Here is a 48,588-nt window from a genome sequence, read left to right as displayed (position 1 = left end):
CCATCCGCTGCCTGATCCGCCGCGCCTGGTCCCTCTACCGCTGGAACACCCGGCCTCGCACACCCCGCATCCGATGACCTACTGGCGGACGCCCTTAGGGCCAGCATCCACTTCACGGTCGGCTTGTCGTTCACCAGCAGCCAGGCGGCGGTGCCACGCGGCCAAGCTCTGAACGTGGCTGTACCAGGGTGAACGCAACCAAGCGCAACCAAGCGCAACCAGAGCGGCGCTCGCGTTGCTTGGCGAGCGATGATCGGGCTGCCTCTCCCCGCCGCGCTGGCCAGCAGTGTGGCAACGCTGATAGGTCAGACAGAAGTCTGTGTGGACCTCTAGAGTGGCCGCAGGTGAAGCCCACACGGGGGGAACGGCTTGTACAAGGACCCAGGCAGTCCGCAGGAGTGGGAGGACGTTGCCCTGGAGAGACGGTCGGACGCGGTGCAGCTACACCTGGCGGGACGGCACGTGGCGTGCTTGTACTATCTAGGGTTCACTGCCGAGTGCTTCGCCAAGGCATTGTGCCTAGCTCGAGGACGCGCTGTGCCGCGGGGCCGGGACGGGCACGACGTGCTGGCGATCCTGGCGCAAGCAGGGTTCAGTTCACTAGTGCTGCCTCAGGATGTTCGGAGCTTTCTCGCGGACCGCGACGTCAGCCTCAGATACCAGATCGCCCTGCCAGATGATGTCACGATCGAGGACGAAATCAAGGCGGCTAATCGCTTCGCGAGCTGGTGCAGTAAGCAGTTGCGACGTCGCACGGCAGCGCAAGGAAGAGCACACAGGAGGAATTCGCCGTGACACAGCCGGATGACATCAGTGGCTTGGAAAGGGCACTGCGGGAGGCATTTGGGGACCGCATTCGGGTTTCTGCGGATCCATATGTCGGCGTCCGGGTGGGCGTGATCTCGGCGCAGTTTTCTGGGATGACCCCGCGAGCGAGGCGGGGGCGCATTGACGCCCTGATTCCGGGTGTGGAAATCGTTAGATACGATCTGCTGACTCCGGATGAGGCGGAGTTTCTGGAGCAGGAGGAACCAGGCGTCGCGCCCGTCACAGCGCAACTGCCGTTGTGGCCGGAGGCATTGGCAAGTGGTCAGGCGGATGAGATCACGGTGCGCTTCCCATCCGAGGACTATGGCACGCTCCCGTCGCCGGTGGTATCGACGTTCTATTCACTACGCGGCGGAGTTGGTCGGTCGACTGCTCTAGCACACGCCGCACGAGTTATCGCTGGGCAGGGCTTGACGGTCCTTTGCATCGATATGGATCTGGAGGCCCCTGGCCTGGCATCGCTCTTTGACGTCGAGGATCGCGTAACCGAGGGAATGGGAGTTGTTCCGCTTCTGGCTGCAGCCGAGGTGAGCGGTGAGATCGACGCGCTCGACGAGCATGTGCTGCGGGTTACTGAGGACGCCGGATTGTTCCTGCTCCCAGCCGGACACCCCGGTGCCGAGTATGCCCGGCTGCTCTCCCATCTTGACCCGTCGGCCTGGTACGGAGAGGACGAGGTTAATCCTCTCCGGCTGCTGGTGGAGACGGTGTCTACTCTGGCCCAGAGCCCAGACGTGGTTCTCATCGACTCCCGGACGGGCATTAGCCCGCTGGCGGCGCCTCTGCTGTTCGACGTGTCTGATATCAACATCATCGCCTTCTATCCACATCCTCAGGCGAGGGCGGGCACTCGGGCACTAACTCGGGCCTTGCTGGCGGCACGGTCTCGCAGATCGGAAGAGGGGAGCTTGTGCACCCCGGAAGTGCGCTTTGTTGTTTCACCAGTGCCGGCCACGCCTGAGGTTCGTGGGTTGTATTCCGAGCGCGCCCAGGAGTGGATTAGGGAATGGCTTTCTGTGGCTCGGAACACCGCGGGTGGTCCGGCTTTTGAGGCGCTCGAGGAGATTGTCCAGGTCATCAGCTACCAGGAGGCGCTGGCAGTCTCAGACTCGGTCATGCGCATCCAAGGCGCGGACGACTTCATCGTGGTGGCGGACTGGATCACTGGACTTGTCGAGCCACGTGATGCGCTCGGCGAGCAGGTCGACGAGGTTCTAGAACCAAGCAAGTCCGAGGTGCTGGCATCGCTTCAGTTCGCCGGGGAGACTGCCGAGAATCAGGCGCTGGAGGAACTGCACGGTACGTTCCTGAGTACTGCTGATGTGGATCGCGCGCTTGCCACGGATACTGTGGTCGTCATCGGGCGCAAGGGCACCGGTAAGACAGCCGTATTCCGCAGGCTCGCCGAGGCGCCCACGGCTATCGTCGTTACCAGCCCGCCAGGACTAGACACCCACCTGACCTGGACGCCGGACGCCAACGTTTATTCAGCACTCGAGAATGAGCTGAGGGATCGGGGGCTGGAGTGGCGACAGGTGTGGCCTGTAATTTTCGGCCTAGCTATCAAGAATCGCCTGCCAAACGTCCCGCAGCCCGCCTGGGTGGGCGAGCCTATCGGCGTGCCTGCCGCTGGTGGTGACTACCTTAAGTCGGACCTGCTAAGGGACGTGACATCGCTGCTGTCGAATCAGCAGGCACCCCTTCTGGTCGGTGAGTGGATCCAGGAAATTGACCGTAGTCTCGACGCAGATCAAATGCTTTTGTTCGACGCTCTGGACACCGGTTTTGGCAACAGTGACAATGACCGTAGGCGCCGCAACGACGGTGTGGCTGGCCTGTTGACTTCGGTGGGCGAGCTTGGGCCGCAGCTGCGGCGGTTGAAATTCAAGGTGCTGCTGCGCGAGGATATTTGGCGCGAGGTCAAGGTTCCCAATAAGTCGCACCTAAGCGCCCGTGCGGCTCAACTGCGATGGTCGAACAAGGTCGACTATCTGCGCATTGCGATCAAGCAGGCGTGGCGGGCGGAACCGTTTCGGCAGTTGGTGACGGCTCGGCTAAACAAGCCGGACTTTCGACTGGAAGACACCCCGGTCGAGTACTGGCCCGAGGAGTTTGTTCGCAATGCCTGGGTGATCCTGGCAAGTGAACGGGTGTCCGGCGGCCGAACTGCATATACCGATAACTGGGTCTGGTCCCGGCTTGCTGACGCCAACGGCGATCACGCCCCTAGGGCGCTGGCCCAGATGATGACAGCTGCGGTCGAGTTGGAACGGGGCTTCGAAGAGGGGAATCGCTATTCTCGATCCATCATCAGGCCTCGTGCGTTGGTGGAGTCTCTGGACGAGGTCAGTGAGTCGGCCCTAGACGCGCTCCAGCGCGATGAGTTCCCTGAGCTTGATCCGCTACTGGGCAGGCTGCGCGCGATCGGATCGACGCCCTTCGCGGCCGAGCAGTTGGAGGGCGCCTCACCCGACCTTGTCAGGCTGGCCCGTGATGTCGGGTTGCTAGAGGAGGTGCCTGGGTCGCGAGACAGGGTGGAGCGCTACCGTGTGCCTGAGATGTACCGTAAGGCGCTCAGCATGACTCGGAAGGGTCAGGCCTGAACCGTTCAGTCAGGGGTCGAACCGGCGTTCCCGGTTCGACCCCTCAAATGTCAGCTAAATTGACAGCATCGTGCCTGATCTCGAAATGTCGCCGCTGATATAGATGGGTCTTCCCTCAGACGGCGTCGTGTCGTCAGAAATGCGATTTCGCCACTCGCCGCGCTATAACTCACTGCCCGTAGGACCACGCTTGGCCGGTTTGCCGGTACTGATCGACAGGGATGGTCTCGACGCCGGCAGCCATGCGTGCGGTGTAGAGCAGGCCGTCGAGGTGATCGATCTCGTGGTGGATCAGGCGGGCGAGGCCGCGTTCGTAGGTGGTGGTGGTCACCTGGCCGTCCAGGGTGGTGGTCTCCACGGTGATCTGCAGCGGCCGGGGGACCGAGCCGCGAACGTCGAAGAACGACAGGCAGCCCTCGAACTGCTCGTCCGTCTCGTCGGCGTGGTCGGTGATCCGCGGGTTCAGCAGGACGATCGGCGGGCTGTCAGGGTCGGCGGGCTGGACGATGGCGGCCCGGCCGATGCCGATCTGCGGTGCCGCAATGCCCGTGCCCTCGGCGAAAGGGTGGATTTGGCTGAGCTGATCGCTCCTCGAATGGGCAGGTGTGCGGTTGAGGAGCGAATCTGGCCCTCAGTAGTTCCCTTGGCGGTTCCGTGGATCGGTTGCGAGGGCCTGGTTCGCGAGCTGGTGGATGCGCCAGTACAGGTCGAGCCGCTGTGCTGCCCGCCGGTTCGGTTGGGCGGCCAGCGCGAGGACGGGCGTGGAGTCGGGAAGCTGAAGGCGGACGGCGAGGCGGGCGAGGTCGGAGAAGTGGTCGCCGAAGGCGGCGAGTTCCCAGTCGAGCAGGAGGCGGGTGCCGTCGGGTTGGCGGACGAGGTGGCCGGGCTGCAGGTCGTGGTGGAGGAGGCGCGGCTCGATGTCGGTCGTGAGGGCGTCGAGTCTTCGAGACCGACCTCTACACGGACCGTCCCGTCTCCTGGCGGACCACCCGCCGGCCGGGAAGTGCCGAACTGGTGGAGGCCCAGGTGCGGGGCACGGACAAGGAGGCAGTCGTTGATGCGTACAACCAGGCCATGGCCCAAGCCGTAGACCGGGCTCAAAATCCCGGCAAGTTCGGCGATGTGAGCGACTGGTAGGACGGGCACTTGAACTGCGGCTGGGCCCCGACCATGGAGTCGGGAGCCCAGCTGCGTTCTATAGGCTTGCCTTCCAGTTACGGATGGCCTGGTCGAGTCGTGAACGCAACCGCTCCGCCGCTACGGTGCCTGGCCACAGTTCCGGGTACGCCTCACTGGAGCGCTTGGCGATCAGTGCGCCCAGGTTGGCAGAACTTCGACTGGGAAAGACCAGCGAGCACTTCTTCTCGCCCAGTTCGTGGGCGAGCCCGAGGAAGCCACGGCCGACTCCGAGCGAAGGTGAACTTTCGTAGTGCTTGGCTTCGATCGCCGCCACGAGACTCCGACTGCGCGGGTATACGCCGGCCTGTCGACTCCGTTCGGCCTCTTGATGATCGATGATCGCGATGTCGCACTCATGGGCCACCTTCGAGGTGGACGCCATGACGTAGACGCCCAGGTGAATTTCAAGCTTCGTCTGTAGCCCGGGGAAGCTGACCAGCACGAAGGTGAACGGCCCGGACCAGAGGTTGCCGGGCTGTGTGCGGAACCGCAGGGAGGAGGCCGGGGTCAGCCCATCCTGCGTGAGAAGGGTGTTCCCTCCTGCTGCCTGTGCTGCCTCGATGCACAGGACAAGCAGGGATGCCTCGTAGAGGTCCGACTCGGCGGCCTTCCCTAGATAGACGGGGGCCAGAGCACCAATCGCCTGCTCGATCGCTTGAACGAGGTCGTTTGAACTCATCGGCTCTCCCCCGGTTCCGTCCGTGTTGCGAGCAACGCGCGGGTCACCTGAAGCGCTGCTGAGGCTCGTTCCGCCTCTCCCGGGAGGTCGATGTGAACGACTGACTCGAGTTCGGGGTCGCCGAACGCGACGGTTGTGTTCGTCTGACGTTCCACGGCGGTCTTCAACAGGACCGACCGCGATGCGTACATGGTTTCTGCGAGGGTGAGGAGCGCTTCGCGGATCAGTTCGATCTGCTCCTCGCTCGTGTAGGGCACCACCGCGATGTCCGACTTCCGCAGGGCAGGCAGATCCGTGTCCGCGAGTCGGCCAGCTCGCTCGGCGAACGTCCCTTCCTGCTTGAGTCGCTCACCGGAGACGGCTCGGCCCTGCCTGAACTCTTGATCCAGTTGTTCGGCCAGATCCGGCAACTTGGCCTTCAGCTGTTCCATGAGGTCTGCGTACTGCTGGTCTGCGACGGCCATGTTCCCCCCGTTGATTGGTGAGTAGGTTGTGCGATGGCGGCGACAACTGCAACCAAAACTGCAACCACAGACAAACGAGGGCCCCGACCGCGTTGCGGTCGGGGCCCTCGTTTGCCCTGGCGGGCGAAGGCGGAGGATACGAGATTCGAACTCGTGAGGGGTTGCCCCCAACACGCTTTCCAAGCGTGCGCCCTAGGCCTCTAGGCGAATCCTCCGTGGGAGAGCTTAGTACATGTTTCGGGGTGCTCGCGACCAGCTATCCCGCAGGCCGGAGGGCGGGGGTGGCCTGTGGATCGTCGGGGCCCGGATCCGGTAGTGTGGGGGTCAGCCCCTCGTGTGGCGCCATCTTTTTGAACCCCCCCAGGGCCGGAAGGCAGCAAGGGTAGAAGAGCTCTGGCGGGTGCACGGGGGGTCTTTGCGTTCCCGGGCGCCGTACGGGGCCTGTGGGGCGGGCGGAGTCGGGGTGCCCGGGGTGAAGGGGCGACGCGTTTGTCGGTCCGTCCCGATATCGTCGGGGGTGTGTCCCTAGCCCTGTACCGCCGCTACCGCCCCGAGACCTTCGCGGAGGTCATCGGGCAGGAGCACGTGACCGCTCCGCTCCAGCAGGCCCTGCGCAACAACAGGGTCAACCACGCGTACCTGTTCAGCGGGCCACGCGGCTGTGGCAAGACGACGAGCGCACGCATCCTGGCCCGCTGCCTGAACTGTGAGCAGGGGCCGACCCCGACGCCCTGCGGGGAGTGCCAGTCCTGTCAGGACCTCGCGACCGGCGGGCCCGGCTCGATCGACGTGATCGAGATCGACGCCGCCTCGCACGGTGGTGTGGACGACGCGCGCGAGCTGCGCGAGCGGGCCTTCTTCGCGCCGGTGCACAGCCGGTACAAGATCTTCATCCTGGACGAGGCGCACATGGTGACCTCGGCCGGGTTCAACGCGCTGCTCAAGGTGGTCGAGGAGCCGCCGGAGCACCTGAAGTTCATCTTCGCGACCACCGAGCCGGAGAAGGTGATCGGGACGATCCGGTCCCGCACCCACCACTACCCGTTCCGGCTGGTCCCGCCCGGCACGCTGCGCGACTACCTGGCCGACGTCTGCGGTCGCGAGGGCATCCAGGTCGAGGACCCGGTGTTCCCGCTGGTGGTGCGGGCCGGCGCGGGCTCGGTGCGTGACTCGATGTCGGTCATGGACCAGCTGCTGGCCGGTGCCGCCGAGGGCGGTGTGACGTACCAGATGGCGACGTCGCTGCTCGGGTACACCGACTCGGCGCTGCTGGACGAGGTGGTGGACGCCTTCGCCGCGCACGACGGGGCGACGGTGTTCCAGGTGATCGACCGGGTGGTCGAGGGCGGGCACGACCCGCGCCGCTTCGTCACCGACCTGCTGGAGCGGCTGCGCGACCTGGTGATCCTCGCCACCGTGCCGGATGCGGGGGAGAAGGGGCTGATCGACGCCCCGGCGGACCGGGTCGCGGTGATGCAGGCGCAGGCGGACGCGTTCGGCGCGGCCGAGCTGAGCCGGGCCGCCGACATCGTCAACACCGGGCTGACCGAGATGCGCGGCAACGCGGCGCCGCGGCTCCAGCTGGAGCTGATCTGCGCCCGGGTGATGCTGCCCGGCGCGTACAGCGACGAGCTGTCGCTGCAGGCGCGGCTGGACAAGCTGGAGCGCCGGGCGGCCGCGGGCGGCTTCGCCGCGCCGGCCGGGATGGCTCCGATGGCCGCTCCCATGGCTCCTCAGATGGCCGTCCCGGCGGCTCCGGTGGCCCCGTCCGTCCCGTCGATGGAGGCCCCCGCCCCGGTGCCCGCGCCGGTCGCGCCGCCCGTCGCGCAGGCGGCCCCCGTGCCGGTGCCCCCCGCCCCCGTGCAGGCTCCGCCGGCGGCCCCCGCCGGGCCCGCCCCGGGCGCCTGGCCGATCCCGCGCAGCTTCCCGCCCGCCGGTGGCGCAGCGGCTCCCGCCGCCGCCCCCGCCGTGCCGCAGCCGCAGGCCGCCCCGCAGCCCGCGCCCACCCCGCCTCCGCCGGTCCAGCAGGCCCCGCAGCCCGCCGCGCCCGGTGGCCAGCCCTCCGCCGCCGCCCAGCAGGGCGCGGCACAGGTCCGGCAGCTGTGGCCGCAGATCCTGGAGGCGGTCAAGAACCGTCGCCGCTTCACCTGGATCCTGCTGAGCCAGAACGGCCAGGTCGCCGGGTTCGACGGCAGCACGCTCCAGGTCTCCTTCATCAACGCGGGCGCCCGGGACAGCTTCGTCGGCAGCAACAGCGACGACGTGCTGCGCCAGGCGCTGTCCGACGCGCTGGGCGTGGACTGGCGGATCGAGTGCATCGTCGACCCGTCCGGGACCCCGGGCGGTGGCGGGGGAGGCGGCGCCGCTGCCCCGGCCGGTGGCGGTTGGGGCGCCCCGGCGCGTCCGGCGGCCGCCGCGCCGCCGATGGCCGCGCCCGCCCCGGTGCAGCCGCAGGCGCCCGTCCAGGCCCCGCCGTCCCCGCAGTTCCAGCCCCAGGCCCCGACCCAGGCCCCGGCCCCGGTCCCCGCGCCGGTGCAGCCCCCGCCGCCGGTGGCGGCGCCCCCGGCCCGCCCGGTGCAGTCGGTGGCCCCGGAGGACGACATCCCGGAGGAGGACGACCCGGACCTCAACGAGGAGGCGTTCTCCGGCCAGGAGCTGATCATCCGCGAGCTGGGCGCCACGGTGCTGGAGGAGATCCACCACCGCGGCAACTGAGCGGGCCCCCGGGCCCGTAGGCTCGACGAGGACGAACGTAGAACCGTGTGACAGCAAGGAGTGAGCCGTGTTCCCCGGTGGTGGTCAGCCCAACATGCAGCAGCTGCTCAAGCAGGCGCAGAAGATGCAGCAGGAGCTCGCGAAGGCCCAGCAGGAGCTGGCCGAGGCGAAGGTGAACGGTACGGCCGGCGGTGGCCTGGTCGAGGCGACGGTGACCGGTTCGGGCGAGCTGGTGGCGCTGACCATCGCCCCGGCCGCGGTCGACCCGGAGGACACCGACACCCTGGCGGACCTGATCCTGGCGGCCGTCCGGGACGCCAACCAGGCGGCCCAGAAGATGCAGGCCGAGCGGATGGGCCCGCTGACCCAGGGCATGGGCGGCGGCATCCCCGGTCTGCCGTTCTAGGCCCTGCCCGGCCGATCCTGCCGGACGGGACCTGGCCTCCTGGGCCGGAGAACCCGCAGGTCAGGCCAGTGATGGGGATCGGCTGCGGGCCCCGGCGACGGTGGGGCCCGCGAGTCCGAACGGACGATGGATCCATGTGAGATCCATGTGATTTCGATGGGAGTCGGGCGTCGGCCGGTGTGTCCGGCGCCCGATTCGTTGGATGATGGCACCGGAGCACCTCCGACCATCCGAGGGAAGGCGCGACGTTGTACGAGGGCGTGGTTCAGGACCTGATCGACGAACTGGGCAGGCTGCCCGGCGTCGGGCCCAAGAGCGCCCAGCGGATCGCCTTCCACGTGCTGCAGGCCGACCCGGTCGACGTGCGCCGGCTCGCGCACGCGCTGCTGGAGGTCAAGGACAAGGTCCGGTTCTGCGCGGTCTGCGGCAACGTCGCGGAGGCCGAGCAGTGCCGGGTCTGCCTGGACCCGCGTCGCGACCTCGCCGTCATCTGCGTGGTCGAGGAGCCCAAGGACGTCGTCGCCATCGAGCGCACCCGTGAGTTCCGCGGCCGCTACCACGTGCTGGGCGGCGCGATCAGCCCCATCGAGGGCGTCGGCCCGGACGACCTGCGCATCCGTGAGCTGCTCGCGCGCCTCGCGGACGGTACGGTCACCGAGCTGATCCTGGCCACCGACCCCAACCTGGAGGGGGAGGCGACCGCCACCTATCTGGCCCGGCTCTGCAAGCCGATGGGCCTGAAGGTGACCCGGCTGGCGAGCGGACTGCCCGTCGGCGGGGACCTGGAGTACGCGGACGAGGTCACCCTCGGCCGCGCCTTCGAAGGGAGACGACTGCTCGATGTCTGACCGGACGATCAACCAGCAGCCCCACGGCCCGCGGTCCCACGCGGAGCCCGGCGGCAACGCCGCACACCCCAGTGCCCCGCACACCCACGGCCACGGCTCGGAGCCGGACGACTTCGCCGTGCAGATCGCCGACTCGGTGGAGAGCTTCGTGCTCGCCGTCACCGAGGTCGCCAAGGGCGACGAACCGGGCAGCGCGGTCTCGCTGCTGCTCCTGGAGGTCTCGCAGCTGCTGCTGGCCGGCGGCCGGCTGGGCGCGATCGAGGACGTCGTCCCGGAGGACCGCTTCGAGCCCGACGCCGGACCGGAGCCGGACGGCGAGCAGCTGCGCGAGCGCCTCGCCGTGCTGCTCGCGCCGATCGACGTCTACCACGAGGTCTTCGACCCGTACGGTCCGCCGGAGAAGCCGAACGCCTTCCGGATCTCGGACGACCTGGCCGGTGTGGTCAGCGAGCTGCAGCACGGCCTGACCCACTACCGCGAGGGCCGGGTCAGCGAGGCGCTCTGGTGGTGGCAGTTCTCGTACCTCTCCAACTGGGGCACGACCTGCACGGCGGTGCTGCGGGCGCTGCAGTCGCTGATCGCCCACGTCCGGCTGGACAGCCCGATCGGTGCGGCGGCGGACGGCGCGGACATCGACGACGACGGGCTCACCGACGAGCAGCTGGAGCAGCAGGCGGGCGATCTGATGGCGGCCGAGCTCGGTCTCGGCCGATAGGTCGAGAACCGGCCGGCCGGGCCTCCAGGGCCCACCCGCGCCTCCAGGCCCCCACCCGTCCCAGGTCCGTCGGCGCTTGTGACGAATGCCTCAGCAATCCGGCCGGAAAAGAAATCCGGCCGTGCCACCGGGCATTCCTCCGAGGATTCTTCGGAACCGCGCCGAAAGCCCCGCAGACCTGACGGTGGAACCGCCCGCACCGCCGCCCACGTGCTGAAACGGCCGTCTCATCATATGGAAAGCGCCGGTCAGGGCACCCCTGCTCGGTAGACTGACGCGGACCGCAGCCCCCTTTCCCCCGGGGGTACGGGGGCCTGACGCCCCCGGAAAACGACACTAGTCGAGGAGCGCACGTGGGCCTTGTCGTGCAGAAGTACGGCGGCTCATCCGTTGCGGATGCCGAAGGCATCAAGCGCGTTGCCCGCCGAATCGTTGACGCCAAGAAGGCCGGCCATGAGGTCGTCGTCGTGGTGTCCGCGATGGGCGACACGACGGACGAGCTCATCGAACTCGCGGAGCAGGTGTCACCGATTCCTGCCGGCCGTGAGTTCGACATGCTGCTGACCGCTGGAGAGCGCATCTCCATGGCGCTGCTGGCCATGGCGATCAAATCCCTGGGACACGAGGCCCAGTCCTTCACGGGCAGCCAGGCCGGCGTCATCACGGACTCCGTCCACAACAAGGCCCGCATCATCGACGTGACGCCGGGGCGCATCCGCACCGCCCTGGACGAGGGCAACATCGCGATCGTGGCCGGCTTCCAGGGCGTGTCCCAGAGCAGCAAGGACATCACCACGCTGGGCCGGGGCGGCTCGGACACCACCGCCGTCGCGCTGGCCGCCGCGCTCAAGGCCGAGGTCTGCGAGATCTACACCGACGTGGACGGCGTGTTCACCGCCGATCCGCGGGTGGTGAAGAAGGCGCGCAAGATCGACTGGATCGCGTACGAGGACATGCTGGAGCTGGCCTCGTCCGGTTCCAAGGTGCTGCTCGACCGCTGCGTGGAGTACGCGCGCCGCTACAACATCCCGATTCACGTACGCTCGTCCTTCTCGGGTCTTCCCGGGACGATCGTCAGCAACGACAATCCGAACAAGCCCGAAGGGGGCGAGATGGAGCAGGCCATCATCTCCGGGGTCGCCCACGACACCTCCGAGGCCAAGGTCACGGTCGTCGGCGTGCCCGACAAGCCGGGCGAGGCGGCGCGCATCTTCCGTGCCATCGCCGACGCCGAGGTCAACATCGACATGGTGGTGCAGAACGTCTCCGCCGCGTCCACCGGCCTGACCGACATCTCCTTCACCCTGCCGAAGACCGAGGGCCAGAAGGCCATCGACGCGCTCGGCCGGGTCAAGGAGGGCATCGGCTACGAGTCGCTGCGCTACGACGACGCGATCGGCAAGATCTCGCTGGTCGGCGCCGGCATGCGCTCCAACCCGGGCGTCACCGCCGCGTTCTTCGAGGCGCTGTCCGCCGCGGGCGTCAACATCGAGCTGATCTCCACCTCGGAGATCCGGATCTCGGTGGTCACCCGCGCCGACGACGTGCCGGAGGCGGTCCGCGCCGTGCACAGCGCCTTCGGGCTGGACAGCGAGAGCGACGAGGCCGTCGTCTACGGCGGCACCGGGCGATGACCCGGGAGCCGGGCGGGGGCACCGGGCGATGACCCGGCGCCCGAACCTCGCCGTCGTCGGCGCCACCGGCTCGGTCGGCGAGGTGCTGCTCGGCCTGCTCTCGCTCCGTCAGGACGTCTGGGGCGAGGTCCGACTCGTCGCCTCCCCGCGCTCGGCCGGCCGTACGCCGGTGGTGCGCGGGGAGCCGGTCGAGGTGGTCCCGCTGACCGAGGAGGCCTTCGCCGGGATCGACGTCGCGGTGTTCGCCGTCCCCGACCAGGTCGCCGCCCAGTGGGCGCCGATCGCGGCGGCCAAGGGCGTCGTGGTGGTCGACGACTCGGCCGTCTTCCGCACCGCAGGGGACGTCCCGCTGGTCGTCCCCGAGGTCAACGCGGCCGCGCTGCGGATCCGTCCGCGCGGCATCGTGGCCAGCCCGGCCGGCCCCACCCTCGCGCTGGTCGCGGCGGTCGGCGCGCTGCACGCCGAGTACGGGCTGGAGCAGTTGGTGGTCGCCACCTACCAGGCCGCCAGCGGCGAGGGCCGGGCCGGTGTGGCGGCGCTGCGCGAGCAGACCGCCCTGGTGGCCGGCACCGAGGTCGGCCGGCAGACCGGGGACCTGCGCGCGGTGATCGCCGACGAGGGCCCGTTCGCCGCCCCGCTCGCCCTCAACGCCGTGCCCTGGACCGGTGGTCTGCGCGAGGGCGGCTGGTCCGCCCAGGAGCTCGGCCTGCGCGACGAGGCCCGCAAGGTGCTCGGCCTGCCCGCCCTGAAGGTCTCCGCGACCTGCGTGCGGATCCCGGTGGTCCGGACCCACGCGCTGGCCGTGCACGCCCGCTTCGAACGCGAGGTCAGCCAGGAGCACGCCCAGGACATCCTGCGCGAGACGCCCGGCGTGGTCCTCTACGACGACCCGGCGGCCGGGGAGTTCCCCACTCCGAACGACGTGGTCGGCACCGACCCGGTCTGGGTCGGGCGGGTGCGCCGGGCGCTGGACGAGCCGGACGCGCTCGACCTCTTCCTCTGCGGCGACAACCTGCGCAAGGGGGCCGCGCTCAACCTGCTGCAGATCGCCGAACTGGTGGCCGGTGAGCTGACAGTGGGGCAGGAACGCGGCGCCGAGGGGCCGGAGTAGAGCGCCGGTGGGCCGGAGCAGGGCGCTGGTGGGCCGGAGCAGGGCGGGGTCGGAGAGTCCTTTGTGCCCCTTGTTGTCCGGACCTGTGTCCGCTCCTCGACACAATCTGTCCGGAATCCCGTGGGAATCCCCTGGAGGCCTCTTCCGCCGATGCGGAAGAATGGCCCCCGGGCTGGGCAACCATGACAGGGGATCGAGTGTCCAACGGGCGTGGCGAACGTGATGGTGGGGGCAAGGGCGGGCATCCCGGCGAGGGCCGTGGTGACCTTCCCGTCGCGCACCCCGTGGTCTTCGAGTAGGCCGGAAGAAGACCAGATGACCGCGGCCGCACCCGGTGCGGCGGACTCCGGCGCGGGTACCGACGCGGGTACCAGCGAGGACCTGCTCACCGAGACCTACCAGGCGCACTACCGCTCGCTGCTGCGCCTCGCCGCGCTGCTCCTGGACGACCTCTCCACCTGTGAGGACGTCGTGCAGGAGGCCTTCATCCGGGTGCACGCCGCCCGGCGCCGGGTGCGCGAGCCCGAGAAGACCCTCGCCTACCTGCGGCAGACCGTGGTCAACCTGTCCCGCTCCACGCTGCGCCGCCGGATCCTCGGCCTGCGACTGCTGCCGAAGCCGATGCCTGACATGGCCAGTGCAGAAGAAGGTGCCTACGATGCCTTGGAGCGCGACCAGCTGAAGGCCGCGCTGAGGGGTCTGCAACGCCGTCAGCGGGAGGTTCTGGTGCTGCGTTACTTCGTGGACATGACGGAGGCGCAGGTCGCCGAGACCCTGGGCATCTCGCTCGGTTCGGTGAAGGCGTACGGCTCGCGCGGACTCGCCGCCCTCCGGGTCCAGATGGAGGCCGGACATGGCTGACGGCGCCCGGCAGCTGCCCGGGGACGACGACGTCCCGGGCCTCTCCACCGAGGAACGGGCGCTGCGCGAGCTGATGCGGCACGCGGTGGACGGGATCCAGCCCGGGGTCGGCGCCCTGCCCCGGATCCGGCAGGCCGTACCCCGGCGGCGGGCCGCCCGGCGCGGGGCCTGGACCGGTGCGGCGGCGCTGGCGCTGGCGGTCGCGGTCGTCCTGCCCGTCCTGCACGAGAGCGACCACCTCGGACTCTCCGGCGGCCCCGGCTCGGCGCAGGCCGACGGCGCCACCCTGGCGGCCCCCAGCGGCGCCGCCGTCGGCGGTGGCGCCACCGGTCCGGGCCCGCACCCCGGCACCGGCAGCGGTGGCACCGCCACCCCGACCGGCTCCGGCAGCGCCTCGCCGAGCCCCGGCGCGGACGCCAGCCGCCCCGGCACCGCCACCCCCACCGGCGCCCCCGGCACCGGGGACGGCGGGATCGTCCCGCTGTGCACCCGGTCGGACCTCGGCCAGGGCACCGCCCAGGTCGGCGCGGCGGACGCCCAGGGCCGGATCTACGGCTCCTTCACGGTCTACAACGTCTCCGGGCACAGCTGCCGGGTCGGCGGACCGGGCGCGGTGTCCGTCACCGGTGTCGTCGGCACCGACCGCAGCCGGGTCCGCACCGCCGACCACGCGCCCGGCGACCCGGCGACCGGTCTGCCCGCGATGGACGCCGAGCCGCCGGTGCTCGCCCCGCAGGCCGGCTACAAGGTGCCCTTCGCCTGGATCCCGGACCAGGGCTGCGGTACCTCCGGCGGCGCCACCGGCGCGCCGAGCAACGGGGTCGACCAGGCCTCGCTGACCACCCAGGCCCCGCCGATCGGCTCCTCGGGCGCCGGCCCGGCCGCCGGCGGATCGTCGGCGGCGCCGAGCGCCAACCCGCCGGCCAGCGCCTCGCCGACGGCCGAACCCAGCACGGCACCGAGCCCGACCGCCACCCCGAGCGGCAACCCCACCGCCGCCGCGCCGACCGCCACCATCGCCCACACCCCGGCCCCGGGCAGCCCGGCGGCCGCGACGGCCGCGCTGCCGGTCGCGTGCGGGGGGACCCTCTACCGGGGCGGGGTACAGCAGGCCGGCGGGGCGCCGGCCCAGCCCTCGGGGACGCCCGCGGCGGGCTGAGGACCCCGCGGATCCCGCGCTGCGGCGGACCCTGTGGTCCGGGACGGTGTGAGGAGTGGTTACCGTGGGGGGTGTGTACCGGTTCCTCCTGACTCCGCGCTGGCTGGGCGGCACCGCCCTGGCCGTGGCGGCCGTGGCGGTCTGCCTCTGGCTGGGCTCCTGGCAGCTCGGCCGGTTCGAGGACCGCGTCTCCACCCATCAGGAGACCAAGCAGTCGCTCGCCGCTTCGAGTGAAGCCCGGCCGATCGACGCGCTGCTCGGACCGGCCACCCCCCAGGTGAGCACGGAGACCGTCGGCAAGCCCGTCACGGTGACCGGCAGCTACGACACCGAGCACCAACTCCTCGTCCCCAACCGGGTGCTGGACGGCAAGCAGGGCTACTACGTGCTCACCCCGCTGCGCACCGCCGACGGACACGCCGTCGCCGTGGTGCGGGGCTGGGTGCCCGGGAACCCGTCCGCCGCCGGGGCCGGACAAGCGCCTGGGGGACCGGTGCCCTCCGGACCGCTGCCCGGCGGACCGGTGCCCTCCGGGCCGGTGACGGTGACCGGGCGACTGCAGGCCAACGAGTCGGTGGGCAGCAACGGCGCGGTCGCGGGCGGCCTGCCCGCCGGACAGCTCGGCATGATCAACCGGGCCTCGCTGCTGAACGTGCTGGAGTACGACGGCTGGTACGACGGCTGGGTGGCCGCCGACCAGGTGCCCGCCGGGCTGACCGAGGTCCCGACCGTGCAGCCGGAGGGCGGGGACGGGCTCACCCTGCGGGCGTTCCAGAACCTGGGCTACACCCTGGAGTGGTTCGTCTTCGCGGGCTTCGTGATCTTCATGTGGTTCCGCCTGGTGCGCCGGGAGGCGGAGGCGGAGCAGGACCGGGCCCTCGGGCTGGACCCGGTCCTGGACTGACCGGCTGGTCGGCTCAGTCGCTCAGCCAGCCGCTTCGGTGTTCCCGTTCCCGTTCCCGTTCCCGTCCGGAACGCCGAGGTGCCGCCGGACGAAGTCGATCTCCAGCCGCAGCTGCTTGATCCGCTCCTCCACCACCAGCGAGCCGTGCCCGGCGTCGAAGCGGTACACCTCGTGCGGCTTGTCGAGCTGCTCCAGCCGCTCGACGTAGTTGTCGATCTGCCGGATCGGGCAGCGCGGGTCGTTCACCCCGGCGCTGATGTACACCGGCACCCGCACCTGCTCGACGTAGGTCAGCGGCGAGGAGGCGGTGAAGCGCTCCGGCACCTCCTCCGGGGTGCCGCCGAAGAGCGTGCGGTCCAGCGACTTCAGCGCCTCCATCTCGTCGGCGTACGCGGTGTGGTAGTCCGCGACCGGCACGGCGGCGACGCCCAGCGACCAGCTCCCGGGCTGCACGCCCAGGCCGAGCAGGGTCAGGTAGCCGCCCCAGCTGCCGCCGGTGAGCACCAGCCGTGCCGGGTCGGCCAGGCCGCTGGAGACCGCCCACTCCCGGACGGCCGCGATGTCCTCCAGCTCGATCAGGCCGACCCGCTCGTGCAGCGCGTCGGTCCAGGCCTGGCCGTAGCCGGTCGAGCCGCGGTAGTTGACCCGGACCACCGCGAAGCCGTGGTCCAGCCAGGCGGCCGGACCGGCCGCGAACGAGTCGCTGTCGTGGTGGGTCGGGCCGCCGTGGACCTCGAAGACGGTCGGGTACGGGCCGGGGCCGGCCGTCGACGGGCGCTGCACCAGGGCGTGCACCCGCCCGCCGGGCCCGTCCACCCAGACGTCCTCGACCGGTACGGAGCCGGGCGGCACCGGGCCGGGCGCCCGCAGCACGACCTCGCCGGCGGTGGAGCGGACGGCGGACGGCTCGGCGGCCGAGGACCACAGGTACTCGACGGTGCCGTCCGGCCGGGCGGTGGCGCCGCCGACCGTGCCGCGCGGGGTCTCCAGACGGGTCAGCCGGCCGTCCGCGAGGGAGTACGTGAACAGCTCGCTGCGCGCCTCGTACTCGTGCTCGACCAGCAGGGCCCCGGCGCCCGGGCGCCACTGCGCGGAGACGTCGCCGGGCAGCTCGCGGCCCTGCTCGTCGCGCAGCGGGAGGGCGGTCTCGGCGCCGGTGGCGACGTCCCAGATCATCGGCTCCCAGCGGCCGGTGCGCTGGTGCGCGACCAGCAGGCGGGTGTCGCCCTCGACCGGGGCGAAGCCCAGGCAGGCGACGCCGCGCGGCTCGTCCCGGCCGGTGACCTCGTCCAGTTCGGCGACGGTCTCGACGGCGTCACCGGTCAGCCGGACCACGCGGATCGCCGAGTGCATCGCGTCGCCGTGCTCGGTGTGGTCGATGGCGAGCAGGGTGGCGTCGTGGCTGAGGTCGCCGACGCCGCCGTACTCCTCGTGCCGGTAGATCTCGACCGGTTCGGTCGCGCCCGGGCGGCGCAGGTGCAGGGTGGTGCCGTCCTCGTCGGTGGACCGGCCGACGACCACCGTGCCGTCCCGGCCCAGGGCCAGGCCCGCCGAGTAGGAGGCGGCGAGGCCGGGCACGGCCTCCTCGTCCGGGCCGCCCGCGAAGGGCTGGCGGCGCCAGACCCCGAATTCGTCGCCGTCCTGGTCGTCGAACCACCAGACCCAGGCGCCGTCCGGGGACAGCTCGGCGTCGGTGGTGCCGTTCGGGCGGTCGGTGACCCGGCGGTGGGCGCCGGTGGTCCGGTCCCAGGCGTAGACCTCGTAGGTGCCGGTCGAGTTGGACACGTACAGCGCCCGGTCGGGGGCGTCCTCGGCCCAGTCGGGCAGCGACACCCGGGCCGCCCTGAACCGCTGCTCCCACGCCGGTACGGCGCTCTTCTCCTCGCTCATCCGACCATCCAACCCGATCGGAGGGAGGGAACGGAACGGACCGGTCGGGGTTCACCCCCGCCGGTCCTTCGCTGTGGCGGTGTCCGCGAGCCGCCGTGCGGTGGCGTTCGCGAGTCGCGCTGCAGTGCTCGCGAGTCGCGCCGCGGTATTCAATAACGGCGCTGCAGTGTTCACGAACGGCGCGGCAGCAGCCGGACCAGTCCCACCAGCACCAGCTCCAGCACCGCCAGCGCCGTCACGCTGCGGCCGAAGGCGGCGGTCGGCTCGGCGGCGCCGTAGTAGACCAGGCCGATCAGCGCGATCCCGACCGCGCCGCCGACCTGCTGCACCGTGGCCACCACCCCGGCGGCCGCCCCGGCCAGCTCCGGCTCGACGGCGGCCAGGGCGACGGTGGTGACCGGGGCCATCACCAGGCCCATGCCCAGGCCGTCGACGAACAGCCCGGGCGCCAGCCACCAGACGCTGCCGTCCGCCGTGAGGTGGGCGGTGAGCGCGAGCAGGCCCAGCCCGAGGGCCATCAGCAGGCCGCCGACGGTGATCGTGCGGGGCTCGCCGAGGCGGCCGGTGATCCGGTGGGTGGCGTTCGAGGTGAGCAGGTAGCCCAGGCCGATCGCGGTGAACACCAGCCCGGCGCCGAGCGCGTCCAGCCCGCGGCCCAGCTGCAGGTGCAGGGCGAGCACCAGGAAGAAGGAGGCCTGGCCGAGCCAGAAGACCAGCTGGGCGAGCAGTCCGGTGCGGAAGGCGCGGCTGCGGAACAGCCGGGTGTCGACCAGCGGCATGCCGGTCCGGGTGGTGCGGTGCTGGTGGACGGCGAAGGCGGTGAGCAGGACGGCCGAGCCGGCGAGGCAGAGCACCGTCCACAGCGGCCAGTCGAGGCCCGGGCCCTGGATCAGCGGCAGCACCAGGGCGGTCAGCGCGAGCGTCACCAGCAGGACCCCGACCGGGTCCAGCCCCGGCCGCTGCGGGGCGCGCGACTCGGGCAGGCAGCGGCGGACGGCGGCCAGCGCGGCCAGACCGATCGGCAGGTTGATCAGGAAGCAGCTGCGCCAGCCCAGGCCGAGGAGGTCCGCGCGGATCAGCAGCCCGCCGATCAGCTGGCCGAACACCGCGCCCACACCCATGGTCAGCCCGTACCGGGCGAAGGCCCGGGCCTGGGCGGCGCCGGCGAACGCGGTCCGCAGGATCGCCAGCACCTGCGGGCCCATCAGCGCGGCCCCCAGGCCCTGCACCACCCGGGCACCGACCAGCGCGCCGGCGGTCGGGGCGAGGCCGCAGCCCGCCGAGGCGAGGGTGAACAGGGCCAGGCCGAGCGCGAACACCCGGCGGCGGCCGTACCGGTCGCCGAGCCGGCCGGCCGTGACCAGCCCGACCGCGAGGGCCAGGCCGAACCCGGCCATCACCCACTGGACCACCGCCGGGCCCGCGCCCAGATCGGCCTGGACGGAGGGGACGGCGACGTTGACGACGAAGGTGTCGAGGGCGGTCATGAAGGTGGCGGTCAGGACGACCGGCAGCAGGCCCCTGGGGGCGGCCGAGGCGGCCGAGGCGGCCTGGGCGGCTTGTTCGGCCTGGTCGGCCGCGACGGGGCGGCGGGTGTCCAGCGCGGTGCTCATCTCGGGCTCTCCTCCGGGGGTGCGGGGGTGCGGGGCGCCGCACCCCCGCAGCGGCGCCCCCGTCGAGTTCCGTTCCGTACGGGCTCAGGCGCCCGGCACGAGGTCCAGGAACCCGTGCACGGTGCCGATCCGCCCCTCCGGGGTGGCCGCCAGCACGTCGAAGCCGATCACCACCGGCTCGGCGCCGGCCGGGCCGAGGTTCCAGGTGAACCGGGCGATGTCGTGGTGGGCGTCCACCGGCCCGAGGGTGAACTCCAGCCCCGGGAACTGGGCCTGGGCCGCACCGATCAGCGCGTCGATCGCGTCCCGGCCGACGACGGCGGCCAGCGGGTCGGTGTAGCGGCCGTCCTCCGCCCACACCTCGTCGATCAGCTTGCGGCGGGCGGCCGGGTCGGTCTCGTTCCACACCGCGAGGTAGCGCTCGGCGAGCTGCTGGAGGGTGGCGGCGGTGATCTCGGTCATGGTCATCTCCCGTGTTCCGGTGGGCGGTTGGCGGGTCGTTCCCGCTGCTCACAAAGGTAGGGACGGGCGTCCGCGGGCGAATCCGTCACGGATCGGCATGGGGGTACGTAGGTATCGGCCGGGCCTGCTTAGACATCCGTCCGGCCCGCGTGGCCGCGAGGGCCGCGCAGGCCCTGTGGGCCGTTGTGCCGGAGCGCCGGCGGCCGGCTCGATAGGGTCGGGGCATGCTGTACGGGAGGGAACACGAACAGGTCGCCGTGGACGCCTTGTTGGCGCGGGCGCGGGACGGACACAGCGGCGCACTGCTGCTCCGGGGCGAGGCGGGGATCGGCAAGACCGCCCTGCTGGACGACGCCGTCACCCGGGCCGGGGAGGCGTTCCGGGTGGTCCGGGCGGCCGGTGTCGAGTACGAGGCCGAACTGCCCTTCGCCGGGCTCAGCCTGCTGCTGGCGCCCGCCCTGGACCGGCTCGACGTCCTGCCAGGTCCGCAACGCCGGGCCCTGGAGCAGGCGTTCGGCCTCGGCGACGCCCCGCCCCGGGCGCCGCAGCCGTCCGGCACGTCCACCGACCGACTCCTGGTCGGACTCGCCACCCTCGGACTGCTCGCCGAACTCGCCACCTACCGGCCGCTGTTGTGCGTGCTCGACGACGTGCAGTGGCTGGACCGGGCCTCCCTGGACGCCGTGCTGCTGGCCGCCCGGCGGCTCCAGGCCGAGGGCGTGGCCCTGCTGCTGGCCGCCCGAACCGAGCCCGGCGCTCCCGCCGAACGCCGACTCGGCCTGCCCGAACTGCGGGTGACCGGCCTGGCGGAGGCCGACGCCACCCTGCTGCTCACCGAACGGGCCGGTCCCGACCTGCCCGCCGCCGTCCGGGACCGGCTGCTCGCCGAAGCCGCCGGCAACCCGCTCGCACTGACCGAACTCCCGGTCTCCACCGGCCCGCAGGCGAACACGGCGGGGGGCCTGCCGCTCACCAGCCGGCTGCTGATCGCCTTCCACGGCCAGGTCACCGGCCTGCCCCCGGCCACCCAGACCCTGCTCCTGGTCGCCGCCGCCGAGGAGAGCGGCGACCTGGATGTCCTGCTGCCCGCCGCGGCCGCGCTCGGCGTCGGCGCCGAACACCTCACCCCCGCCGAGGAGTCGGGCCTGGTCACGGTGACCGCGGACCGCCGGATCGCTTTCCGCCACCCGCTGCTGCGCTCCGCGCTCCTCCAGCGCGCCCCGCACCACCAGCGGCTGACGGTCCACCGGGCCATCGCCGCGGCCCTGCCCGAGGGCGACCGCCGCACCTGGCACCTCGCCCTCGCCGCCACCGCCCCCGACGCCGAGCTCGCCGACGCGCTGGAGCGCACCGCCGTCCGCACCGGACACCGGGGCGGGCACGGCGGCGCGGCCGCGTACGAACGCGCCGCCCGGCTCACCCCCGACCGCGACGGGGCCACCCGCCGCCTCGTCCTGGCCGCCGAAGCCGCCACCGAGGAAGGCGAGTTGGCGCGCGCCGAGGCCCTCGCCGACGAGGCCGGGGCCCGTACCGACAGCGTCCTCGCGCACGCCCTGCTGGACCACGTCCGGGCCGTCGCCCACTTCTGGCGCGGCTCCTACCCGACCGCCTACCGACTGCTGCTCGACGCCGCCCTCGCCCTCGCCGCAGAGCAGGCCGCCGCGGAGCAGACCGCCGTCGAACAGGCCGCCGTCGAGCAGACCGCCGCACCCGGCCCGGCCGAGGCCGTCGAGCCCGCACACGCCACCCGGATGCTGCTGCAGGCCTTCCACGCCGCCTGGTACGCGGGGGAGGAGCCGGTGGCCGACGTCCTGGACCGGCTCGCCGCCCTCCGACTGCCCGCCGACGACCCCGTCGCCCCGCTCGCCCGCTACCTGCCCGCCGCCGTCCTCCCGGCCCTCGGCCGACCCGTCGCCGCGCCGCCCCCGGCCCGGGAGGCCGTCGAGGCGGCCCGCCGGGCGGGCGCCGAGAGCCCCGCCGACCTGGTCCAACTCTGCGGCGCCACACTCGTCCTCGGCCGCGACGAGGAGACCCTCGACCTCGGCGGCGAACTCGTCGCCGAGGCCCGCGCCAAGGGCACCCTCGGGGTGATGCCCACCCTGCAGTTCTTCCTCGCCGAGGCCGAGCTCTTCCACGGCCGCCACGCCGACGCCGAACTCACCGCCACCGAGGCCCTCGTCCTCGCCCAGGACACCGGCCAGCACCAGTGGGTCAGCCAACTCAGCGCCCTGCTCGCCTACCTGGCCGCCCTCGACGGCCGCACCGAACGCTGCACCGAACTGGCCACCACCGCCCTCGCCACCACCGGCCCGCAGACCGCGGCCCCCGCCGCCGGCCGCCCCTGGGCCCACTGGGCGCTCGCCCTGCTCGACCTCGGCCAGGGCCGCGCCGCCGGCACCGCCGACCGCCTGCTCACCCTCACCACCGGCCCGCACCGCCACCACGTCAGCGCCACCCGGGCCGTCCCCGACCTGGTCGAGGCCGCCGTCCGCCTCGGCACCCCGGACCGCGCCGCCGAACCCTACGAGCGCTTCGCCCGCTGGACCGCCGCCGCCGACCGCCCCTGGGCCGAGGCGCTACGCCTGCGCTGCCAGGCCCTGCTCGGCCCCGACGAACTCGCCGAACCCGCCTACCTCGCGGCCCTCGACCTGCACGCCACCACCGACCGCCCCTTCGAACACGCCCGCACCGCCCTCCTCTACGGCGAATGGCTCCGCCGCACCCGCCGCCGCACCGACGCCCGCCCCCACCTCACCGCGGCCCTGGAAACCTTCGACCGCCTCGCCGCCCACCCCTGGTCCACCCGCGCCCGCACCGAACTCTCCGCCACCGGCACCCCCGCCACCCCCCTCTCACCCCCGTCCGCCACTTCCCCCCTCACCCCTCAAGAACTCCAGATCACCCGCCTCGCCGCCCAGGGCCTCACCAACCGCGACATCGCCGCCCAACTCTTCCTCAGCCCCCGCACCGTCGCCCACCACCTCTACAAGGCCTACCCCAAACTCGGCATCACCTCCCGCACCGCCCTCCCCACCACCCCCTGACCTGCGCGGCACGCCCCGGCGTCCTGCCGAACCCTCTCGGCAGGACCCCGGTTCCGGGCTCCTCCCAAGAGAGCCCGGAAAAGCGGTCAGGGCCGATGTCCCTTGCGAGACACCGGCCCTGAGCTGGTGTTACTGGACCGGCCTGGCGGGATTTGAACCCGCGGCCGCTTCGCCCCGAAGCAACCTAGACGCCCGCCTGACCTCGGCGCACACTGCCGCTGGCCTACCTAAGCGGTCCGCGAGCGTTCGTGGCCGTCCGCCGAGGTGCGACCCGTTGTAGCGCAGCTAGACACTCAGCCCGCATACCGCAAGTTGCCCAGCCGAACCGCAACTACAGCAGCTTGTACGCCCATCGCTCGGCGTTCATGCTGCCCGCCGGTCGCTCCACCAACCCCGTGGCCGCGCGCCGCACGACCACCGAGCTCCGTTCCGCCCAGAGTTGATCCCCAGAGGCCAGGAACAGCGGTTGATCGAGGTCGAAGACGTAGCAGCCAGGCTCGAAGTCAACGCGGTTCAGGAGCAGCATTCTGGCGGTCGTGACCGGTGAACCATTGAGCATCATGTGGGCCATCATCGTCGGCTCCTGCGGTCTGAACACCTGCTTTACAAGGACGCGCGTTCGACACCCCGCGTGACCTGCAGATCAGCTGACCTGTGGGTTCCCCACCCTTCGCCCCGCCGGGGACCGTGGCTCGCCGCGACACACCGTCTGTTCTGGCACGCCTATGGCACGTCGCATCACCTCGTAGCGCTGCCGGTCGATCGGGCCGACCGACAGCATCCTCACGACCTCGGTGAAGTCGTCCCAGAGCCGAGCAGTAGCGCCACCGCGCCAGCTGCAGCTGACAGAGCTGCTGGGAGGAGGTCGGCTGGAGCGCGCAACACGATCACGATGATGACCACCGCTGCTGGCCAGAACCCGGGTGTCCGAGTTGACACGACAGCAGGCGGAAGGGAAAGACTCATGGCGGTACCTCCACTGGGGTACTGGTGCCCACCATGCCACTCTCGGTTCCCGCCTCGGTGGCGTGGTGGGCGTTCCTGTTTGGTCAGCGACCGTAGCAGCGCCCACAGTTGAGGCTATACGGGCGCCATATCGAGCATTCAATCTCGGATGCTTGCTGTTATCACAAGTCACGCAGCGTGATTTCCTCAGGGCTTCTCTAGCTTCCTCACGGCGACTCTCCAGTCCTCTGCTGCATGCCAACTCTGGCTCGACGCCACGCTCCGTAGACATCCAGGTTGGCCTGATCTCACACCCTCAGCGCCCTGGTCCCAGCACCCATCGGCCGCTCAAGTGCAACTACGTCGCGTGTCGGCGCATCAACTCGACGCCGAGAAGACGCTAACGGGGCACGGACTCCCGTCGTAAACGGCCGCAATCAATACAAGCCCCAGGAAGTTGCTGCGAGGGACTGGCATGAATGGCTTCGTCGTCCACCGTCCCTGAGTAGATGGAAGACCTACCGTGACCAGCGTCGTCGCCTGTCAAGTCACAACCAGCATGGCTTATCAGGCCTGTCCCGGACGGCTAGGAGCCTCCAGCACAACTTCGAAACTCTGCGAGATATTGAGAAGAGCGTCGAAGCTCTCAGCCATCCGCAGTTGGCCGATTCCAGACGGTTCAACGCCAATCACGAGGGCGGTGGAGCGGTTTTGGCCGGTGTCCTGTCCGGGCTGGGGTCGAGCATGATACGGGGGCCGTAAGCTGCTGCGACTCGGTCAGGGCTTTTGGACCTGACCGCAGTTTGGCCGAGTGGCCCCCGATCTTGCTCGACGCGGGTCCCTGCCCGGAGAGGTGGGTAAAACCGCGGAGCCGCCCGCCCCAGCCACCCCGCTGCGCTTGGACAGGGGCAGCGGCGCGCGCAGGGCGCGCGCCCTTGACCTAGTAGAGCGGAATTCGGCAGTGACTCCGGGGGGGTCCGGGACTCGCGCTCTACAGCGTGACGGTGGCTACGGCAGCGTCGTCGTGGGCCTTCCCACGGGGCCAGCGCTGACCATCGGCGTCGCTGAGTTCGGCAGTGCGGACTTCCCGGATGAGCGCGGCCGGCCCGTGGTCGCGGATGAGCTTCAAGGCCTCCGCCCAGTCGGCGAGATGGAAGCGGTCGACCAGGCGGGACGCGCCGTCGCTGAGCATGGTGAACCCGGTGACGTCGGCGCGCGGGACGCTCCCGGTGAGCGATGGGGCACTGCCTCGAAGCGCTCTGGGATCACTGGTGTGGACCAGGGCTGAGGCCGCCTGGCCGCCGTCGACAAGTCGGAGGAGAACAACCTGGTCGTGACCTGCGCCACGGCTTCGTGTCCCTGCTCTCGGACGGCGGCGTGCCCCTGGAGGAGATCTCCCGGGAGCAGATCCGTCTTGTGATCCGGACCGGCGCGACGGGCATGGACGACTTGCACTCCCAAGACGCTGAGGCTTAGTCACTCAGGTCATCACGCACAACGACAGAGGGCCTGCCGGATTTCTCCGGCAGGCTCTTTGTACTGGGTCGGGGTGGCGGGATTTGAACCCACGACCTCTTCGTCCCGAATGAGGTAACGGTACGGGTGCACGCTGCGGAAGCTTCTGAACCCTCGCGTGATGGCGTCGGGGGCTGCGGGCCCGATTGGTGGGGCGAGGCTACCGCAGCTTGATCCACTCCCGGCTCACTCCCAAGACGGGGGCGGTCCGGTGTCCACTCCTCTCCGGTGCTCACTGATCACCAACTCCCTTGTAAAGGCCGTCGGTGAGGTCCCGCCGTACGTCACGCGCCGGTGCCGGGCGTCTCGCAGCCGCCGGTGCTTTGCCTGCTGGTGCTCCCCGAGGTGAGGGGGCTGACGCTTGCCGTTGGAGACCCGGAACACGCGTAGGGGCCCGCCGGGGACGGCGGGCCCCTACGCGTGTTCCGGCGGGGGACGGCGGTTGGACGGCTCGCCTCCCGGCGCAGCCGTCCCGCGGTGGTCGGCCCGCCCCCGCCGATCCACGGACCGCCCGTTCCGCATCCTCGGACTACCGCAAGGCTGGTGGAGGGCACAGCAGCGGAGTACAGCAACCACCGCAACAGGCGCCGACCTTCCCCACACTCCACGGACCGGCTGACCACTCAGCAGGCCCCGCGACCACCCTGCCAATAGTTCGCATCGAGGGGGCCAGGGGTTCGAATCCCCCGGAGGCTCAACTGGTTTCGGTCAGAGCTGATCAAGGGGGACCGCACTCGGCGGGTGGCTGTACCCGTAGCAGACGCAAGAGCCCGACCGCTGGCGACGGGGGATGCGCAAGCGATCGGGCTATACAAGCGTAGCAAGGCCACCCTGTTGGCGGGAGCCTGCTCCAGGCCTGCGGCGCCGGCGCGTGATTGATATCACGCCGTCAATAGTCGCACGGAGGGTCGTACGGGAGCCGGGGCAGGTACTCCTGCCACTTCTCCGGTGTCAGCACTCCCCGAGTGGTCGAGCAGATATGACCGATCGCCGCGTCGACGTCCAGGTTCCACAGCCGCAGGGTGTCGGCACCGCTCGATACGCCGAGCAGGTGGCTCTTGGGGCTGAACGACAGGAAGTTGCCCCTCTTGGCGTTCGGGCTGATCGACTGTCCGATGGCCGTGGCCTCGGTCGGGTGGGCGACGTTCCAGAGGCGGACCGTGTTGTCGTTGCCGCCGCTGGCCAGGGTGTGGCCGTCCTGACTGAATGTCAGCGAGGCGACCGCCTCGGTGTGGCCGGTGAGTGGGGAGCCCAGTGGCCTTGCCCTGAGGGGGTCGGAGGTGTTCCAGAGGCGGACTGTGTCGTCGTTGCTGCCGCTGGCCAGCGTATGGCCGTCCGGGCTGTAGGCGAGCGCGTTGACGGGGCCGAGGTGGCCGCTCAGGGGCGCGCCGAGTTGGGTGACGTGACGGGAGTCGGTCACGTTCCACTGTCGGATGGTGGTGTCCGCGCTGCCGCTGGCCAGCGTACGGCCGTCGGGGCTGAAGACAAGGGCGTTGACGTACCCGGTGTGACCGGTGAGGGGGGCGCCGATGGGGAGGAGGTGGGACGGGTCGGCGACGTTCCACAGCTGGATGGTTCGGTCGTCGTAGGCGGTCGCGAGCATGTGCCCGTCCGGGCTGAAGGCCAGCGCGTCGGGGCCGGCGAACCGCGTGCGGAGTGCGACGGGCGGGCCGTCGGGGACGGGGTGGGCCGGGTCGGTGACGTTCCACAACTGCACCGACTGTGCCGTGTTGTCTCCCGTCAGCATCGCGAGGGTGCTGCCGTCAGGGGAGAACGCCAGCGACCGTAGGGAGCCGCCCCCGGGTGCGAAGGGTTCGCCCAGCGCCACTGGCCGGCCGGGCGTCTCCACGTTCCACAGTCGGACCCTGCCGTCGCCTGCGGCCGTGGCCAACACCCGTCCGTCCGGGCAGAACGCACCGATACGGCCGATCATGTCCAACGTCGGGATCGACCACAGGCGGACCTTGCTGTCACCGTTCCCGGTGGCGAGCGTCCGGCCATCAGGGCTGATGCCGAGCGCGTACATCTCACCGCTGCCGCCGGCGAGCGGCTCGCCGACCCGGGACGGGTACGCCGGGTCGCTGACGTTCCACAGGCTCGCCGTGCTGTCCGCGCTGGCGGCGGCGAGCATGGTTCCGTCCGGGCTGAAAGCCACCGACCAGACGGGGCCGGTGTGGCCGGTGAGCGGCGCGCCGAGCGCTGCCGCGTGACGTGGGTCGGCCACGTTCCACAGCCTGATGGTGTCGTCCGCACTGCCGCTGGCGAGTGTCCCGCCGTCGGAGCTGAACGCCACGGAGTGCACGGTGGCCGTGTGCCCGGTCAGCACGGTGTCGATGGGCGTCGGACGGCTGGGATCGGCCATGTCCCAGAGCCGGATCGTGGCGTCGTCGCCACCCGCGGCCAGCGTGCGCCCGTCGGGGCTGAACGCCACGGAGCGTACGGCGGCGGTGGACCCGGTCAGGGTGCCGAGCGTCTTCGGCCGACCAGGGTCGGTCATGTCCCACAGGCGGACGGTGTGATCCTCGTCGGCGGAGGCCAGTGTGCGGCCGTCCGGGCTGAAGGCGAGCAGGTAGATCGTGCCGTCATGGCCGGTCAAGGGCCCGTCGATCGGACGTGGGCGACTCGGATCCCGTACGTCCCACAATCGGATCGTGCCGTCGTCCGAGGCACTGGCGAGGGTGTGGCCGTCCGGGCTGAAGACCGCGGTGCTCACCCAACTCGCATGACCAGTGAGGGGTTTGCCCAGGGGGACCGGGTGGGTTCGGTCCGCCACGTTCCACAGCCGTACGGTGTGGTCATAGCTGGCGGTGGCGAGGGTCCGCCCGTCCGGGCTGAACGAGGTGAGGTAGACGGCGCCGGTGTGGCCGAGGAGGGGCGTGGCCAGCGGCGCGTTCACGATCGAGATGATCCGATTGCTCGTGCTCTCGTCCTTCGGCCGCAGGCGGTGGGCCACCAGGTCGAGTTGGGCGGACAACGACGGATCGGTGTACTGGACGCGGTCGGCCTCGGCGAGCACCTGGTCGAAGACAGCGTCGTCGCGCTGCTGCCACGCCACCACCGCCGCGCCGACGGCCAACATGGCGAGGACGACCAGAGCCGACACGGCACCCCGGCGCACCCGGACCGTACGCTTGTGCAGGCTGACCGAGGCGGCCAGGAACTCCACCGCGCTGCGGGTCAGGAAGGTGTCACCGGCGGATTTCGCCCAGCCGTAGGCCTGGTCGAGGCGGGACCCCCGGTAGAGCAGCGACGAGTCCCGATGCGAGCCTTCCCAGGCCCGGCCGTCCTCCTCCAGGCGCTGGCGCAGCAGGTTGCCGTTCCGGTCTTCGTTGATCCAGTCGCGCAGGCGAGGCCAGGCGTGCAGCAGCGCTTCATGGGTGATCTCCGCCGTCTCCGCGTCCAGCGTCACCAGCCGCGCACGCACCAGTGCTTCGAGCGACTCCTCCGTCTTGCCGGGGTCCGTCGACTCCTCGGCCAACTGCCGCCGCGTTGCGCGCCTACGGGTGGCCTGGGTGTCCTCGCCCAGCCGGACCAGACGCAGTAGGAGCAGCCTCGCGGCGGTACGCGCCGCCGGATCAAGACCGGACCACGCCTGCTCGGCGGTTGCGGCCACCGCCCCCTGGATCCCGCCCGCCGCCCGGTAGCCGGCCAGCGTCAGCCGCCCCGCCTTCCGCCGCTGCCAGGTCGCCAGCAGAGCATGTGAGAGCAACGGCAATACCCCCGCGTTGTGCGCCCCGCGGGGTCCATCGGCACTCACTTCCCGGACGATGAGCTCCGCCAGCCCCGGCTCAAGTTCCAGTCCTACGGCCTTGGCCGGACCGGTCACCGCCTCGCGCAGCTCAGTGGTGGTCAGCGGCCCGAGCACCATGTGGCGGTGTTGAAGCGCGTCGGCCAGTTCGGGATAGCCGAGGCACTGCTCGTAGAAGTCGGCGCGTATGCCAAGGACGACAAGCACCGGGGCATGCTCGCCCGGCTCTGCGGGCGAGCACGCGGCGTGGAGGACCTGAATGAAGAGGCGCCTGCGCACTTCGTCGGAGTGGAGGGTGAATGCCTCCTCGAACTGGTCCACGATCACGACCGGACGGGTTGCGGAGTCAGCCTCGCGATGGGCCCAGGCGGTGACGGCCCCTCGCACGGCACGCGCGAACCCGGGTGTGCCAGGTGCTACGGCAGCCGGTTCCTCTGGCGCCGACCCGTCCATGGCCGCGACGACGCCGGCGAGCTCGGGGATACGACGGGTCAGCTCGGCGAGAGGATCGACGCCCGGCACGAGTTGCACGACGCGACCAGCCTGCCCGCTCCTCTCCCCCAGCGCATTGCTCTGCAAGGCGGGCACGAGACCGGCATGGAGGAGGGAGGACTTGCCGGCCCCCGAAGCGCCCACGAGCATGACCAGGCCACCCGTCCGCTCGGCCGCGCGGAGCAGGGCGACGAGGGTGTCCGTGCTCCGTTCACGGCCGAAGAACCATCGGGCATCCTGCCGACGGTAGGAAGCGAGCCCCCGGTACGGACACACGCCGCCGGTAATGACGGCCGGCGTTTCGCCACGGGCCCGTTCGTCCGCTAGCGCCTCCGCCCCTGCCTCCGCGGATGCGGTGGTCCGGTCTCCGGCCGGATCGGCCACCGCCCGCTCCCACAGGGACTGCCACCGGGCGACGTCGTACAGGCCTGCGGACACGGGCACCGGCCGCGAACGCCGGGCCTCGGGGATCAGGATGTGCAGGACGGCGGAGAGGGCGGCGAACTGGGCAGGCACGTTCCTGGCCCGTCGCCAGTCACTAATCCGCTGGGCCGACACCCGCACGGGCAGCCCGCGTTCGTCGACCCGCTGCAGCCGGACGACCCCCTCGGACACGCGCTTGAGTGGAGGGTTGCCTGCCTCCTTGTACAGCAGCGCGAGCTGTTCGGCGAAGGCGGCGCGTGCCCCTGCGTCGGGCGCCAATGCCTCTCCCTCCTCACTTCCCCCGCTGTCGGACGTCCGGACCGGAAAATCCACTTTATATACCTGACCTGCGGCTAAGCACCGATCAGACGCCAGCACCCTCCTCGGCGTGCGCCCCGACTGGCACGATCGGAATGCGTCGTCCGGACAGGCCCCAGGCCCAGTGCTCGGAGACCGCCCACGAGGCCGCCGCATGGTCCGGTACCGGTCCCCACAGGGGAGGGACCGGTGCCGAACCATGCGGCGTCGCAAAGCCGGTCGGGCCGGATGCTGATTGCTCGGCAGCCGACCCGGCCTCACATTTCTCTGCCGGGGTGGTGGGCGTCGACCTCGTAGCCGCATCGTCCCGAATTGGGCCCTGGATCACGCACTGCCCAGACCGTGGAGGCTCGGGCAGCCTGTGGGTTCCGCCCGCGTGACGGATGGAACCCGGACGGCTGCGTCAGGTGCCAGGAGCATGTATTCCGTGCGCGCCCTTCTGCACGTGTGCTCGGGATGCTCTCTCTCAGCTCTGGTTGCGATTCGAGCTTCCTCTCGGAGGTGGCAAGAGCAGGTCTCGTTCCGGGTGGCTCTCGCCGCTGACGTTGCCCTGGACGCCGAGGTCCTGGCGGGCGGCGTCGTGGAACCCGTTGATGGCGCCGAAGACGGCGCGGTTACGGGTGCGCCACTCGTCGAGTGTGCCGTGGACCTTGCCGCCGGCCTGCCAGTCGACTTCGAGGGCTGCCGCGTTGAGCCGGTGCCCGGCCTCTACGACCTCGTCGCCCCCGAGGAGCATGATGCGTTCGAAGGCGCGGCCGCGCTGCCAGCCGGCATCCGCGAGCTCCGTGGTGAGCTCGTGCTCGCCCTTGGGGCTCGCGTGGACGCCCTCCTTGTGCTCGTAGAGCTGGACGGCGAGGAAGACGCACGACCTGATCTTGTCGATGTAGCCCTCGTACGCGTTGAGCTTCTTCTCGTCCCACCGAGTCAGCAGCTCGTGTTGTTTCCGACGCCGCTCCATCGCGTGGTTGGTGAGGTGCGTCGTCAACGCACCCGTGAGGACGGCTGCGATCGTCACAATCTGCTCGGCCGCGGCCAAGTCGCCCCCCAAGACACGCAGTTCTCTTGATGTCTTGAGGATTCTAGGAGTTGGACGGGATGCGTGGCCCTGACAATGGCTGACTTGCCGCATGTCTGTCGGTGCGCGCTGTGGCAAGCAGGCTGAAACATCGGAGCGCTGCATCAGCTCGCTGGGCAGCGTTCGGCGGGGGCGTGACACTGTGACAGATGTGGCGAGCGGCACCGGGACTTCCTTGAGTGCGGCCTCGGTCGGCCAGGTGCGGCGGAGTTCATCGTGGGTCAGGTGCGGTGCACGGGCAGCTGGACGCTGGCGCTCTACGTCGGTGACCTGTTGGAGCCTGCCGAGCCCCACATGATCAGGATCCGCCCGGCCTGTGCGGCGGCGCCGAAGTGAACGCCTGGGACTGTGCCCAGCCCAGCGCACGCGTCTGGCGAAGTTCGAGCAGGGAGGGGAAGTGCAGTCGCCCCGGGCTGATCGTGCCCGAAGGTCGGCCAGGCCACCCCATCCCTGAAGTGCTGCCCACGGATGAGCCCGGACACCTCTCGGTCCTGGAGAGGTGTCCGGGCTCTTGCCGTTCCGGCCGCGAGACGAAATGCTCAGGCCCCGGCGGGGTACTGCCACGCCAGACCCGCAAGCAGCTCTGCCCTGGCTTCGATGACCGTCATCCGGGCCTCGCGCTCGGCCCAGTCGACGTGCGCGGCCTGGCCGGTCACCTGGCCGGGCCACTTTCGGTAGTGCAGGCCGACCTCCGGGGAGAACCAGCCACGGCTCACTGCGCTGAGTGCGAGGAGAAGGCCGGTGTCCTCGGAGGCGGGGAGGGCCATCCAGGCGCCGAGGGCGAGCAGCAGGTCGCGCCGGATGCAGAGCGTCGCCGGGTGGACCTGGGCGCGGTAGTCGTGAGCCTTCCAGTGGTCCAGGACGGCACCGCGCTCGATGGGGCCGGCGGGCGGGTCCTGGTCGAAGCCGACGAACGAGCCGTCCGGGAGTAGGTCAAGGACACGCGAGGTCGTCCAGCCGATCTCGGGGTTCGAGGTGAGCGCGGCGATATCGCGCGCGAGGGCGCCGGGGGCCAGCTGGTCGTCAGCGTCCAGCACCTTGACGTACTCGCCCTCGGCTCGGGCCATCGCCATGGTCCGAGCCATGCCCGCACCGCCGGGTCGGCCCTGGCGGAAGCTGATCCGGATGTCGTCGGGGACGTAAGGCGCGACCTGGTCGCTCCTGCCGTCCTCCTGGATCAGCCAGAGCCAGTCCCAGCCCTCCGGTAGTTCCTGCTCGCAGAGCGACTTGTAGGCGTCCGGCAGAAACGACGCGGCCGGCGGGTGGACGGCGGTGACGATGATGATGCGCCGCTGCACGGCCCTCACCACCTTTCCAGTCGAGTGGTGAAGGTCAGCTCCGTGCGGTCGCCCGGGAGGGTGACGTCAGCGATGTCCACGACGCGCCCGTCGACGTCGATGGAGGTCTTCCGCAGCACCAGGACGGCGGTGCCGGGCGGCAACTCCAGTTCCTCGGTCTCCTCGGCCGTCGGTGGCCGGGCGGTGACACGCTCGATGACCCGGTCGACCTCGATGTCGACTGTGTGGAGCTGGTTCTGCGTCCCGCCCGGCCAGGGTTCTTTCGTGGTGTCCAGAAGGTCGGGGTTGCCCGCGATCATGTCGTGGACCAGGTACGAACGGGTGAGGTTGAAGGGAGCCGATTCCGTGCGGTAGCGCGTCCGGAAGGTTCGCTCCAGCAGAGTCGTTCCTTCTGCCACTTCGAAGGCGGCGGCCCACTCCGCATCTGCGGTGATCTGCCGGTACTCCGCAGCGAAGACCAGGTCGTTCGGCTCCAGACCGGTGTCGCGCTCCGTCGCGCCGGTCTGCTGGCGCTCCGTCAGCGAGACGCGTGCGCGGTTCTTCTCCCACTGGTGCCGGTCGTTGCTGCGCTGCACGAGTTTGCGCGCCTTGCGGACGAAGTTGCCGCGGCCGTGCTGCTTCTCGATCAGCCCTTCGGCCTGGAGGAGGGCCAAGGCCTGGCGAATGGTCGGGAGGCTCTTGTTGAACCGCTCGACGAGGTTCGTCTCTGCCGGCAGCCGGTCGCCGGGCTTGAGTTCACCTGCCCGGATGAGCTGGCGGAGGTCGTCTGCGATGCGCTCGTACGCCTTCGCCATGGTGATCACCGTCCTAGTCGGCTAGCGGACACCAGCATACGAGTCCTCAAGAGGACTTGATGAGTTGGGGTGGCGCAGCTCATAGTCTTGGATAACTCCTAAAGAGGACCTGAGGACAGGATCTCTTTAGGAGTTGCGGGTGACTGGGCACGGCCGGACCCGCTTCTGACCCCGAGGGGGGTCAATGCAACTCGCAATCGGTGACGTCGTCCGCGACCGGAGCGACATGGTGCTGGGCACGGTGGCCGGTGCTGCCGATCAGGCCGACGACGGCCGGCGGGAGTGTGGCGTCGTTGGGCGTCCACAGTGTCGCCTTCGTGGCGGCGACACTCGGCGGCGGCGCCGAGCCGGCCTCCGGCGGCGGCTGGCCGTTGGCCTTCCTGGTCGGCCTCGGCGCCTCTTCTGCCGTCATGGCGGCCTTCCAGGTCGTGCAGCGGATGGCCGCCCCGCGGCGCATCCACGTCTGACCGATCCGTTGTCAGTGGCGGCGGTCGACGGATCGAGGAAGCCCGCTGCCCTGGCTGAAGACCCCGAAGGTGCTGACCGATGAGCGGATGGGCCACCTCGACGGCTCTGTGGGGGCCCGCTACTCCCACGTCACGCAGGAGATGCGCGACGAACTCATGGAGGGCCTGACCCGGATCTGGGAGGAGGCGCTCGCCACCCGTCGGCGGATGTGCCCCCGCTCACCTGTGGCTGTGCTCGACGCCTTGCTGAAGGGGGGTCAGTAGAAGTCGCGCCGGAGCGGCCTTCCAAGATCCACTCCCCGACTCACTCCCCAGCAGTCCCCAGCAGTCCCCACAAGCGTTGAGAAACCAGTCAGGGCCGGTGTCCCTTGCGAGACACCGGCCCTGAGCTGGTGTTACTGGGTCGGGGTGGCGGGATTTGAACCCACGGCCTCTTCGTCCCGAACGAAGCGCGCTACCAAGCTGCGCCACACCCCGGTCTTACTGTTTGTCGCTCCGTCTCCTTCGCGACGAGTAGAACTCTACCGGACGCACGCCGAGACACGAAATCCGGTTTCGGGCGGGCGTCCGGTCGGGGTCAGCGGGGGGCCGGGGTGAGGGTAAGGAGGGTGGCTTCCGGGGGGCAGGCGAAGCGGATCGGGGTGTAGCGGTTGGTGCCGCAGCCGGCGGAGACGTGGAGGTAGGAGCGGTGGCCGCCGGCCTGGTGGGTGGAGAGGCCCTTGACCCGGCGGGTGTCGAGGTCGCAGTTGGTGACCAGGGCGCCGTAGAAGGGGATGCAGAGCTGGCCGCCGTGGGTGTGGCCGGCGAGGATCAGCGGGTAGCGGTCGGCGGTGAAGGCGTCGAGGACGCGCAGGTAGGGCGCGTGGACGACGGCGAGGGAGAGGTCGGCGTCGGCGGAGGGGCCGCCGGTGACCGCGGCGTAGCGGTCGCGGCGGATGTGGGGGTCGTCGAGGCCGGTGAACTCGAGGTCGAGGCCGTTGAGGGTGAGTCGGCCGCGGGTGTTGGTGAGGTCGAGCCAGCCGGCCGCGTCGAAGCCGTCGCGGAGCTTCTCCCAGGGGTTGTGCACGGCGCCGCTGATGCCGCGGTTGCCGGTGCCGTCGGGGTTGTTCATGCCGTGGACGCCGCTGCGCATGGCCTGGAGGTAGCGGGCCGGGTTCTTGCGGGCCGGGCCGTAGTAGTCGTTGGACCCGAAGACGTAGACGCCGGGGAAGTCCATGAGCGGCCCGAGCGCGTCGAGGGTGGCGGGGACGCCGAGCGGGTCGGAGAGGTTGTCGCCGGTGTTGACGACCAGGTCGGGGCGGAGGCCGGCCAGGCTCTGCAGCCAGCGCTGCTTCTTGCCCTGTCCGCTCACCATGTGGATGTCGGACACCTGGAGGACCCGGAGCGGCTTGGCGCCCCGGGGCAGGACGGGGACCTCGACCCGGCGGAGCCGGAAGGCACGTACCTCGTACCCGACGGAGTAGGCGAGGCAGGCGGCGCCGGCGGCGGCGACACCGAGGGGAACGGAGTACAGCGGTCGCATCAGCCCATGCTCTCAGACGGTGGATCAGGTGGTGAACGTCCGGTGGGGCGGTCCGGACACGGCCCCGGTGGCCCGCGCCGGATCGGTGTCCCGTCGGGCGCGCAGGGCCCGGATCTTGTTGCGGTTGCCGCAGCGCTCCATGGAGCACCAGCGCCGCCGCCCCGGTCGGGAGGTGTCGACGAAGATCAGTTGGCAGTTGTGCGCCCCGCACTCCCGGATCCGGTCCGCGTACGGGCCGGTGAGCAGGGCGATGGCGTCCCGGGCGAGGGTGGAGACCAGCTGGGCCCCGTCGGCGGGGTGTTCCCAGGCCATGGTGGAGTCGGGCGCGATCTGCGGGACGAGCGGCGGGTGGGCGGCGGCCCGGTTGAGGACGGCGTGGTCCTCGGCGTCGCAGGCGCCGCCGGGGTCGCCGTGGGCGAGGTTGGTGGTCAGGCGCCAGAGGGCGTCGCGCAGGGTGCGGGCGGCGGCGAGCTGGTCGGCGGTGATCCGTACCGTCCCGACGGCCAGCCGCAGCCGGCACCGCGGGAGCCAGTCGGTGAGGTCGGACGGGTGGTGCAGCGCCTCCCACCGGGCGTGGGCGCCGGGGCCGCCGGTGGTGAGCAGTTCGAGGCAGAGGGCGCCGGGGTCGAAGTGGAAGCCGGTGCCGCCGGGGGTGGTGAGGAACAGGCCGGCGGCGGGTTCCGGTGCTCCGTCTCGCTCCGTCATGTAACCAGGGTAAGTGGTTACGCGTGGCCGGAGCGGCCGGAGGCGCCTGCCGAAGCGCCTGCCGGAGGCGCTTAATGGCAAGCGACGGAACGCCGCAGGTGGGAGACTCATGGCCATGACGACGCTCAAGGAGCAGCTGCACGAGGACCTCACGGCTGCCATCAAGGACCGGGACGAGCTGCGCTCGTCCACCATCCGGCTCACGCTGTCCGCCGTCACCAGCGAGGAGGTGGCGGGCCAGCAGAAGCGCGAGCTGTCCGACGCCGAGGTGCTGAAGGTGATCACCCGCGAGGCGAAGAAGCGCCGGGAGGCGGCCGAGGCCTTCGACCAGGCCGGCCGGGTCGACCAGGCCGCGCGCGAGCGTGCCGAGGGCGAGCTGCTGGCGGGTTACCTGCCCAAGCAGCTCTCGGACGAGGAGCTGACCGCGATCGTCGCCGCCGCCGTGGCCGAGAGCGGGGCGAGCGGCCCGCAGGGGATGGGCGCCGTGATGAAGCTGGTGAAGCCGAAGGTGGACGGTCTGGCCGACGGCGGTCGGGTGGCCGCGGCAGTGAAGGCCGCGCTGGCCTGAGCCGCACCTGAGCTAGGCCCGAGCAGCACGCCGAAGGGGCGCCCCCGGAAGATCCGGAGGGCGCCCCTTCGCCGTTGTGCAGGGCCGGTCAGCCGTGTCGGCCGCCGTTCCCGTTGCCGTTCCCGCCCCCGCCGATCATGCCCGGCGGGAGGGTGAACCCTCCTCCTATCACCCCACCCGGCCCGTTGCCGTTCCCGTTGCCGTTCCCGCCCGGCGCCGGCGGCGGCGGGTTCTGGCCCGGCTGCTGCGGCGGCTGGGCGGCGTTGGGGTCCGGCGTCGGGGTGGTGCCCGGCGGGGGAGTGGCCGGCTGCGGGTCCGGGATGTTGGTGGTCTGGATGGGCTCCAGCGGCGAGCCCTTGAGCGCCTGGTTCATGGCCAGCTGCCAGATCGGGCCGGGGCCGTCGGCGCCGAACACCTCGTCGAAGTGCTTGCCGCCGATGTTGATGTTCTTCATCTTGACGCCGCCGGCCGGGCCGCCGAGCCAGACCGCGGTGGCCAGCGACGGGGTGTAGCCGTCGAACCAGGCGGCCTTCTTCTCGTCGGTGGTACCGGTCTTACCGGCGATCTTGCGGCCGTCGTCCAGGCCGAGGGCGGCCGCGGTGCCCTTCTCGGTGACATTGAGCAGGACGGTGTTGAGCGAGTCCGCGGTCGACTCGGAGAAGGCCTGGCTGCACTGGGACTGCGGGACCTTGAGTTCCTTGCCGTCCACCGTGGTGATCTTGTTGATGGCGATCGGGGTGCAGTACTTGCCGCGCGCGGCGAAGGTGGCGTAGACGTTCGCCATGGTCAGCGGGGAGAGCTCCAGGGTGCCGAGGACCATCGAGGGCACCTCCTGGAACTGGTCGCCCTTGGCGGACTGGGTGATGCCCAGCTTGTTCGCCATCTGCTTCATCGCGCAGAGGCCGACCTGCTGCTCCATCTCCACGAAGTAGGTGTTGACGGAGAGCGCCATGGCCTGCTTGAGCTCGTACGGGCCGACCTCGCCGGTCGACTCGTTCTTCACCGTGGCCTTGGGCTTGTCGGTGTTCTTCCAGGTGCCGTTGCAGGTCGACATCTGGGGGTAGTCGATCTTGTTCTCGGACGGGAAGGACTGGGTGTTCGACATGCCCGACTCCAGCGCCGCCGCGGCGAGGATCGGCTTGAAGGTCGAACCGGTCTGGAAGCCGTTGCCGCCGCCCATCGAGGAGTCGACGTTGAGGTTGACGACGGTCTGGTTCTTGTTCGGGTCCAGGCCGTACGGGCGGGTCTGGGCCATGGCGAGGATCTTGCCGGTGCCGGGCTCCATCATGGTCGCTGCGGCCGACACCTGGTCGGTCACGTTGACCTTCTTGGTGACGGCGTTCTGGGCGGCGGCCTGCTTGTCCGGGTCCAGCGTGGTGTAGATGTTCAGGCCGCCGGTGTCCCACAGCTTCTTGCGGTCGTCGGCGTTCTTGCCGAAGGCCGGGTCCTGCTTGACCACGTGGCGGACGTAGTCGCAGAAGAAGCCCATGCCGGCCTGGGCGGTGATGCAGCCGTTCTGTGGGTCCTTGTACTTCAGACCCAGCGGGGCGGCCTTCGCCTCCTTCGCCTGGTCGGCGGTGATGTGCTTGTTCTCCAGCATCTTGTCGATGACGACGTTGCGACGCTTGAGCGTGTTGTCCGGGTAGCGCACCGGGTCGTACTGGGACGGGTTCTGGACCACGCCGGCCAGGGTGGCGGCCTCGGCGACGGTCAGGTCCTTGTTGCTCTTGCTGAAGTAGCGCTGGGACGCGGCCTCGACCCCGTAGGCCTGGTGGCCGTAGAAGGTGATGTTGAGGTAGTTGGTGAGGATCTGATCCTTGGTCAGGTCCTCCTCCAGCTTGATGGCGACCTTGAGCTCCTGGATCTTGCGGCCCAGGGTCTTGCGCTGGGCCTCCAGGACGGCGGCCTGGTCGTCGCCGGCCTTCTCCACGTTGACGTTCTTCACGTACTGCTGGGTCAGCGTGGAGGCGCCCTGGGAGGCGGTGCCGCTCTCCGCGTTCTTGCCGACCGCGCGCAGGATGCCCTTGAGGTCGACGGCGCCGTGCTCGTAGAAGCGGGCGTCCTCGATGTCGACCTGGGCGTGCCGCATGAAGGGCGACATCTGGTCGGCGGTGAGGACGGTGCGGTCGCGCTCGTAGACCTTCGCGATCAGTCCGCCCTTGGCGTCGAAGATCTGCGTCGCCTGGGTGAGCGGCGGGGTCTTGAAGTCGTCGGGGATGTTCTGGAAGCTCTCCGCCGTGTCCTTGGCGGTCAGGCCCATGGCGCCGACGGCGGGCAGGGCGAGGCCTGCCAGCAGGACTCCGGAGAGCACGCTGACGCCCAGGAACTTCACGCCGTTGCTGACGTGGTCGATCGGTGATCCGCTGCTCTTGCGGCGCGGAGCTCCGGGGTTGCCTGGGGGCGGGGATGCCTGGGGGCGCTTCGGTGCCATGGGGAGAACCCTACGTCCCCGATTCCCGCACATCGGGGCAGGTGTTCGCCTAGGCTTGTCACAAGCTTGCGACAGCTTCGGTGCGTCAACATCATTCACTCTTGTGAGTGGGGAGACTTGCCCGAATTGCCGTCCTTTGTGCGGATTTTGAGGCAGCTGGGGCCTGCCGTGTTCGAGTGAATGGTCGCGCTCCGTGACGGCTCCTGCGGCGAGAGTGGGGGCCTCGCGAGTGGCAAGGGCTGCGACCTGCGATCACTCCAACGAGTGAGATGACCGATACCCATAGTCCGATTGGGTCATTCGAGATTGAGCCCGAAGGGGCTGTTGCAAGCTCTCCTTCTTCCGTAACGTCCTCAACTGGCAACGGTGAATATGTCGTTGCCGCCGTGGGGGAGCCTCGAATCATCGGGAGAGGACGGCGCCGGGATGGGCTGGGTTGACGACTGGAGTGCGCAGGCCGCCTGCCGCACGAGTGATCCGGACGAACTGTTCGTCCAGGGGGCGGCACAGAACCGGGCGAAGGCGGTGTGCAGTGGCTGCCCCGTCCGTACGGAGTGCCTCGCGGACGCGCTGGACAACCGGGTGGAGTTCGGTGTCTGGGGTGGGATGACGGAGCGCGAGCGCCGGGCGCTGCTGCGCCGCCGTCCGACGGTCATCTCGTGGCGCAGGCTGCTGGAGACGGCCCGCACCGAGTACGAGGAGTCCCTCGCGACCGGCGTGATACTGACGGACTACGCCCAGGCGGGCTGAGCCCGGCCGCACCCCACGAGCGGCCGCGACAGCCCCACCCCGCCTGCGGACCGGGCCCCACCCCGTCCGGTACGGAGAGCCACCCGGGACCGCTGCCCGGGCCCTCCGTGACTGTGCCGTGTCGCCGAGCCGGCCCCTCCGTGACTACGCCGTGCCGCTGAGCCGGGCCCCGATCGCCCGCAGCCCGTCCAGGTCGTGCACGTCGCCCGGCAGCGCCGCCACCTCCACGATCGGCACGTCCGGGTACACCGAGACGAAGCGGTCCCGGGTGCGCCGCTCGCGCCCCATGATCTGCATCCGCTCGGCGTGCAGCCGCAGCAGCCCGGCCGCGAGCAGTTCCGCCTCGGGCGAGGCGTGCTCCGAGCCGTTCTCCTCCAGGGCCTCGGCGGCCGCCAGCGCCCGCTCCGCCGTGAGCTGCGGTGCGCCCGTGCTGTGCACCCGGTTGAGCACCAGCCCGGCCAGCGGCATCCGGTCCGCGGCGAGCCGGTCCACGAAGTACGCCGCCTCGCGCAGCGCGTCCCGCTCCGGCGCCGCCACCACCAGGAACGCCGTGCCCGGTGCCTTCAGCAGCTGGTAGGTGCGGTCGGCGCGCTCGCGGAAGCCGCCGAACATCGAGTCCATCGCGCTGACGAAGGTCTGCACGTCGGTGAGCAGCTGGGCGCCGAAGATCTTGCCCAGGGTGCCGGTGAGCAGGCCCATCCCGGCGTTGAGGAAGCGCATCGCGCTGCGGCCGCCGACCTTGGCCGGCGCGGTCAGGATCCGGATCACCCGGCCGTCCAGGAAGGACCCGAGCCGGTTGGGGGCGTCCAGGAAGTCCAGTGCGGAGCGGGACGGCGGGGTGTCCACGACGATGAGGTCCCACTCCTCGGCGGCGCGCAGCTGCCCGAGCTTCTCCATCGCCATGTACTCCTGCGTGCCCGCGAAGCCGGCCGACAGGGACTGGTAGAACGGGTTCGCCATGATCGCCTTGGCCCGTTCGGGCTCGGCGTGGGCCAGCACGACCTCGTCGAAGGTCCGCTTCATGTCGAGCATCATGGCGTGGAGCTCGCCGTCCCCGGTGGCGCCCTTGACCACCCGGGGGGTGTTGTCCAGCTCGGTCAGGCCCATCGACTGGGCCAGCCGCCGGGCCGGGTCGATGGTCAGCACCACGACCTTGCGGCCGCGCTCGGCGGCCCGCAGGCCGATCGCCGCGGCGGTGGTGGTCTTGCCGACGCCGCCGGAGCCGCAGCAGACGATGATCCTGGTCTTCGGGTCGTCGATCAGCCCGTCCACCGCGAGCCGACTGCCGGTCCCCCGAACACCGTTGTCCGTCGGAGTCACGCCGCCCCCTGCCGTTTCAGTTCGCCCGCCAGCCGGTACAGCCCGCCGAGGTCCACGCCCTCGCCCAGCAGCGGAAGTTCGTACGTCGGGAGCCTCAACTGCTGGAGGTCGGAGCGTTGTTCGCGCTCCAGCTCGACCCGTTCGGCGTGCTCCCTGGCCTGTTCCAGCAGCGGGTCGAGCAGCGGCTCCACCGCCGCCCGGACCGTCTCCGCCCTGCGCGAGCGGCCGCCCAGCCCGGCCTCGCCGAGGGCCAGCGCCACCTCCTCGCGGTGGTCCCCGTCCACCGCGGCCACCGCCGCGGCGTCCAGCACCGGCGGGCGGACCATGTTGACCATCACCCCGCCCACCGGGAGCTTCGCCTCGCGCAGCTCCGCGATGCCGTCGACCGTCTCCTGCACCGGCATCTCCTCCAGCAGGGTGACCAGGTGCACGGCCGTCTCCGGGGACCGCAGCACCCGCATCACGGCCTGCGCCTGGGTGTGTATCGGGCCGATCCGGGCCAGCCCGGCGACCTCGGAGTTGACGTTCAGGAACCGGGTGATCCGCCCGGTCGGCGGGGCGTCCATGACCACCGCGTCGTACCGGCGGTGCCCGTCCGGGCCCTTGCGGCGGGCCGCCTCGCAGGCCTTGCCGGTGAGCAGCACGTCCCGCACGCCGGGGGCGACGGTGGTCGCGAAGTCGATGAAGCCGACCTTCTGCAGCGCCTTGCCGGCCCGGCCCAGCTTGTAGAACATCTCCAGGTACTCGAGCAGCGCCTGCTCGGTGTCGATCGCCAGCGCCAGGACCTCGCCGGGCCCGCCCTCCCCGGCCGGCAGCCCCAGCTGCGGGCGGGAGACCGAGGCGATCCGGCGCTCCTCGTACGGGAGTGCGGCGATCCCGAACAGTTCGGCGATGCCCTGCCGCCCCTCGACCTCGATCAGCAGCACCCGGCCGCCCTCGGCGGCCAGCGCCAGCGCCAGCGCGGCGGCCAGTGTGGTCTTCCCGGTGCCGCCCTTGCCGCTGACCACGTGCAGCCGGACCCCCTCCCAGTCGGGGTCGCGCCGGGCCGCCTGGCCGGGGGTGCGTGCCACGCTGCGTCTCCGTCCGTCTCCGTCCCTGCGGGCGTCCCCTCCCACGAGGCGCCCCTCCACTCCACGAGGGTGCCCGTTCATGAGGGTGCCCTCTCGCGAGGGTAACCAGGGAGCGCTCCGGATGCCCGGAGCACCTGGGGCGCCGGGACCGAATCATGCCCCCTTTGTGGCCCACCTCACACGCCGGTCGGCTGGCGGCGGCGATCGCCGGGACGGCTCGTCTAGAGTCTGGCCATGACCAAGTGGGAATACATGACGGCGCCCCTGCTCGTGCACGCCACGAAGCAGATCCTGGACAACTTCGGCGAGGACGGCTGGGAGCTGGTCCAGGTCGTGCCCGGCCCGAACCCGGAGCAGCTGGTGGCCTACTTCAAGCGGGAGAAGAACGCATGAGCCGGGTCGAGTCCAAGCTCGCCGAGCTGGGCCTGAGCCTGCCGCCGGTGGCCGCTCCGGTCGCCGCGTACGTGCCGGCCGTGCGGTCCGGTGAGTTCGTCTTCACCTCCGGCCAGCTGCCGGTCGTCGACGGCAAACTGCTGAACACCGGCAAGGTCGGCGCCGAGGTCTCCCCGGAGGAGGCCAAGGAACTCGCCCAGCGCTGCGCGCTGAACGCCCTGGCCGCCGTCAAGTCGGTGATCGGCGACCTGGACCGGATCGAGCAGGTCGTGAAGGTCGTCGGTTTCGTCGCCTCCGCCCCCGACTTCACCGGTCAGCCGGCCGTGATCAACGGCGCCAGCGAGCTGCTCGGCGCGGTGCTGGGCGAGGCCGGTGTGCACGCCCGCAGCGCGGTCGGCGTCGCGGTGCTGCCGCTGGACGCCCCGGTCGAGGTCGAGCTCCAGGTGCGCGTCAAGAGCGCCTGACCGCGATCGGCGCCAGACCGTGGCCGGCGTCCGGCCACGGTCGGTCGCCAGGCCTGATCGGCTCCCGGGCCCGGTCGGCCCCCGGTGTGATCGCGAAGGCGGGGTTGGGCCTGTCCAACCCCGCCTTCGTGCGCTTAGCATCCGGGCATGGACCATCGAGCAACGACGCTCCCGATGCCGCCCGGCTGGCCCGCCCGGATCCGGGCGGTCGACTCCGGCCTGCTCACCCCGGTGACGCCCAGGCCCGCCGCGACGGTCGTGCTGCTGCGCGACGGCGCCGACGGGCCGGAGGCCTATCTGCTGCGCCGCCGTACCTCGATGGCCTTCGCGGCCGGGATGTACGCCTACCCGGGCGGCGGGGTGGACCCGCGGGACGCCGAGGTCGAACCGGGCTGGGCCGGGCCCCGGCCCGAGGAGTGGGCGCACCGGCTCGGGGTGGACGTCCGGACCGCGCGGGCGGTGGTCTGCGCCGCCGTGCGCGAGACCTTCGAGGAGGCCGGCGTGCTGCTGGCCGGCCCGGACGCGGACAGCGTCGCCGCGCCGCGCGACTGGTCCGCCGAGCGGGCCGCGCTGGAGGCGCACGAGCTGTCCTTCGCCGAGTTCCTGCGGGACCACGGCCTGGTGCTGCGCAGCGACCTGCTGGGCGGGTGGGCCCGCTGGATCACCCCCGAGTTCGAGGAACGGCGCTACGACACCTGGTTCTTCGTCGCGGCGCTGCCCGCCGGTCAGCGCGCGGCGCTGGAGGTCGGCGAGGCCGACCGGGTCGCCTGGCTGACCCCCGCCGAGGCGGTCCGGGGGCACCGGGAGGGCCGGTTCGGCATGCTGCCGCCGACCGTGACGGTGCTGCGTGAACTGGCGCCGGCCCGGAACGCCGCCGAGGCGCTGGCCGCGGCCGCCGACCGGGTGCTGGAGCCGGTGCTGGGCCGGGCCGAGGTCCGCGGCGACCGGATGACCGTCCGCTGGCCCGGGTACGACGAACTGACCATCGACGGGGAGTTCCCCGCCGAGGAATCCTGACCGCATCGAAGACGCCCACCCCGCGACGACGACGCGACACCGCACCGAAGACCCACCCCGCCCCGAAGACCCACCCCGCGACGACGCGACACCGCACCGAAGACGCGACACCGCCCGGACCAGAAAGGACCGACCCCCGATGACCCACGACGACGTGGCTCGCCGGACGGCCCCCGAGCTGCCCGCCCGCCGACTGATCCCCCGTACCGCGGCCTGCGACGGCCCGGTCCCGTTCGTCGAGGTCGCCCAGCGCGCCCTCGTCCGGGCCCTGCCGCCGCGGACCCTGCGCCGCGAAGGCGAGGGCGGCCGATGAGGCGGCGCGACGAGCGAACCATCGAGGTGGGCACATGAGCGGATTCCTGCCCGGCGACCCCGCCGCCGCGGTCGGCGGCGAGGCCACCCCCCGGGCGCTGTGCGTGCTGGCGCCCAACCCGTCCCCGATGACGCTGGACGGCACCAACACCTGGCTGCTCGCCGAGCCCGGCTCCGACCTCGCGGTGGTGATCGACCCGGGACCGCTGCACGAGGGCCACCTGCGCCGGGTGGTCGAGCTCGCCGAGGAACGCGGCCAGCGGATCGCGCTCACCCTGCTGACCCACGGCCACGCCGACCACTCCGAGGGCGCGGCCCGGTTCGCCGAGCTGACCGGCAGCGAGGTGCGCGCGCTGGACCCGGCGCACCGGCTGGGTGCCGAGGGACTGGTGGGCGGTCAGCGGCTGGACGTCGGCGGCCTCGACCTGCGGGTGGTCGCCACCCCCGGCCACACCTCGGACTCGCTGACCTTCCACCTGCCGGACGACGGCGCGATCCTCACCGGGGACACCGTGCTCGGCCGCGGCACCACGATGGTCGCCCACCCCGACGGCCGGCTCGGCGACTACCTGGACTCGCTGCGTCACCTGCACACGATGGCCTCCGCGCACGGTGTGCGGACGGTGCTGCCCGGTCACGGCCCGGTGCTCGCGGACGCGCTCGGCGCCGTCGACTACTACCTGGCCCACCGGGCCACCCGGCTCGCCCAGGTGGAGACCGCGGTCGAGGCGGGCTGTCGGACCGCCGCCGACGTGGTGGCCCGGGTCTACGCGGACGTGGACCGGGCGCTCTGGCCGGCCGCCGAACTCTCGGTGCGGGCCCAGCTGGAGTACCTGGCGGAGCACGGGCTGATCCCGGAGCAGGACTGACCCACGCGCGCACGTACGCCGGAGGGCCCGTCGCGGTGATCGCGACGGGCCCTCCGGCGTACGGACCGCGGGTGTCAGCGGGAGCGGCGGGACAGTCGCTCGACGTCCAGCAGGACCACCGCGCGCGCCTCCAGCTTCAGCCAGCCGCGGCCGGCGAAGTCGGCGAGCGCCTTGTTGACCGTCTCGCGGGAGGCGCCGACCAGCTGGGCCAGCTCCTCCTGGGTGAGGTCGTGGGCGACGTGGATGCCCTCCTCGGACTGCACGCCGAAGCGGCGGGAGAGGTCCAGCAGGGCCTTGGCGACGCGGCCGGGCACGTCGGAGAAGACCAGGTCGGACATCACGTCGTTGGTCCGGCGCAGTCGGCGGGCGATGGCCCGCAGCAGCGCGATGGAGACCTCGGGGCGGGCGTGCAGCCAGGGCTGCAGGTCGCCGTGGCCGAGGCCGAGCAGCTTGACCTCGGTCAGCGCGCTGGCGGTGGCGGTGCGCGGGCCCGGGTCGAAGAGCGACAGCTCGCCGATCATCTCGCTGGGGCCGAGCACGGCCAGCATGTTCTCGCGGCCGTCCGGCGAGGCGCGGTGCAGCTTGACCTTGCCCTCGGCGACGACGTACAGCCGGTCGCCCGGGTCGCCCTCGTGGAACAGCGACTCACCACGGGCGAGGGTGACCTCGGTCATGGAAGCGCGCAGCTCGCCGGCCTGTTCGTCGTCGAGTGCCGCGAAGAGTGCGGCGCGCCGCAGAACGTCGTCCACGTGCTTCCTCCTTCTCGGCCGTCCGGCGGGTGGGCCGTCCGGCGCAAGTTCCGTTCAGTGTTCTGCATCACCAAGCATGGCGCATGTCGCTCCGATCATATGAGGAGGGGGTGTGTCCGGGTGTGCCGTGCGGGGCCATTCGCACCGGCGGGTCACGGCGCGGGGGGCCCGGCGGCCGTCACCCGGTCGAACGTACGGCCGTCCGGATCGAACAGGGAGTCGCCCACCGCGGTGCGGGCGGAGAGCACGGCGTGCCCGGCTCGGTGGGCGCTGGTCAGGCCCGCCGTGCGCAGGGCGGTGAGGTGCTGGGAGACGGCGGCCGGGGACAGTCCGGTCCGGCGGGCCAGCTCGGTGGTCGAGGCCGGGGAGTCGAGCTCGGCCAGCAGCCGGGCCCGGGACCGGCCGAGGACGGCGGCCAGCGCGTCGGTGCGCGCCGCCGAGCCCGGGCGCTCCTCCCAGAGCGCGGCCGCGCCGCGCGCCGGGTAGACCAGCTGCGGCGGGTCCGGCGGCAGTACCCGGGTGAGCACCCGAGGCCAGGCGAAGACCGAGGGCAGGAGCAGCAGCCCGGACCCGGCGGTCAGCCGGGCGACGGCGCAGTGCCGCTGCTCCAGCCGCAGCGCGGTGCCGTCCCAGCGGACCGTCCCGTGCAGGTCGTCCAGCATCCGTGCGGTGCCGTGCTCGGCGGCCTGCCGGGAGCGGTGGAAGACGTCCGCGGCCAGCAGGGCCCGGATCCGGGCCCAGTACGGGGCGAGCGCCAGCTCCCAGTAGGCCGTGATCTCGGCGGCCAGCCGGGGCAGCTGGCCCACCGGGTCGCGGTGCAGCGGCGCCAGCGCGGCCGGCAGCCGACCGCCCGCCTCGGCGGCCAGGACGTCGAGGTCGGCCCGGACCTGCTCGGGGCCGGTCGCGGTGATCGCGGCCAGCTCCTCGGCGAGCGTGGGGGAGAAGCCGGCCGGGGCGGGGTTGAGGAAGTCGGGCAGGTGCCCGTCGGGCGGGACCATCGCGGCCAGCCGGCCCCGGTCCAGCCCGGCGGCGGCCAACCGGCCGCGGACCTGGTCGGCCCAGCGGCGGTGCAGCGCCGGGACGGGGGACCGGGCGAGGGCGCGCAGGCTGGTCACCACCTCCTGCATCGGGCTGACGGCGAACCTGGTCAGTGCCAAGTCCCGCGCCGAGAAGTGCAGTTCCGTCCGCACCCGTGGGCCCCCTTCGGAAGATTCGGCCCCAGCTTAAACACTCGCGGGCGACCCCCGCCGGGGCGCAGGATGCCCGTGTCCCCACCGATCCGTACGAAAGCCGGTGACCCGTCATGTCCACCACCCCCGAGGCCCGTGAGCGGGCACTGCGGCTGCGCGAGCTCGTCGCGGAGGGCGTGCTCGTCCTGCCCAACGCCTGGGACGCGGGCAGCGCCGCGGTGATCGCCTCGGCCGGCGCCCGGGCGATCGCCACCACCAGCGGCGGCGTCTCCTGGTCGCTCGGGCACGGCGACGGCCAGCGGATGGACCGGGCGGCGGCGGTCGCGGCGGCCCGCCGGGTCGTCGCGGCGGTGGACCTGCCGGTCACCGTGGACGCGGAGGGCGGGTACGGCCCGCTGCCCGCCGACGTGGCCGCGACCGTCACCGAGCTGGTCGGCGCCGGCGTGGCCGGGGTCAACCTGGAGGACTCGACGGCCGTCGGCGGACCGCTGTTCCCGGTGGCCGAGCAGGCCGAGCGGCTGCGCGCGGCCCGTACCGCGGCGGCCGCGGCCGGACTGCCCGAGCTGCTGGTGAACGCCCGCACCGACGTGTTCCTGTTCGGGCTGGGCGGCCTCGACGACGTGCTGGCACGCGCCGAGGCCTACGCCGGGGCGGGTGCCGACGGGCTGTTCGTCCCCGGGCTGCTGGACCTCGACGCCCTGGCCGAGCTGTGCCGGCGCTCCCCGCTGCCGGTGAACGCGATGGCCGGGGCGGGCGGGCCGACCGTCGCCGAACTGGCCGCCGCAGGGGTGCGACGGGTCAGCGTCGGCACCGGCCTCGCCCAGGCCGCGTACACGGCCGCCCACCGGGCCGCCGTCGAGCTGCTCGGCGCCGGGACGCTGACGGAGCTCGACGGGGCGCTCGGCTTCGGGGAGCTGAACGGGCTGTACTGACCGCCCTGCCCGCTAGGCCCTGTCCGGCCGATCTTGCCGGGCGCGCGACGCCGGGCATCCCGCCTGGACGCACGCCCGAATCGCCCAAGTACGTCCAGTACGAGGC

At 71.4% G+C, this 48,588-nt stretch carries 41 protein-coding genes, 2 tRNA genes, 1 other RNA gene and 1 pseudogene; 23 read left to right on the top strand and 22 right to left on the bottom strand.

The features are described 5' to 3' along the window. Positions 1-564: 564 nt before the first annotated feature. Together ABTZ03_RS35885 and ABTZ03_RS35880 are read left to right on the top strand one after the other, a co-directional pair. On the top strand, positions 565-795 hold the full coding sequence (locus ABTZ03_RS35885) for a hypothetical protein (protein ID WP_350517365.1): 231 nt from the start codon (positions 565-567) through the stop codon (positions 793-795). Beyond that, a complete protein-coding gene (locus ABTZ03_RS35880; RefSeq protein WP_350517364.1) occupies positions 792-3,431 on the top strand; it encodes a tyrosine-protein kinase family protein in 2,640 nt (879 codons plus the stop codon). The genes ABTZ03_RS35885 and ABTZ03_RS35880 overlap by 4 nt, the downstream gene beginning before the upstream one ends. A gap of 169 nt (positions 3,432-3,600) precedes the next feature. On the opposite strand, the pseudogene ABTZ03_RS35875 reads toward ABTZ03_RS35880, so the two are convergent. From ABTZ03_RS35875 to ABTZ03_RS35855, 5 genes and pseudogenes are all read right to left on the bottom strand, one after another. Then, a pseudogene (locus ABTZ03_RS35875) lies at positions 3,601-4,005 on the bottom strand (peptide deformylase); the annotation flags it as partial. A gap of 57 nt (positions 4,006-4,062) precedes the next feature. Then, a complete protein-coding gene (locus ABTZ03_RS35870; protein ID WP_350517366.1) occupies positions 4,063-4,350 on the bottom strand; it encodes a phosphotransferase family protein in 288 nt (95 codons plus the stop codon). 276 nt (positions 4,351-4,626) lie between these two features. Next, positions 4,627-5,289: a hypothetical protein gene (locus ABTZ03_RS35865; protein WP_350517363.1), complete on the bottom strand. Its 663-nt coding sequence runs from the start codon at positions 5,287-5,289 to the stop codon at positions 4,627-4,629. After that, on the bottom strand, positions 5,286-5,753 hold the full coding sequence (locus ABTZ03_RS35860) for a hypothetical protein (RefSeq protein ID WP_350517362.1): 468 nt from the start codon (positions 5,751-5,753) through the stop codon (positions 5,286-5,288). The genes ABTZ03_RS35865 and ABTZ03_RS35860 overlap by 4 nt, the downstream gene beginning before the upstream one ends. A gap of 130 nt (positions 5,754-5,883) precedes the next feature. Further along, a tRNA-Ser gene (locus ABTZ03_RS35855) sits at positions 5,884-5,968 on the bottom strand. A gap of 108 nt (positions 5,969-6,076) precedes the next feature. Between ABTZ03_RS35855 and ffs the strand changes: the two genes are divergently transcribed. The 10 genes from ffs to ABTZ03_RS35805 all read left to right on the top strand — a co-directional run bounded on the left by ffs (position 6,077) and on the right by ABTZ03_RS35805 (position 16,106). Beyond that, positions 6,077-6,173: signal recognition particle sRNA small type (ffs, locus tag ABTZ03_RS35850), an RNA gene on the top strand. Between the two features lie 99 nt (positions 6,174-6,272). Beyond that, positions 6,273-8,468, top strand: a complete 2,196-nt coding sequence (locus ABTZ03_RS35845; RefSeq protein WP_350517361.1) for a DNA polymerase III subunit gamma and tau — start codon at positions 6,273-6,275, stop codon at positions 8,466-8,468. A 67-nt stretch (positions 8,469-8,535) separates the two neighbouring features. Then, positions 8,536-8,874, top strand: a complete 339-nt coding sequence (locus ABTZ03_RS35840; protein WP_350517360.1) for a YbaB/EbfC family nucleoid-associated protein — start codon at positions 8,536-8,538, stop codon at positions 8,872-8,874. Between the two features lie 248 nt (positions 8,875-9,122). After that, positions 9,123-9,722, top strand: a complete 600-nt coding sequence (gene recR, locus ABTZ03_RS35835) for a recombination mediator RecR (protein ID WP_030392621.1) — start codon at positions 9,123-9,125, stop codon at positions 9,720-9,722. Next, positions 9,715-10,437, top strand: coding sequence for a DUF5063 domain-containing protein (locus tag ABTZ03_RS35830; RefSeq protein ID WP_350517359.1), 723 nt, complete (start codon positions 9,715-9,717; stop codon positions 10,435-10,437). The genes recR and ABTZ03_RS35830 overlap by 8 nt, the downstream gene beginning before the upstream one ends. Positions 10,438-10,790: 353 nt before the next feature. After that, the gene (locus ABTZ03_RS35825; protein ID WP_350517358.1) at positions 10,791-12,071 is read left to right on the top strand and encodes an aspartate kinase; all 1,281 of its coding nucleotides are present in this window, start codon (positions 10,791-10,793) and stop codon (positions 12,069-12,071) included. Positions 12,072-12,099: 28 nt separating this feature from the next. Next, on the top strand, positions 12,100-13,182 hold the full coding sequence (locus tag ABTZ03_RS35820; RefSeq protein WP_350517357.1) for an aspartate-semialdehyde dehydrogenase: 1,083 nt from the start codon (positions 12,100-12,102) through the stop codon (positions 13,180-13,182). Between the two features lie 315 nt (positions 13,183-13,497). After that, positions 13,498-14,043 carry a SigE family RNA polymerase sigma factor gene (locus tag ABTZ03_RS35815; protein WP_350517356.1) on the top strand — a complete coding sequence of 182 codons (546 nt, stop codon included), beginning with the start codon at positions 13,498-13,500 and terminating at the stop codon, positions 14,041-14,043. Beyond that, positions 14,036-15,202 (top strand): hypothetical protein, encoded by a 1,167-nt coding sequence (locus ABTZ03_RS35810; protein ID WP_350517355.1) that lies wholly within the window; start codon positions 14,036-14,038, stop codon positions 15,200-15,202. Before ABTZ03_RS35815 ends, ABTZ03_RS35810 begins: the two co-directional genes overlap by 8 nt. Before the next feature lie 73 nt (positions 15,203-15,275). After that, entirely contained in the window at positions 15,276-16,106 is an 831-nt protein-coding gene (locus ABTZ03_RS35805; protein ID WP_350517354.1) for an SURF1 family protein, read from the top strand. 21 nt (positions 16,107-16,127) lie between these two features. On the opposite strand, the gene ABTZ03_RS35800 is transcribed toward ABTZ03_RS35805, so the two are convergent. From ABTZ03_RS35800 to ABTZ03_RS35790, 3 genes are all read right to left on the bottom strand, one after another. Further along, the gene (locus ABTZ03_RS35800) at positions 16,128-17,996 is read right to left on the bottom strand and encodes a S9 family peptidase (protein WP_350517353.1); all 1,869 of its coding nucleotides are present in this window, start codon (positions 17,994-17,996) and stop codon (positions 16,128-16,130) included. 170 nt (positions 17,997-18,166) lie between these two features. Then, positions 18,167-19,609, bottom strand: coding sequence for a DHA2 family efflux MFS transporter permease subunit (locus ABTZ03_RS35795; RefSeq protein WP_350517352.1), 1,443 nt, complete (start codon positions 19,607-19,609; stop codon positions 18,167-18,169). An 84-nt stretch (positions 19,610-19,693) separates the two neighbouring features. Then, the gene (locus ABTZ03_RS35790) at positions 19,694-20,071 is read right to left on the bottom strand and encodes a nuclear transport factor 2 family protein (protein WP_350517351.1); all 378 of its coding nucleotides are present in this window, start codon (positions 20,069-20,071) and stop codon (positions 19,694-19,696) included. A 224-nt stretch (positions 20,072-20,295) separates the two neighbouring features. Between ABTZ03_RS35790 and ABTZ03_RS35785 the strand changes: the two genes are divergently transcribed. After that, positions 20,296-23,115: a helix-turn-helix transcriptional regulator gene (locus ABTZ03_RS35785; RefSeq protein ID WP_350517350.1), complete on the top strand. Its 2,820-nt coding sequence runs from the start codon at positions 20,296-20,298 to the stop codon at positions 23,113-23,115. Positions 23,116-23,446: 331 nt separating this feature from the next. On the opposite strand, the gene ABTZ03_RS35780 is transcribed toward ABTZ03_RS35785, so the two are convergent. The 6 genes from ABTZ03_RS35780 to ABTZ03_RS35750 form a co-directional block, all read right to left on the bottom strand. Beyond that, on the bottom strand, positions 23,447-23,689 hold the full coding sequence (locus ABTZ03_RS35780) for a hypothetical protein (protein ID WP_350517349.1): 243 nt from the start codon (positions 23,687-23,689) through the stop codon (positions 23,447-23,449). Between the two features lie 1,362 nt (positions 23,690-25,051). Beyond that, positions 25,052-25,252, bottom strand: a complete 201-nt coding sequence (locus ABTZ03_RS35775; RefSeq protein ID WP_350517348.1) for a hypothetical protein — start codon at positions 25,250-25,252, stop codon at positions 25,052-25,054. 1,212 nt (positions 25,253-26,464) lie between these two features. Next, positions 26,465-30,517 carry an nSTAND1 domain-containing NTPase gene (locus tag ABTZ03_RS35765; protein ID WP_350517347.1) on the bottom strand — a complete coding sequence of 1,351 codons (4,053 nt, stop codon included), beginning with the start codon at positions 30,515-30,517 and terminating at the stop codon, positions 26,465-26,467. A 505-nt stretch (positions 30,518-31,022) separates the two neighbouring features. Beyond that, on the bottom strand, positions 31,023-31,571 hold the full coding sequence (locus tag ABTZ03_RS35760) for a hypothetical protein (RefSeq protein ID WP_350517346.1): 549 nt from the start codon (positions 31,569-31,571) through the stop codon (positions 31,023-31,025). A gap of 599 nt (positions 31,572-32,170) precedes the next feature. Then, positions 32,171-32,929 (bottom strand): glycosyltransferase family 2 protein, encoded by a 759-nt coding sequence (locus ABTZ03_RS35755; protein WP_350517345.1) that lies wholly within the window; start codon positions 32,927-32,929, stop codon positions 32,171-32,173. 5 nt (positions 32,930-32,934) lie between these two features. Continuing rightward, on the bottom strand, positions 32,935-33,723 hold the full coding sequence (locus ABTZ03_RS35750) for a GntR family transcriptional regulator (protein ID WP_350517344.1): 789 nt from the start codon (positions 33,721-33,723) through the stop codon (positions 32,935-32,937). Between the two features lie 293 nt (positions 33,724-34,016). Between ABTZ03_RS35750 and ABTZ03_RS35745 the strand changes: the two genes are divergently transcribed. Then, positions 34,017-34,190, top strand: coding sequence for a hypothetical protein (locus tag ABTZ03_RS35745; RefSeq protein ID WP_350517343.1), 174 nt, complete (start codon positions 34,017-34,019; stop codon positions 34,188-34,190). 69 nt (positions 34,191-34,259) lie between these two features. Then, positions 34,260-34,454 carry a hypothetical protein gene (locus ABTZ03_RS35740; RefSeq protein WP_350517342.1) on the top strand — a complete coding sequence of 65 codons (195 nt, stop codon included), beginning with the start codon at positions 34,260-34,262 and terminating at the stop codon, positions 34,452-34,454. Positions 34,455-34,593: 139 nt separating this feature from the next. On the opposite strand, the gene ABTZ03_RS35735 is transcribed toward ABTZ03_RS35740, so the two are convergent. The 3 genes from ABTZ03_RS35735 to ABTZ03_RS35725 form a co-directional block, all read right to left on the bottom strand. Then, positions 34,594-34,667, bottom strand: a tRNA-Pro gene (locus tag ABTZ03_RS35735). A gap of 100 nt (positions 34,668-34,767) precedes the next feature. Beyond that, positions 34,768-35,712 (bottom strand): metallophosphoesterase, encoded by a 945-nt coding sequence (locus ABTZ03_RS35730; RefSeq protein ID WP_350517341.1) that lies wholly within the window; start codon positions 35,710-35,712, stop codon positions 34,768-34,770. Between the two features lie 24 nt (positions 35,713-35,736). Then, positions 35,737-36,417 (bottom strand): CGNR zinc finger domain-containing protein, encoded by a 681-nt coding sequence (locus ABTZ03_RS35725; protein ID WP_350517340.1) that lies wholly within the window; start codon positions 36,415-36,417, stop codon positions 35,737-35,739. A 115-nt stretch (positions 36,418-36,532) separates the two neighbouring features. On the opposite strand from ABTZ03_RS35725, the gene ABTZ03_RS35720 reads away from it, so the two are divergent. Continuing rightward, complete coding sequence (locus tag ABTZ03_RS35720; RefSeq protein WP_350517339.1) at positions 36,533-36,985, top strand: GatB/YqeY domain-containing protein; 453 nt, start codon at positions 36,533-36,535, stop codon at positions 36,983-36,985. An 88-nt stretch (positions 36,986-37,073) separates the two neighbouring features. Here ABTZ03_RS35720 and ABTZ03_RS35715 read toward each other — a convergent pair whose 3' ends face one another. After that, the gene (locus ABTZ03_RS35715; RefSeq protein ID WP_350517338.1) at positions 37,074-39,416 is read right to left on the bottom strand and encodes a transglycosylase domain-containing protein; all 2,343 of its coding nucleotides are present in this window, start codon (positions 39,414-39,416) and stop codon (positions 37,074-37,076) included. A gap of 426 nt (positions 39,417-39,842) precedes the next feature. Between ABTZ03_RS35715 and ABTZ03_RS35710 the strand changes: the two genes are divergently transcribed. Then, positions 39,843-40,166, top strand: a complete 324-nt coding sequence (locus ABTZ03_RS35710; RefSeq protein ID WP_030240986.1) for a WhiB family transcriptional regulator — start codon at positions 39,843-39,845, stop codon at positions 40,164-40,166. 144 nt (positions 40,167-40,310) lie between these two features. Here ABTZ03_RS35710 and bagB read toward each other — a convergent pair whose 3' ends face one another. Both bagB and bagA read right to left on the bottom strand, forming a co-directional pair. Then, on the bottom strand, positions 40,311-41,486 hold the full coding sequence (bagB, locus tag ABTZ03_RS35705; RefSeq protein WP_350517337.1) for an ATPase BagB: 1,176 nt from the start codon (positions 41,484-41,486) through the stop codon (positions 40,311-40,313). Continuing rightward, entirely contained in the window at positions 41,483-42,556 is a 1,074-nt protein-coding gene (gene bagA / locus ABTZ03_RS35700; protein ID WP_350517336.1) for an ATPase BagA, read from the bottom strand. Before bagA ends, bagB begins: the two co-directional genes overlap by 4 nt. A 234-nt stretch (positions 42,557-42,790) precedes the next feature. Here bagA and sp36 point away from each other — a divergent pair, with 234 nt between their 5' ends. The 5 genes from sp36 (at position 42,791) to ABTZ03_RS35675 (ending at position 45,611) form a co-directional block, all read left to right on the top strand. Next, complete coding sequence (sp36, locus tag ABTZ03_RS35695; RefSeq protein ID WP_094743074.1) at positions 42,791-42,949, top strand: Sp36 family protein; 159 nt, start codon at positions 42,791-42,793, stop codon at positions 42,947-42,949. Next, complete coding sequence (locus tag ABTZ03_RS35690) at positions 42,946-43,413, top strand: RidA family protein (RefSeq protein WP_350517335.1); 468 nt, start codon at positions 42,946-42,948, stop codon at positions 43,411-43,413. Before sp36 ends, ABTZ03_RS35690 begins: the two co-directional genes overlap by 4 nt. Positions 43,414-43,560: 147 nt before the next feature. Continuing rightward, entirely contained in the window at positions 43,561-44,430 is an 870-nt protein-coding gene (locus ABTZ03_RS35685) for an NUDIX hydrolase (RefSeq protein WP_350517334.1), read from the top strand. Positions 44,431-44,569: 139 nt separating this feature from the next. Then, positions 44,570-44,743 (top strand): hypothetical protein, encoded by a 174-nt coding sequence (locus ABTZ03_RS35680; RefSeq protein ID WP_350517333.1) that lies wholly within the window; start codon positions 44,570-44,572, stop codon positions 44,741-44,743. Between the two features lie 34 nt (positions 44,744-44,777). Beyond that, entirely contained in the window at positions 44,778-45,611 is an 834-nt protein-coding gene (locus ABTZ03_RS35675) for an MBL fold metallo-hydrolase (protein WP_350517332.1), read from the top strand. A 74-nt stretch (positions 45,612-45,685) separates the two neighbouring features. Here ABTZ03_RS35675 and ABTZ03_RS35670 read toward each other — a convergent pair whose 3' ends face one another. Both ABTZ03_RS35670 and ABTZ03_RS35665 read right to left on the bottom strand, forming a co-directional pair. Then, complete coding sequence (locus ABTZ03_RS35670) at positions 45,686-46,360, bottom strand: Crp/Fnr family transcriptional regulator (RefSeq protein ID WP_030288117.1); 675 nt, start codon at positions 46,358-46,360, stop codon at positions 45,686-45,688. 152 nt (positions 46,361-46,512) lie between these two features. Beyond that, complete coding sequence (locus tag ABTZ03_RS35665) at positions 46,513-47,550, bottom strand: DUF5937 family protein (RefSeq protein WP_350517331.1); 1,038 nt, start codon at positions 47,548-47,550, stop codon at positions 46,513-46,515. A gap of 113 nt (positions 47,551-47,663) precedes the next feature. Here ABTZ03_RS35665 and ABTZ03_RS35660 point away from each other — a divergent pair, with 113 nt between their 5' ends. After that, a complete protein-coding gene (locus tag ABTZ03_RS35660; protein WP_350517330.1) occupies positions 47,664-48,482 on the top strand; it encodes an isocitrate lyase/PEP mutase family protein in 819 nt (272 codons plus the stop codon). Positions 48,483-48,588 lie beyond the last annotated feature (106 nt).

This window comes from Kitasatospora sp. NPDC096077 (assembly GCF_040303245.1).
Classification (GTDB): Bacteria; Actinomycetota; Actinomycetes; order Streptomycetales; family Streptomycetaceae; genus Kitasatospora.
This window is presented reverse-complemented; position numbering and strand designations above follow the sequence as displayed.

Excerpts from the sequence above, each read along its gene's own strand:
- ABTZ03_RS35800 (WP_350517353.1), bottom strand. The coding sequence starts at position 17,996 with ATGAGCGAGGAGAAGAGCGCCGTACCGGCGTGGGAGCAGCGGTTCAGG.
- ABTZ03_RS35715 (WP_350517338.1), bottom strand. The coding sequence starts at position 39,416 with ATGGCACCGAAGCGCCCCCAGGCATCCCCGCCCCCAGGCAACCCCGGA.
- ABTZ03_RS35685 (WP_350517334.1), top strand. The coding sequence starts at position 43,561 with ATGGACCATCGAGCAACGACGCTCCCGATGCCGCCCGGCTGGCCCGCC.
- ABTZ03_RS35675 (WP_350517332.1), top strand. The coding sequence starts at position 44,778 with ATGAGCGGATTCCTGCCCGGCGACCCCGCCGCCGCGGTCGGCGGCGAG.
- ABTZ03_RS35865 (WP_350517363.1), bottom strand. The coding sequence starts at position 5,289 with ATGAGTTCAAACGACCTCGTTCAAGCGATCGAGCAGGCGATTGGTGCT.
- ABTZ03_RS35710 (WP_030240986.1), top strand. The coding sequence starts at position 39,843 with ATGGGCTGGGTTGACGACTGGAGTGCGCAGGCCGCCTGCCGCACGAGT.
- ABTZ03_RS35810 (WP_350517355.1), top strand. The coding sequence starts at position 14,036 with ATGGCTGACGGCGCCCGGCAGCTGCCCGGGGACGACGACGTCCCGGGC.
- ABTZ03_RS35860 (WP_350517362.1), bottom strand. The coding sequence starts at position 5,753 with ATGGCCGTCGCAGACCAGCAGTACGCAGACCTCATGGAACAGCTGAAG.
- ABTZ03_RS35785 (WP_350517350.1), top strand. The coding sequence starts at position 20,296 with ATGCTGTACGGGAGGGAACACGAACAGGTCGCCGTGGACGCCTTGTTG.
- ABTZ03_RS35830 (WP_350517359.1), top strand. The coding sequence starts at position 9,715 with ATGTCTGACCGGACGATCAACCAGCAGCCCCACGGCCCGCGGTCCCAC.
- ABTZ03_RS35820 (WP_350517357.1), top strand. The coding sequence starts at position 12,100 with ATGACCCGGCGCCCGAACCTCGCCGTCGTCGGCGCCACCGGCTCGGTC.
- ABTZ03_RS35720 (WP_350517339.1), top strand. The coding sequence starts at position 36,533 with ATGACGACGCTCAAGGAGCAGCTGCACGAGGACCTCACGGCTGCCATC.
- ABTZ03_RS35690 (WP_350517335.1), top strand. The coding sequence starts at position 42,946 with ATGAGCCGGGTCGAGTCCAAGCTCGCCGAGCTGGGCCTGAGCCTGCCG.
- ABTZ03_RS35725 (WP_350517340.1), bottom strand. The coding sequence starts at position 36,417 with ATGACGGAGCGAGACGGAGCACCGGAACCCGCCGCCGGCCTGTTCCTC.
- ABTZ03_RS35780 (WP_350517349.1), bottom strand. The coding sequence starts at position 23,689 with ATGATGGCCCACATGATGCTCAATGGTTCACCGGTCACGACCGCCAGA.
- ABTZ03_RS35795 (WP_350517352.1), bottom strand. The coding sequence starts at position 19,609 with ATGAGCACCGCGCTGGACACCCGCCGCCCCGTCGCGGCCGACCAGGCC.
- ABTZ03_RS35790 (WP_350517351.1), bottom strand. The coding sequence starts at position 20,071 with ATGACCGAGATCACCGCCGCCACCCTCCAGCAGCTCGCCGAGCGCTAC.
- ABTZ03_RS35775 (WP_350517348.1), bottom strand. The coding sequence starts at position 25,252 with ATGCTCAGCGACGGCGCGTCCCGCCTGGTCGACCGCTTCCATCTCGCC.
- ABTZ03_RS35660 (WP_350517330.1), top strand. The coding sequence starts at position 47,664 with ATGTCCACCACCCCCGAGGCCCGTGAGCGGGCACTGCGGCTGCGCGAG.
- ABTZ03_RS35815 (WP_350517356.1), top strand. The coding sequence starts at position 13,498 with ATGACCGCGGCCGCACCCGGTGCGGCGGACTCCGGCGCGGGTACCGAC.
- ABTZ03_RS35730 (WP_350517341.1), bottom strand. The coding sequence starts at position 35,712 with ATGCGACCGCTGTACTCCGTTCCCCTCGGTGTCGCCGCCGCCGGCGCC.
- ABTZ03_RS35680 (WP_350517333.1), top strand. The coding sequence starts at position 44,570 with ATGACCCACGACGACGTGGCTCGCCGGACGGCCCCCGAGCTGCCCGCC.
- sp36 (WP_094743074.1), top strand. The coding sequence starts at position 42,791 with ATGACCAAGTGGGAATACATGACGGCGCCCCTGCTCGTGCACGCCACG.
- ABTZ03_RS35750 (WP_350517344.1), bottom strand. The coding sequence starts at position 33,723 with ATGGCGAAGGCGTACGAGCGCATCGCAGACGACCTCCGCCAGCTCATC.